Genomic DNA, 45,631 nt, shown 5'->3' with positions numbered 1-45,631 from the left:
CGCACGGCAGCCTAACCCCGGCAGAGGCTCCACTTATCGACGCGGATATTCTGTTCAGACAACCGGGGCCAGCTCAGTCGCGCGCGACCGTCCCAAATCATGCCTTCATAAAGGACAATCGGGAGATGCTGCCCCCTGGAGCGCATGTTCTCGAACAGCAGCTCATAAAAGCTTCTTCAGGCTTGCGCAGTTGCGCTGCCAGCGGATGGATTTTGCATGTGAGTCATTCGTTGAAGCCACATTGCCATACAGCCGTCGCGAATCGCGATCGGCATAGCGCTCATCTTAAATTCTGCATCGCAGGTAAGCGAGGCGGTTTGGTACCGGGACCGTCCAAAAAGACCGGGCCACGGGCCTTACGTTGCCCCGGATGCGCAAGCCGGAAGTTCATCCAAATATGCCATCTCCTCGCGGGTGATGCGATTGAACACCTCTGGGCACGAGATGAGCCATGATCTGCCATTCGGGCTCGCCCTCGAGGCAGAGATTACCTTCCGCGGCCGCCTTGGCACGCTCGATATGTTCGCCAACCTTGCCGTTCAAGAGGCCGTGTTGATTACTATGGCTGAGAAGGATTCGATCAGGAGAGCGTAGCGCTGCATCTCCTCCACGCTATTCAAGAGCGTGTTTAGCATGGCGCGGATATTGTCGTGCCGCGTTGCATAGTTTCGGAAGTGCCCGTTTGCGGCCGATATCACGGTAAAGACGATGGCGATCAGACGGCGATCTCTTCTGCTTCGCCGGGACCATACGAGGAGATGACTCCAAAGCGATGGCTTAAGGCCGCGATCGCATGTTTGACCGCTGGTGCGCGGACGATAGTCCATTCCCAATTGTCGCGGTAAGGCTCAAGCGCCTTGAACCAAGACGCTCTTTGCGCGCCGATCTCCGCCTTAAGATTGGCTGTTATTCGCTCTTCGAGAGAAGGAAGGCCTTTCCCTCGAAACGTCAGCGCGTCGATCCGAACCAGTTTCGGCGGCTTGTACGCGTCCTCGCCGTCCTTCAAATAGCATTTCAGGACGATCGTCTTTTTCGTGGGATGCCTGGACCCCTTCGTGGTCTAAGACAAATGCATTGCCGCGGTGCCGGCGGAATACGTCGCGAAAACTTTGCGGGATATCATCGGTCGTCGGATCGACTCCATAGAGCACCCAGATCAGGTTGCCCCCTTCACGCTCATAATGGTGGGCAGCGGGCGGAGATTTCCGTTTGGAAGGTATTCGAGAGCTGGATTTCGATCGCAACGGTGCAAGGCCTTGCATTCGATATACACGTCGGGATACCTGCCAAAGCTGTTCTCTGTTGGCGGTAGGTACTGCGCGACTGTACTGCGGACATAACGCACGTCGGCCTTGGCGAGCTCGTCAAACGTTCGCAGAGCATCCGATGGGTGTGGGATTCCTGGTGGCCCTGGTACTGGGCTGCTCGGGCCTCGTCGATCGAAAGTGATCGTGGTGCCATGGGCAGCTAGGATCTCGCCTCTGTAGTGCACAAAATAGGGAAGCCCGCGCTCGCCCTGCTTTCTTGTCTGGATAAAGACACGACTTTCGCAGCGCAGGCACCTAGCTGTTAACCCGTCCTGGCGGCCACGGGCGCCGTCCGTTAGCCGATCCCGAAGGATGCCCCATGTATCTTCGGACAAGGACAGGAGTTCGCGCGCCGACGCCGGGCCGATCGGCGGGGTAAACATGACTGCCTCGATGATGCGCCTTGGTGGGCGGTGCGTGGGAGACTCACTCAGCATTCTCCAAGGATTCCCGGAATGCATGTAACCGCCTGTCTCAGGAGGTCGGTGGTTCGAACCCACCCAACTGTACCAGCGAAATCAATAGCTTATTGTAGTCTTGCGCGAAGCAAATGGCCGTTAGCTACCAAATAGCTGCCGCGGCGACGGAAACACGTGGTGATTCTAAAAGCAGTCATTCGTAGTGACGGGGTCAAAGTTCGAGTGCTATTTGCGACATCACTCAACCTAATGAATTGCTCCCGAGTCCTTGCGTGATTCGCGGTGTGATAACGTCAGTCCCGGCGACCGAGGGCAGGCCAATTCCCCTCGCTGTCGTACCGGCTGATCGCCGCGGCCTGCAAGGCCAGCGTTCGGCCGGTTCGCAATGCGCAATCGGTATCGAGCCAAAGACGTTCATGGATAAGCAAAGGTCTCCACCGGATCGAAGTCCAGGATAGCAAAGGCAATCCACACCAGGCTGTTCTTGAAATCCGGTATCGTAAAATCCGTATTTTGCCACCGATAGGCAAGCAGTCGCGGTATCCAGCTTTGACTTTGACAGTGATCCACGCTGATGAAAGAGGAGCGCCAAAGAACAGAAAGAAGATCGAGCTCACCTCGTCCCCTCTAGAAGCGCGCGTATGCGAGCAGCGATCTTCCGTGCCTCCTCCGCCCCGGGGCGAGTTTCACGCAATCGAGTATGCCTAACACTTCCTGGGCGTCCTCAGCATCAAAAGTCGCGACTTGGCGATCTGCCAGGCTCAAAGACTGATCGGCCGCCGGGGCCTGATTGGCTGCAAGCACCGCAAGCCGCAGCGAGGTGATGTGCCGCTCGAACGTGTGTATCCGTTGGCCGGTAGCACCTTGTAGGGTGGTCGCAAGCGGTGGTAGCCAGCGCGGCCCCAGGCTGGCTACCTTTGCTCGTGAGAGGGTCACATTCTCCAGGCGCCACCAGAAAATGGCGCAGACAAGTAACCAGGGCACCTACCAGAATCGGCCGGTTCATCCTCCTCGACCATTCTCTAAGCTGGTCCGACAGCTTGCATAGATGGGAGACACCCGCATGCCCAAACGCCTGCGCATTCGTTGCATAAACAAGACTGACAGGCGAAACGCACACGAGAGAATCAAAAATGTCGGCGGGGTAAATTCAGACGGAACGCGATGGAAGCTATCCGTTAAGAAGACTATCCGAGACCTCGAAAGCCGCGAGTGGGAGTACTACGTCGAACAATCAGGCGTCACCGTCGAGGTCATCGTCGCCACCGACGGCCGACACAAGTACATCAAGACAACAGTGGACGGAATTCAACCGGACAATCTCCTTTCCCTCCCTGAGTGTCCGTGAAGCTTATCGTATCCTAGATCGCCGGTAGTGCGGGCGCAACTCGGCGCCGTTCGGCCGCGCGGCGTCAGGCGCTGTCCCCGCCACGCCCGCACTACCCTTTGAAGTTAGCGGCAACGTGACTCGGCGCTTGAAAGCCCCCGCGCTTACCCTGGGGGAAGCGCTGTCCCTGCCACATCCGTTAACCCCAAGCGCCCTGTAGCTGCGCTGGCTTACTGAAAGCTGACGAGACCGCGCGGCAATCCATAAAACGAAAAGCGGCCCGCGTGGGCCGCTTGCCGTCGAGAACAACAACTCATTCAAGGGCCCTTTGTCGCTCTCGAAGTGTCTCACCGGCCCGCACGTTTAGAGGCCAGCCAGTCTGCTAACTAAGCCGAGGCGGAACTGCTTCAGCTGGATGCAAAGCATGAGCACGGTGATCGCGTCGGGCACGGGATCAGGCGACGATTGCGAGTTGGTTTCGTTCGTAGCCCACGGGTCGCCCCGTCTCCGAATGGCTCGAAATAGAGTGAGATTGACGGCCTGCCGGCCATTCCCTGCTGAACGCATCCAGCAAGGGCTTTACGTCTGCCTCGTGCGGCAGCTCTCGGGCGCGCAAAGCAATGAGGCCGCCGCGGCGATCATGCAGCGTGCCGCGCGTCCAATGCGCTGTGATCCCTCGCTCAAGCCGCGTTCAGCGCCTGCGCGAGGTCCGCGATCAGATCGGACGGGTTCTCGATCCCGATCGACAGCCGGATGGTGGAATCGAGCACGCCGATCTTTTGGCGAATGTCGGCGGGAACGCCGGAATGGGTCATGGTCGCGGGCAGGCTCGCGAGCGACTCGGTGCCGCCGAGGCTCACCGCCAGCTTGAGGATTTGCAGCGCATTGAGGAATTTCACCGCCGCCTCCTTGCCGCCGACGATGTCGAACGAGAAGGCCGATCCCGCGCCCAGGCATTGCCGCGCGAATACACGGCCCGACGGCGAGGCCTCCTCGTGATGACCGAGATAGTGAACCCTGGCGACCTTGGGGTGGTCGCGCAGATAGCTCGCCACCAGGCGCGCATTCGCATCGGCCTTTTCCATGCGCAGGCTCAGCGTCTCCAATGAGCGGTTGATCATCCAGCACGAATGCGGATCGAGCTGGGTGCCGATGGCGCCGCGCAGCGCCTTGATGCCCTTCATGATCGCCTTCGATCCGAGTGCGGCGCCCGCAATCAGGTCGGAGTGGCCGCCGACATATTTCGTCAGCGAGTACAGCGACAAGTCGGCGCCGTGCTCGATCGGCCGCTGAAACACCGGGCCGAGCAGCGTGTTGTCGCAGGCGATGATCGGAACGTGTCCCTGGGCCTTGCCGATAGAATCGGCGATGCGGCGGATCATCGCAATGTCGACGAGGCCGTTGGTCGGATTGGCCGGGGTCTCGATCAGGATCATCGAAACCCGCCCCCTACCCATCGCCTGCTCCGAGGCCTGCCTGACGGAGGCTTCATCGATGCCGTCGGCAAAGCCGACCGCACCGATCGACAGGCGCGCCAGTGTGTTCGTCAGCAACGTTTCCGTGCCGCCATACAGCGGCTGGGAATGCAGGATCACGTCGCCGGGGCGGACGAAGGCGAGGATCGTGGTCGCGGCCATGCCGGATGAGAACAGCGCGCAGCTCTCGGTGCGCTCGTAGACCGCGAGCCTGTCCTCGACGATTTCGCTGTTGGGGTGGTTGAAGCGCGAATAGACCAGGCCCGCGCCCATGCCTTCCGGCGGCTCGCGCCGGCCCGCGACATAGTCGAAGAAGTCCTGCCCGTCTTCGGCGGTCTTGAACACGAAGGTGGAGGTCAGGAACACCGGAGGCTTGATGGCGCCTTCCGACAATTGCGAATCGTAGCCATAGGTCAGCATCAGGGTTTCCGGATGCAGCATATGGTTGCCGATATGGGTCTTCGACGGGAACGGTTTTACCATGGCTGCCTCGCTGTTCTGATGCTGGCCGCACGTTGCGGGCCGAATCGGTGGTACACCGCGGTGGTCACAAAATCGAGCCTGTATGCAGGTTCGTCAGCACCTGCTCCGGCAGCGGATTTCCAGGCAGTTCTAACTCGGCACCAGCGCTCAACTGCGTCAGTAGGTTCTCGGGTAGGCTGGTTAGCTGGTTGCCGCTAACGGCGAGAGTATGGAGCATAGCGGGGAAGCCCTCCGGCAGACTCGTCAATTGATTGTCGCTGACCTCGAGAACTGGAGCGAATCAGGGAGGACCTCCGGCAGCTTCGGCACTCATTGTAGCTGACGTCGAGAAACTGACGCGCAGGAGGAAGGGCCTCAGGAGGCCCGCTAGTCGGTTATCACTCGCGTTGAGATAAGCGAGCACGGCCGGAAGGGCGGGCAAGTTGCTCAGCTGGTTGTGACTGACGTTGAGCGACCCGAGGGTGGCGGGCAGGCTATCGGGCAGTCTGGTTAGCCGGTTGAAGGAAACGTCGATTTGCCTGAGGTCGGTCGAAAATCTGGGCAGACTGGTCAGGGACAACGATCCGAGATCGAGATGTTGATCTCTCTCGGAGAAATTTAATCGCGTTATGGCTTCTTCTCGATCCTCGAGCGGGCCCACGTCCCGTTCGGCAGCCCAATTTTCAACCGTCTGGTCTTGGTCGTCCTCCGCATGAGCTGAATCTGCCGCGTCATAGCCTGTCAGCACTAGGTCCCACTGCGCCCCGGCCTCGTTTTCCTGCCCCTCTCGTTCGTTCGAAGAGATCCCATCTCAGCGCAGAATCTGCCCTGCCTCAAAAGGATCCATTCCCTACTCCCTTGCCAGGACTGAGTAGACTCAGTTCACTACGATACGTTGTAACCTCTGGAGCACTTACCTGTCGGTGAGCTGACGAAGAAGCTATCGCCAGGTGGCGACGATCGGAGTTGGAAAGGCGGTGATGGTTGCGCCTGCCCCAAGCTGCGCGACCATTTCGGCACGATCATCATATGACAGGGACGTATCCGCGTGGAGGCGCCTGATTTCCTCCTCGCGGTCCCACCGTGCCACGCCGCCTTGGTCTGCGCGGCCGACCCCTGTCGCTGCCTGAACTGTTCGGCTGCCCGCGCCGCACACATCGCGCGCTGGCTCTCGGCGAGGTGTCGACGCTTCAAGTTCAGGCTGATGACGTATCCCAGCGGATCGTTACCATAATAGCGCGTCGGGCAATCGGTGCCGGTCTCGACGGCGGCGCGATAGCGGTTGCGGCCGTCGAGGATCTTTCTCTCGAACACGCTGACCGGTTCGCGCACGCCGTTTTCGCGGATGAGGTCGCACGCTACGATAGCGCGCGCGGCTTAAACCTGCCCGGCGACCTCACAGAACCCTCAAGATTCCCGAGTCCCGATGATTCACGGGTGGTCGGCTCTCGGAGGGCTGACCATGGCGGAGTGGGAAGACGAACCCGAACGCTGGCTGAAGCCGTTGCTGGATCGGTTGGGTCATAAGACCCGGCGGCAGATGTGTCCATTGTACGTTGCGGGATTGATCGGTCCCGGCTACCGCCAAATCGTTCAGCCGATGGCGGAGCGCCTTGCCGCGGGCAACTACGATCAGCTGCACCATTTCATTGCCGACGGTGTCTGGGATGCGACTCCGTTGGAATCTGAACTGTTAAATCAGGCCGACCGGCTTGTCGGCGGCAAGGATGCCGTGCTCGTTATTGACGACACGGCAATGCCGAAGAAGGGCGAACGCTCGGTTGGTGTCGCTCCTCAATATGCGTCCTCTCTTGGCAAAACGGCAAATTGCCAAACGCTGGTGTCGCTGACACTCTCGCGCGGCGCAGTGCCGGTAATGGTCGCGCTGCGTCTCTTTCTGCCTGAGAGTTGGACAGGCAATGTATCTCGTTTGAAGCGTGCTCGCGTGCCGATCGAACACCGAACCGGCACGATCCAAGCCGGAAATTGCTTTGGCCGAGGTTAACCGAGCGATGGCAGCCGACGTGCGCTTTGGATGCGTGCTGGCGGATGCAGGATACGGGCTCAGCGCACCGTTTCGACAAGGGCTAACAGAACGCGGCCTGGTCTGGGCCGTCGGATCCCTCGGCATCTTAAGGTGTATCCGGTTGATGTACAGCTCATTGGCCGATTACCAAAGTCCGCGGGAAGCGAAAGCACCACGTACCAGAAATCTTACCGATTGCGGCAGAACAAATGCTGACCAGAGCCAAATGGAAAAACGTGAGTTGGCGCAGCGGAAAGAAAGGTCGTCTGAGAGCCCGATTTGCTGCTGTCCGTGTCCACACCGCCGACGGCCCTCCGCAGCGGATATGGGATAAAAGGTCAGCAGCATCTCCCGGGCGACGAAGCTTGGCTGATTGGCGAGCACTGCCTCAGGGGAGAAGAAATACTATCTCGCCAACCTTCCAGCGGCGACGGATCTGCGCACACTGGCCACCACCATCAAGGCGCGATGGATTTGTGAGCAGGCGCATCAGCAGTTGAAGAAGGAGCTTGGACTTGATCACTTCGAAGGGCGATCATGGCAAGGTCTTCATCGTCACGCCCTAATGACCATGATTGCCTACGCCTTCCTGCAACATTGTCGCCTCGCACACGCGGGGCGGAAGATTAACGGGCCTCCGCCTCAGCCAACCATGCCCGCCGTATGTCACGCCATGGTCGACCTCATCCTTCGGCCGCCGCCTCAACGCTGCCCGTATTGCCGAAAACAAATCCTTGAAAAACAGTGGCGCAAACACATTCTGCCAAAGTAGTGCTGGAGGTCCCGGCTCATGGCCGGATGGGTGCGGTTCTTGATCTTGAGCCATTCGCGCGTGCGGCTCGCGATGTAGCGGCGATCGCGGCGCTTGGAGATGATGCCCTCAAGGCGGCGGTCGCAGGCCGCGCGAAAGACGTCGGGCTCGATGGCGCCGCTCTCGAAGGGTTCGATGAACATGCCGTCGGGCCGGCCGCGCAGCAGCCGGGCGAGGTTGGTCTTGCGCATCTCCAGGGGCAGCTGCCGCAGATCCTCGCCGCCAAGCGCGAGCAGATCGAAGGCATAGAGCTGCACCTGCCGGCGCGAGTGGAGCGCGTTGAAGTCGGAGACGCCGTCAACGCCGAGCACCACGGCCTCGCCGTTAATGACGAATTCCTGCTCGCGGTTGCGCAGCGCGGCCTTTACGATCCAAGGGGAGCGGTCGGTCCAGTTGTGCCCGTTCCTGGTGATCAGGCGCACGGTGCGGCCATTGAGCTCGAGGCGCAGGCGATAGCCGTCACACTTGATCTCGTGGAACCGGTCGGTGCCGTCGGGGGCGGCCTTGGCGGAAGTGGGCAGGCAGAACGCGAACGCAGGCGGTATGAGAACGAGATAGTCACGCGGCCGCGAATATGCGAATGTCGCGCTTGATTTGAGCGTCGGGATTTCGTCGGTCAGGGACCGATCACAATTGCATTGCCATACCTTGGAATTGCTGTCTGCTGCTCGCTCGCGGTTTGGTTGGTAAGCCTAGTGGTTTAGGACTGGAGCGGAAGCGCCAGCTGAACGCCGATCGCGGCCGAGCTGGCTCTTAACGAAATCCTTCAACGCGGGAGAGGTATCGAGGCTGTCGGCGGCGATGCGGTGCTCGAGCGCGATGTCGTCGGACGCGTCGCGCGACCAGCCTTCGGCCGGGTTGAAGGCGACCACGCGGAGCACCCGGTCATGTTGGCCGGTGAGCAGGTCGTCGACCAGCGTGGCATGGTCGATGCCTTCGTCAGTCTCGCGGAATGCCGCGCCGTCCCGGAACTCCTCGAGGACGACGTAAAAGTCCTTGTCGAGGCGACCGTTCGGAATGATGGACGGCGAGGCCATACGCGAGAACTCCACTGACCGGAGTCCAAGATAGGCAATGTTCGGCGGGAGGCGAATCGGAACCTGCGAATTCCTCCTCGCGTCGCCACGGTGCCAACATGGAGGAACGAGCATGGCAAGGTCGAAAAAGCAGACCTCTCGGGACAATCTCGCGTGTGCTTTTGACGCACATGACTTTGAGATTTCGGCATCCCGCGGGTCACTCAGTTCAGTCAATTTTGAGAACTCATTTTTGTGATGCATTTGGAACGCCATGTCGTGTGAAGCGATAGTCTCAGCTTACGTACGCTTAAGGAACCAGCAGGCGCTCGAAGATATGAGAGATATTCGGCACGAACTGCTGCAGTCCATGTCCCGCCCTGCAGCCAAGTACGTTCACGATGATCTCCGACTGATCGAAGATGGGCTGGAACAGCTCCGCCAGCTGCATATCAGCGCTCCTTTTGAGCGTGCTCGGCCTCCACGGCGCGGAGCAGGGCGGCAAGGCTGGGATTAGCGGGCCGATCCGTCGGCTTGCCGCGCCAGCTGAACAGCAACACGGCGCTGTTGTGCTGGCGCAGAACGTGGCCGGCGCCACTACCGAAATACTTGCTCATGGCGCTTCATGGCCGACCTCCAGAACAATAGGAACGTCCCCGTCCGGGACACTCATCCGGAAATGGACCAGTCGGAGCTGGCGAAGCTTGATTCGGCGGGGGTGAGCAGCTTCACACTTCTTGGTTTTCAGGTGGGTTGGAATAGGCTGACAGCTGCACAGGTCGGGAGCCTTCCATGGGAACAGAGCTCACTGTCCGGCATGCCAGGCTGCCTCGGCGTCGGGAGCACGAGCTCCGGGCTGCGCAGTACATCCGGATGTCGACGGATCGGCAGCAATATTCAATCGCAAACCAGATGGCTGTCATCGCCGGCTACGCAGCCGAGCATCGGCTCACGATCGTGCGCACTTATATTGACGAGGGCATCAGCGGATTGAGGATCAACAACCGACTGGGGCTCATCGGTTTGATCAACGACGTTCAGTCGGGTGCCGCCGATTTCGGGAATGTGTTGGTGCGGGACGTCAGTCGCTCGGGTCGATTTCAGGACACAGACGAGAGTGCATATTACGAGTTCATCCGCAAGTTGGCCGGTGTGAAGGTGCTCTATTGCGCCGAGGTCTTCGGGAACGACGGAAGCCCGATGTCGGGCCTCTGGAAGAACATGAAGCGCCTGATGGCAGCGGAGGACAGCCGGAATCAATCGGCGAAGGTTTTGCGGGGCAGAGCCCCATTGCAGGGCTCGGCTATTGGGTGGACGGTCAGCCCGGTTTCGCGCTGCGCGGAGAGCTGATCGACACAACCGGCAAGTCGCGGGGATTTCTCGAACATGGCCAGCAAAAGGCCTTGCAGACTGACTGGGACTTGCTGCGGGCCGGGCCACCCGATGAAATAGCGATCGTGCGATGGATATTCGAAAGCTTCGTCGGCGGAAAAGAGGACTGCTATCGCGCGCGAGCTGAGCGCGAGAGGCGTTGCCAACCATCGCGTCGTTCCGTGGAATCTTCAGATGATTGGTCGCATCCTTCGCAACGAGAATTACACGGGCAACACTGTCTACTTCCGGACATCGAACTACTTGCGAGGGCGCCGTGTGATCAACGCCAAGGCCAAGTTGATACGAGCGTTTGACGCACTTGAGCAGATTGTGTCGCGGAACGTCTTTGATGCCGCACAATGGATTATTGAGCGACAAATACGGCAACGGCTGTCCTCGGATGAGCTGCTTAAGAGACTGCGCGTTCTTCAGCACCGGCTCGGCACACATTCTCTCTCAACGCGATCAGTCGAGCAAAGGGAGCCCCAGCGCGGACCTGTACGAGCGGAGGTTCGGTAGCCTTCGCAACGCCTATGCGGTGATCGGATACGTACCTCCAGTTGACTACAGTTACCTTGAGACGCGCGGCGAGCGCATCAGTCTCATCAAGGATCTCGCCGCTGAGATCGCTACGGCCGTGCCGAATGTGAATCCCGATCTCATTGCGGAGCAGGCCGGGGGCTGCCTGGCCGTCAACGATGGGTCTTTCATATCGTTGCGTGTAGTACGGTCCTGGCAGCACTCCCAGAGGCACTGTTCCGCCTGGACGCTGCGGCGCGGCTCAAAAACCCGTCCGAGTATCGCCGTCTTGGTCAGGTTGGATGAGCAGAACAAACGCCCTCTAGACTATATTGTGGCGCCGACCGATAGCCTTCCAGAGCGGCCTCTGATCAGACCGAGGCGGTCGTGAGAAAACGGTATCGTTGTCATTCGGCCCTTTAATTGCGGTTTGTTGTCAAGCTTACATTTCTGAACTCGCCCATGGCACGGTGGTAGCGTCCGCGCCGTCGGAGCTGGTCGGGGTTGCGGAGACGGCGCGGGCGCGGCTGATACATGCTCTGCTGGCCAGGCATTGGATCGTACGGGCTGGTTGATGTCTTCGCTGGGGTCATGGTCCCTTCCGAGGTCGCGCAGCGCCTCATGATGATGTCCGGGTCGGACGCCTCAACGTCTGCAGCGGAGTACAGTCAAGCCGCCACCAGCCGAATGAACGAGGTCGCCACAACACCGTCCCAGCGGGATATCGCCAGTCCGGCAGACCGGACCAGGAACTTTACAAAATCGGATCAGGCTTCCTTCGCGCGGCCCCAGTCGAACGATGTGCCGTCGACCCAGATGCAGTGCAAAACGACGGCGATCTTGCGCGCGATGGCGACGTTCGCCTTCCTCACGCCAATCCTCTTGGCGAGCTTTATTCCCGAGGCCTTGAGGGACGACCATTTCTTCGTTCGATAAAGCAGGACGGTCGCGGCCTCAAACAGGTAAGTTCGGAGAAGACGGTCGCCCCATCGTGATATTTTGCCATTGATGTCAGTTTCGCCAGATTGGTTGCGCCGAGGTGTAAGACCCAGATAGGCGCCAGCGCTCGATGCAGATCGGAAGCGCGATGGGTTGTCGATCGTGTGGCGGAAGGTCAAGGCGGTCACCACGCCAACACCAGGAACCGTCATCAGGCGGCGCGTCGTCTCATCCGACTTTGCCAACTGGCGGACTTCGTTGTCGAAGTTGCTTTGCTGCTTGCAGATCTGTTCATGGATCGACAGAAGCGGCGCGATCACCCCGAGGAGCTGATGATCTTTGCCCAATAGCTCGCAGACCTGATTGCGAAACTGCAGTCCGATCGCGCGTGGCAACAGCAAACCGTATTCTTTGATGAGGCTGCGGACCTGGTTCTCGATATCTCGACGTATGGCCACGAGCCGAGATCTCGCGACGAGTATAGCGCGGATCTTCTGACTTTCCTCGCTCTTGACTTTGACTTCTCGATACCAGCCGACCCGCACCAGTTCGGCCAAACCTCGAGCACCATTCTGATCGCTCTTGTTCATGCGCAGGGACAAAGCCGCGTGGGCATGACGCGCGTCGATTCAGACCACCGGAAGATCAACTCTACGAAGTTCATGCCATAGTCGCCATCGCCCCGGTCTCAAATCCGATGCGCTCCGCCTGTGGCGCCCGCTTGCGAAGCAGTGCCGTGAGCGCCCCCGGGTCGGACTTGGCCTTTCCCTCGAACAAGACCTGACCTACTTCGTCGACCACACACACTGATGTTTCTTTTTGCGAGACATCCAGCCCAACATATTGCTTTATGGCCTCATCCGATTCGTGAGATTGCGGGAAGGCTTAAGATAGCGGACCTTTCGAGCCGCGGGCGCCCGACCGCAATTACGTCATCGTCTGCAATATTGCCCCCCGTATTGCCTCACTTGCAGATGTTACCCGGGTGGCGCCGTGGCCGATGACGATCCGAGGTCGACTGATGCGCGCCAAGTAGTTTTCCCCGCTTGCTCGGCGAGAGGGGCTGTGGGCGGGTCGGGCCTTACATAGCCCGAGCCGTCCACAACCCCGGGCAACGGGGCCACAGTCGCGGCGTCGCCAAGCAGCTTCTCCGCGACCAACTGCCTAGCAGTCATCCGTCGAAGCCCCCTCAGCAGACGCTGCACAATAGAATGCTGTCTCGGCCCGAACTCCTCAGGGCATTTATCACTCAGCCGGCCGACAATGGCGAGCGCAGTTAGCTGCGGCTCTTCAGCGAGCCAACCCTCGATCACAGCAATATGCGGGTCGAGCTTGGACGGCTTATAGAGCCGACGGGGGCGACGGTGCGTGGCACGCGGCTCGCCGGCAGTCACCGTCTTGCCGAGCGTCTTCGCGAACGTTGCCGCGGTCGCTGGCAGGGTGCTAGTGTGAGCGGGTTGCAGGCCGCGCGCCTGTCCGGCACGACGATCGACGCGATTGCCGAGTTCCTCTTGGGTTGCGCGAATCTCCGCCAACAGCGCGACCGGATCGAGCGAGCGATGCTGATCGCGTAGCCGTTTCTTCACGGCCGCGGTCACCTTGGGATGCGCCAATGCACGCTTATAGGGCGTCGATGGGAGATGATAGCGCTTGATCACTTTAGCCCCTTCGCGGCGCTTCTCCTTCAGCTTGAACGACGGCTGGGAGAAGTTGACGTAGAGCCGTGCCGCCGCATAGAGGCGGCCCATCATACGCGCCGTCTCGACGCCATCGAAGCGGCCATAGCCCATGAGGCGGCGGACGACGGCACCATTCTTCTGATCGACAAATGCCTGGTCGTTCTTATAGGCGCGCGAGCGAGTGACTTCGAGCTTCTGTTCGCGACACCAAGGCACGACGACATCGTTCATGAAGGCGCTGTCGTTGTCGAAGTCCAGGCCGCGCAACAGCCAGGGGAACAGGCTCTGTGCGTGGTTGATCGCCTCGACGACCAGCGAACCTTCTCGCGTCACCAACGGCAGACACTCCGTCCAGCCCGTGGCGACATCGACCATCGTCAAGGTCTGGATGAACGAGCCAGCCACCGACGTGCCGCCATGGGCGACCATGTCGACCTCGCAGAAGCCAGGCGGCGCGCTGTGCCAGTCATTGAACGTGCGGATTGGGACCTCGCGCCGGATTGCCGAATCGAATCCGGCACGGCGCCGCCTGCCGCCGCTCGCTGCGACCTTCACGTCCACGAGCAGGCGGTCGATGGTTGCTGGGCTGATCGAGAGAACACAGTCACGATCCGCCTGGCCAAGCTGCAATCGGCCATGTCGCTCAAGGGCCGGCAGCAAGGTCGTGATCATCACCTTGAGCCGCTTGCCGCATACTCGATCCGACGCCTCCCTTAGCGCCGTCAGCGCGTCCTTGATCGTCGCGCCATATCTGCGTCTCCGCTTTCTTGTTGCCTCGACCTCGCCCGGTCCAACCGTCTCGCGTCGCCGGAGCGCGCGCACCGCATGCTTGCGATGCCAGTCCGTCGTCGCGCACAGCTCGTCGAGAATCCGCCCCTTTTCCGCTCGTTTGGCCAACCGGTAACGCTCCGTTACCGCCGACACCACCTCGCGCCGCGCGCCCATGCTGATCTTTCCCGCTATAGACGCCACCGAACCAATTCGATGGCACCGACCCATCATCGGCGAGAAGTTGTCCAGTAACATTCTGGATGCGGCAATGCGCCCCTACAGGGTTGGTCTGTTGCGCTGCCTGCTTCGTAACAAAGCAGGTGGTGGAGGATGCTGGTCGTGGAGACGATTGCGCGGATTCGGCGCGAGCACTTCATCAAGGGCAAGACGATCAAGGAGATCGCACGTGACCTGAAGGTGTCACGGAACACGGTCCGGAAGGTTCTGAGGTCGGGAGAGACCTCCTTCGAGTATGAGCGGCAAGTGCAGCCGCGGCCCAAGCTCGGACGATGGGCAGTAAAACTCGACGGATTGCTGGCGGCGAACGCGGCTAAATCGGCTCGTGAACAGCTGACGTTGATCCGGATCTTCGAAGAGCTGCGCGGCCGCGGCTATGACGGCGGTTACGATGCGGTGCGCCGCTACGCCAAGCGGTGGAGCAGGGAACGCGGGCAATCGACCGCGGCCGCTTATGTCCAGCTGAGCTTTGCCCCAGGCGAAGCCTACCAGTTCGACTGGAGCCACGAGGTGGTCTTGCTGGGCGGCACCGCGGTCATGGTGAAGGCTGCCCATGTCCGGCTCTGTCACAGCCGCATGCTGTTCGTGCGGGCCTATCCGCGGGAGACGCAGGAGATGGTGTTCGACGCCCACGACCGGGCGTTCGCCCTGTTCAAACGCACCTGCATCCGCGGCATCTACGACAACATGAAGACCGCCGTAGAGACGATCTTCGTCGGTAAAGGGCGTCTCTACAATCGCCGCTTCCTGCAGATGTGCAGCCACTATCTGGTCGATCCGGTCGCCTGCACACCAGCGTCGGGCTGGGAGAAGGGGCAGGTGGAGAACCAAGTCGGGCTGGTCAGGGAACGCTTCTTCACGCCGCGGCTGCGGTTCAAAACCCTCGACGAGTTAAACGCCTGGCTGCTCGACAAATGCATCGCCTACGCCAAGGCTCATCGCCACCCGGAGCTGGTCGATCAGACGATCTGGGAGGTGTTCGAAGCCGAACGCCCCAAACTCGTTCTCTATGCCGGCCGCTTCGACGGCTTCCATGCGGTGACGGCATCGGTTTCGAAGCCCTGCCTGGTGCGCTTCGACAACAACAAGTACTCGGTCGAAGCCAGCGCAGTCGGACGACCGGTCGAGGTTCAAGCCTATGCCGATCGCATCGTGATCCGACAGGATGGACGCATCGTCGCCGAGCACCCACGATCCTTTGGCCGCGGCGATACCGTCTACGACCCGTGGCATTATGTGCCGGTGCTCGCCCGCAAACCCGGCGCCTTGCGCAACGGTGCTCCCTTCGAGGACTGGGTGCTGCCCGCCGCGATCGAGCGGATCCGGCGCAAGCTTGCCAGCACCGACGACGGCAATCGTCAGATGGTCGACATCCTCAACGCGGTGCTGACTGACGGTCTGCCCGCGGTGGAAGCGGCCTGTGCCGAAGCGCTCAGTCACAGCGTCCATTCCGCCGATGTCGTGCTCAATATCCTGGCCCGTCGACGTGATACGGGGAGGTCAGCTCGCCGTTCGCGTCGGCCTGATCGTTTTGCAAGACCGATAGGCTGAATTACTGACAGGTTGAGCGGCGTTAAGTCGCTCAGTCTAGCCTATCAATTTAGGTAGGCCACTCGCGGCGGCTTTCTCGCTAAAACCGCACTTCAGCCCCCGTGGGTAAGGGTTCACGGGAAAGCTGGGTGTGGGTTAGCCTTTTGATCCCAGGGCTAACTTCACGGGGCAGTGCGGATGCGGCAGGGATAGCGCCTCTATCCAAGGCCCCCCAGCCGATAAGGGCGCCGAGTCGCATCCGCGCGGCTTTTGAGCAACCGAGGAAGGCGTATGCTCAAGGACAAATCATGGCACCAAAAGCTAAGCCTTTAAGGCATTTGCGCGCGCGGAAACGGAACCCGACAGCGCGGGACCTTGCTGAAGCGGTCCATTTCGCGACGCGCGTATCCTACAAAAGGTGGCCGACAACGGGCGTGTGGTTTGAGATAAGAGACCGGATGGTCAGAACAGCCGATGGGCAATTCTATCTTATCGAAGATCATCCCATTAAGCTTGGCGGCCATGAAGTCGCACGGCCTTACAGTCTAGCGGGCGTCTTTGCTTGGCTGCAGGATTGCCCGGAGCAGATTGCACGCACTGTTGTTATAGGCCGCCCGGCTTGAACGGCCCACACGGGTCGCATTTCGTTTGGTCGATGGGCGCGCAGTCTCGTCAGCTTTTGGTAAGCTAGCACGGATACAGAGCCGCTGTGGTTAACGGGCCGTGGCAGGGACAGCGCAATGGCACCAGAACGGTCGGCGCCGAGTCACGTCGCCGCTAACTCAATTTGGCAGTGCGGATGCGGCAGGATAATGCCTGATCATGCCCCCAGGCCGTCAGGCGCAGAGCCGCGTTCGCACTGCTTCCGGCTCACGGGCTAAGCCCGTTATGACGGTTATGCCCATTCTGCGAGCGATACGCTCCCGGTCGGCTTCTTCCGCTGCTTTGAGGCTGGCCAGCGCTTTTCCTCTGTGTATGCGTGGGCGATAAGCGCCGAGTCACGTGGCCGCTAACTTCAAATGGTAGTGCGGGCGTGGCAGGGGTAGCGCCTGACGCGCGCAGCCGAACGGTGCCGAATCGCGCCCAAGTGTGGACGATCCAAACGGCGGTGATCACCAGAGGTGAGGACCCTCGGGGAGTGTAAGTCACCGCACGCGCTGCCACTCGCTAATCTTCTCCGGTATGCCCAGGTTTGATGGGTCTCCGGCCGAAGGCCAAGAGCATGTTCCGTTCGCCAAGTCTCGGCCGCTGACGCTGGCGAAGCATAATGCCCCAATGTCTCACCACGAAACGTGACCGCAAAAGCCTTCCCAGTCGGAACGATCTGAGCCACCCCCTGCTTGAGTTTTGTAGAACCACTTCACCATCTGCAACCTTCCATAGAACGTGTAGTGGTTCACGTCGGAATGTACCTCGATGGCGCGAGGGCGCTCGCACTACCTTACATTCTCGTCCCCACTAATTTTGATAGGTGTTCCGCATGCTTCTCAGCAATATAGGATGCTGGCGTCCAGAGAATTTCAGCCTCTCGGGAGCAAAGGTGGCCAGCCTCAGTCTTCGAGGACGGGCTGGCCACCATCGCTTGCGAAGCGTACCTACGGGTAGCACAGGCCAGTGGATGCACATTTTTGAGCGGTACATCGCGTCCCTGCGGTCGCAAGCGTTTGAGGGGCGGCCACCTCTGCACCGGCAATAGCAATCCGGAAGTTTCCCCGATCAAACTGCCACAGCTACCGCTCAGTCGCAGCACCTGCAGCGCGTCTTCGGCCTACCTGTTCCGACGGCCGCAGTGGTCGCTGAGCTTGCCTTCGTCGGAGGCGAGCGAAGAGCAAGGTCGCCCATCAGATCGCCACGGCGGCTGCCGGCGGCGTTGTTGGCGCAAGCATCGCACGCGAACGCACTGACGGCACCGCCCGCTGGCAGGTCACCGCAGCCGTTGGTCGACGCAATCGGCAACTGCGTCGTCAAATTCCACAGGGCAGAATCGCGAAAAAAAATAATCAGCGATTGTGCCGTAAGGACAAAGCGCCAAGCCGTGCAATATGTCCCGGTGAACAACGGAGACGTTCATGGCCGGCAAGACCTCGCAGATCGCCAAGCTGGAAGCCAAAGGTCTGGAAACGCCCAGTGAACTTGCCGCGGTCGAGGCCGCGTTCGCCAGCGCCGTCCACTCAATGGAAGCGCCGCCGATCGAGTTGTCTGACGACCAGATCGGTGACCTCGTCGGCATCAAGAATTTAGCTGAAGTTCGCTTGGTGAAAGCTCGTGCGGCTCACCGGCGAGCCGACCATGCTTTGACGGAAGCAAAGACTGCTGCCGCCGAAAAGGAGCGGAAAGACAATTTGACGCGCGTCCACTCGCTCGGCGCGGCTGCTCAGAAACAGATGCAGGAAGCCGTCACCACTGCGATCAAGCAGCTCCGCGCTGCGATGCGCGCGATGGCCGAAGCCGAGATTGAGTCGCGAAATTCTGAACCGGCAACTTCCGGACGATCAGCAGATCCACAGCTTCCAAGTCGCAATCATGGACATGCCCGGCGTGCCGCGGAAAGAACTTTCCCGAGTGCGCGAGCTACCCTGGCTGCGGCCTGGTGGCCGGCCCTATGACCCCGAGTATGCGGCCAAGATCAAAGTCAATCCGAACGGCTCCGCCGATCTCTCACATGGTGGTCAAACGACGAACATCACCAGCCGGCGCTATTTCGATCGCGTCACTTACGCCGATTGGATCGGTCGTAGCGGTGTGTCGTCGCTTGCATCCGCGCTCGCCTTGCCCGGCTTGAAGGGTGCCCCTGCTGGTTGGACTCCGATGCGCTACGTCTCGCCGCAGGCTGTTCTGACGGTACTCGACCGCGTCGAGGGTTACGTGCACAGCGACCTCGCTCGGAAATCAAAGTCGAGCTGGAACCTATCTCTAGATCTTCGAAAACGCAGAACAGCTCAAAGCTTGGTAAGCCGAGAACAAGCCCGCGACCGACAAGGCTGCGTGATCCGACGCGAACAGAAGGACAGGACTCAAACCATGAACCTGTCCGCCAATGAAATCTATGCCCGCACAAAGGCAGCAGCACAGGCGCTGGCCTCAGCTACGACCGTGCATTCGATGTCGGCCCGGGCGAAATCACCGGCTCGCTCTGAACAGCATGTCGAGACCGCCTCAGAAATCTACACCCGTCGGCGCGCTGAAACCCGGCAGCGCGGGCCTGTATACTTGAGATGCAAGTCACGGCTTAGGCCTGAGGCATGGTGCGGGCGCGCGCCGATGCCTTACGGCCTGAGTGCGGGGTTTGTGCTGATGAGTGAGTGTTTTCTCCGCTGCTCTCACTCCGGAGACCAGCGCCGGCCCAATTCCCGCCGCCGAGCGTTTTGACCGGACGCTCGGCGGCGACACAGAGGAGCTTGGTCGGATGGCTACACTCACGACGATAGCACGCCGCAGCAAGATCATGGCTAGCGTGTTCGTCACACGCGAGATCAGTGCGCTCGCCAAGCACCTCTCCAATACCGATCATGTCTCGACTGATGCTGCCATTGCCTGCCTCAACGAGGTCGGCAGGAGGTCGAAGGGTCACTCGACGTTCATTTTGGAGCGGGATCCTAGCTAGGCGGGGCATGCTTCGATGACCGGCAATTCGACGCCCTCAGACGACCGCACCAAGGCGATCCTGAGCTCGCCCTTGGCCTCAGGTCAAGAGCCGCTCGCCGCTCATCTAGCCGCCGAGACGGAACTCTCTGGAGGCGGCTCTCCAGATCATGGCCATCTCGGCGCGTAACAGACCTGCAGTCGATCCGAGGGCAATGGGAAGATCTTTCGCCAGTGAAATCGCGGGTCCTTTTTCGGCGTCAGAACCAGTGCGGGGCAACTTTGCGCTCGACTTCGCTAGAGGCAGACCTTCAAATCCGTGCACCAGACACGACGTAGGCACCATGCACCATGATGGCACCCGTCAATCCGAGCGAGCCTCCGTTCGACGAGCATGACCCGATTGAGGTCGGCGAGGCGTTGATCTGTCTTGGCCTGGATATCCTTGAGCAAGAGCTGGAGCGCCGCCGGGAGGCCGGGATCATATCTGCGAGGGACAAACGCCATGGCCAAGGGTAAGAGCGAGGATTGCGCAAACCAAGCGCCTCAGTTCGCGCGTGACCGATAGCTCGCAATCTTGCGAGTGAGCTGCCAAAGCTCGACCCTATTGGTCTCGGCTAATTGCTGTGCTCGCTGCTTAGCCCTTTCCTCATCGGCGCAAATCAGTCTTGCGGAGTGCACAATATTCCCGTCAGGCCCGAACAAGTACACCATGAACCCCTCGATCGAAGGGCTTCCAGTCACGCGCCGTCCGTGATTTTGAAGGTTATTGCTTGGTCCGATGGCGCTGCGTGCATGTCTTTGCTGGAGGTCGTCGCCTCTCATGCTTATCTGCTCGCGACCAACGGCCGCCGTATTGCCCGGTTGCAAGCCTGCATGGACATCGCCCGGATCATCCTATTCCCCGCCGGTTGCGCTCGACGATAGCTATAATCAATTCTTCGGTGGCGATCAGAGCCAGGTCCATTTTTTCCTCAACAATGGTCGACGTATCTCGACGAATACTGTCCAGGTGGTTCAGGGTCATCTCTTTGAAACTATGGGCTAGGCGCTCCTCGGCATCGTCGCGCGCATAGTCTACAATAGTATCCAAGTGGGCGACGATTTCAGTCCGTTGCTCGGTCGGTTTTGGACCGTCAAGCAACGTTACCGCTCGAATAAAGGACTCCTCTATAGGAATCATATCAGGTTTCCTTTGTTGCTGGATTGGAAGCCGCAGTAGCTCGCGCCGGTGCTGCAGATTCAGCGAGGCCCGACACGCAAAGGCAACTCCTCAGAAAAGGAGTTGATGTTGCGAAATTTGAGGGGCAACCATCTTCGGCATTGATCGGTATGCGGCGGGGGGCGAGGCAATGCCTCTATCAAAGCGGGGGGCTGTCCTAATTAGGACATCCGCGATGGCAGATTAGGACACTTGCGCGGCTTCGATGATTGAACACCGCATTCTTGCGGACTCCACATTACACCGGGAATCAGTAGTAATAAGGCGGCCGGGACTGGCATTTCAGCACGATCAACATTGCAACCGGCAAGAGGCTACCGAGAGGCGGCCTCTTTTGATTCCAGATAGGAACGCCGCTTTGCTTCCTAGCTTGCGGATTCCGGGGATGGCGATCAGGTGTTCCAGGCGGTGGTGATCACGGATTCCAGTGATCGCGATCAGTTTGGAGACGAACACGACTGACGGGCTTATGTGTGCCGGAAATTGTCTCTGGTCAAGGCTGGCGGGTTGGTTCGGAGATCGTTCCGGCGGTCCATAGGAGGGCCCCGTGCGGGGCGCGGAGTGCCCCCCGAGCGACGTAGCGACGCGCACGAGGAGGGGCCTGTGGGCCGGCGGGGCGATCGTGCGCGAGGTGCTTACGGTTTTTTCTTTTCGCCAGCCTGACGCCTTAGACTGTCGCCTCTTGAGTTCGAGGCGGTGCGCATTGTGAATGATGCGGTCCAATATCGCATCGCCGAGGGTGGGATCGCCGAACACGTCAGAGTACCCCTATTCTTGAGCGGGTCGTGTCTCACGTCACGATCACCGACCCGCATCATTTTCTGTTTGGGCACCGGCTTGAGGTGCTCAAGGAGCGGTCGGGGCGCGGTCCTGCCTACGTCGTTGTTGCGCTGCCGGACGGCCGGCCGCGGGCGGTTCGGATCGCGTCGACGGATCTTGCCGAGACGCCGATCACGCCCCACCCGAACGCCGCCGATCTGCCGCGCATCAGTGCACGTACGCTGATCCCATTGATGCAACATTTGAGCGCGAGTCTGGGCCTTCTCGACGAGAAGGTGATTCGCGATGACCCACCGACCGCTTCCAGGTCGCGTTGCGTATCGACCGCTGCCGACGTTGGCAAATCCACCCGGCCGCCCGACGGCCGACATTCCGCGCCTGTGGCCGAATCTATCGACCGCGACGCAAACCCAGATCGCTCAAATCCTCGCCACGCTGCTGCGGCGAATGCAAGCGGTTGCCGGCACGCCCGGAAGGGGACTGGGTCGTGCTGATCAGCTCGACCGTCGCTGACGAGCGGCTCACGACTGCGCACCGAGCCAAGTTGGCCTATGTCTACGTGCGGCAGTCATCCGTGAACCAGGTGCGCCAGCACCAGGAGAGCACCGAGCTGCAGTACCGCCTCGTCGATCGCGCCATCGGTCTGGGCTGGCCGCCGGAGCGAGTCCAGGTCATTGACGAGGATCTGGGCAAATCCGGTGCTGGCGCTGTGGATCGTCATGGTTTCCAGAAGCTCATTGCCGAGATCGGCCTTGGCAACGCCGGCCTTGTGGTGAGCCTCGACGCTTCTCGCTTGGCCCGCAATAACCGGGACTGGCATCAGCTTCTCGAGCTGTGCTCGGTGTTCGGCGTGCTCATTGCGGATGGCGAGCGGCTTTACGATCCGCGCGCCTACCACGACCGCCTGCTGTTGGGCTTGTCCGGCATCATGAGCGAGGCGGAGCTGCATCAGCTTCGGATGCGCCTTCACCAAGGAGAACGCCAGAAGGCGGCACGGGGCGAACTGCGGCTGCCCCTGCCGGCCGGGCTCGCCTATGATCGAGCCGGCACAATTGTTCTCAATCCCGATGAGGAGGTGCAGGCCCGTCTTCATCTCGTGTTTGCCAAATTCCGGGAACTGCAAAGCGCTCGCCGTGTGATGCGGTACTTGGAGAGGAACGGATTATCCTTGCCGGTTCGACCGCTGCTTGGACCATCTCCACACGAGATCGTCTGGCGTGCGCCAGATAGTGCACGCGTCCTTAGTATCCTTCAAAATCCGGCCTATGCTGGGGCGTATGTTTATGGCCGTCGGCAAAAGGATCCGAGCCGATGCCGGCCGGGATCGCTGACGGGAACGGTCAAGGTGGCGATCGGGGATTGGGCGGTTTGCCTCCACGCCGCTCACCCAGGCTATATCAGCTGGGAGGAGTTCATGGCCAACCAGGGGCGACTGGCAGATAACATCTTCCGCTATGAGGCAGGACACTCTGGCGTACCGCGCAAGGGGGCAGCCCTGTTACAAGGAATTGCGATCTGCGGCCGTTGCGGACGGCGCATGAGCATGCGCTACACGGGCCCGAATGCCGACTATCCGGTCTATTGCTGCCGCTCGGATCGGGACCAGCAAGGCAGTGCACTATGTCAGGAAGTCCGGGCCTTGGCGGTTGACGCGCTGGTCGAACGGATGCTCCTCGATGCCCTGGTGCCGGATCAGATTGAGATCGCACTCGCGGCGGCGGGCCAACTGGAGCAAGAGAGTCGTCAGCTCGAGCGTCAGTGGGCGCTTCGCGTGGAGCGCGCCCGCTACGAGGCCGAGCGCGCCCGGCGTCAGTATGACGCCGTCGAGCCCGAGAACCGTCTTGTGGCGCGCTCACTTGAGCGGGCTTGGGAAGAGAAGCTGCGTGTCGTCGAGACGGTCGAGCAGCAGCATGCGCGTTGGCGCGCGCAAGAGCCGCTTCTGATTGGCCCGGCGGAACGCGCAGGGCTACAAGCGCTCGGCGCGAACCTGCCGCGGATTTGGAATGCGGCCACCACGTCGGCAGCCGATCGCAAGCGCATTCTGCGATTTGTCATCCGCGAAGTCGTTCTTGATCAGAAGCGGACCCGAGGTCAGGTGTGGCTCAAGATCGTCTGGCAGACCGGCGCAACCAGCGAGCATCACGTACAACGGCGCGTTCATACCTACCGCAACTATATCGACATTGATCGGTTGCGGCGACGGATCGTCGAGTTGAATGCTGAACACAAAATGGATGCCGAGATCGCGGCAATACTCAATCAGGAAGGCTTTGTCGCGGCCCGAGGCTGCGCCTTCAAAGGCGAGAACGTCTGGCTGTTGCGCACCCGCTGGGGCATTCCCACCGTCAAAATCAACGGCGTGGACAAGAATCCGATGCGCTGGCCCGACGGCAGCTTCTCGATTCAGGGCGCAGCGGCTGAGCTTGGAGTAACCCCGCAAACAATCTTCGATTATCTTGCGCGCGGAATGCTGGCAGGTCGTCAGTTAACCAAAGGCCAGCCATGGCAGATCGAGCTCTCAGACGAACAAATCGGTCAGCTTCGCAATCGGGTACGACGCACCAAGCGTTCGAAGAAGGAGGCATCATGAAGTCATCGGCTCGCCGATCAGCGCGTGCCATTGATCGACGGGAAGCTGGCTGGTGACGATGGTGGAGCGGTGGCCGTAGCGGTCCTCGAGGATCTCCAGGAGGTCGTGGCGGGCCGCGGCGTCGAGCGGCTCGAGGCCCCAGTCGTCAAGGATGAGGAGATCGACGCGGCCGAGCGCGCGCAGCAGGCGGGGGTGGCGGCCGTCACCGCGCGCCAAAGCCAGATCGCTGAACAGTCGCGGGACGCGCTGATAGAGCACGGAGCGATTGTCGCGGCAGGCTTTGTTGCCGAGCGCCGAGGCGAGCCAGCTCTTGCCGACGCCGGACGGGCCACAGATCAAAAGATTGGCGTGGTCGGCGATCCATTGGCCTTCGACCAGCATCGTCAAGAGGCTGCGGTCGAGGCCGCGCGGGGTGCGATAGTCGATGTCCTCGACGCAGGCCTGCTGGCGCAGCTTGGCATATTGAAGCCGCTTCGACAGTCGCTTGTCGCGTCGCAGCGACGCTTCACGTTCGAGCAGGAGCGCAAGCCATTCGGCGTGGCCGAGGCTGGCGGCCTCGCCGCCGGCTTCGATGTCGGCGAAGGCCTTGGCCATGCCGTGAAGGCCGAGCTGATGGAGCTGATCGAGGGTCGGATGGGTGAGCAAGGCGTGATCTCCTAATTGTAGTAGCGCGGCCCGCGGATGTTGGGATGGAGGATCGGCGCGTCGTCCGCGGAGCGCTTGGGTGAAGGACGCCGATCAAGATTGTTGGCGAGGATCGATTTGAACGAACCGTAAGTGCGCGCGCCGATATCGTGAAGTGGACCCCATGCTGAGGACCACTGGGTCCGGTTTTTTAAGTGGAGCTGCTGCCGTTCGTTCTTCCCAGTAACTTTACGCTACTCTTGCCTGCTGCTGTTGTGGCTGTGGGGATGTGGGTAACGCGTAGCGTTGTCCAAGCTTCTCGCTTGCGAGAAGCGTCATATCCACAGCCTGTTCGCCGAATGCGCCGGTGACACCGGCCCGCCAGACCGCCATCGGCGCGCGGTTTTCCAGCGCCTGATGAGGGCGCTGGAAATTGTAAAATTCGATCCATCGGGCGATTCCGGCTTTGGCCTCGTGGCCATCCGAATAACCCTTGAGATAGATGTCCTCGTATTTGAGCGAGCGCCACAGCCGCTCGATGAACACGTTGTCCATCCAGCGCCCACGACCGTCCATCGAGATCCTGACGCCGGTGGCGGCCAGCGTGCCGGTGAAGGCGGCGCTGGTGAACTGGCTACCCTGGTCGGTATTGAAGATCTCAGGCGGGCCGAAGCGCGCCAAGGCCTCTTCGAGCGCAGACACGCAGAACGATGTGTCCATCGTGTTCGACAGGCGCCAGGCCAGCACCGCACGGCTCGCCCAATCGATGATCGCCACCAGATATAGAAAGCCCTGGCCGATCGGCACATAGGTGATGTCGGCAGCCCACACTTGATTCGGTCGGTCGATCACCATATGGCGCAGGAGATACGGGAAGATCTTGTGTCCCGGCGCCGGCTTTGTGGTTCTGGGCTTTGGTCCCAGCGCCGCGATGCCCATCTTGCGCATCAACCGCTGCACGCGCTTGCGATTGATGCGACAGCCTTCGCCATTGAGGATCGCCGTCATCCGCCGCGAGCCCAGGAACGGCCAGGCCGTGAACAGCTCGTCGATCCGCCGCATCAGCTCAAGGTCGTTGTCATTGGCCGGCAGCGGCGGCCGATACACGCTCGATCGCGCAACGCTCAGCAATTGGCATTGCCGGCGGATCGATAGACTCGCATGATCGCGCTGAAGCAATCCTCGGCGATCCGGCGCGCTCATCTTCCGGACCTCCTGGCTAAGAAATCCCGCTCAACCGTCAACTGTCCGATCTTGGCGTGGAGCTTCTCGACCTCCAGTTCGTGGGCTGCCTCGCCATCCCGACCAGCGCCCGCGTCGAACGCCCGAACCGCTTGATCCTGAAGCTGTTTCTTCCAGGCATAAATCTGATTCACATGCACCTGGTAGCGCTGTGCCAGATCCGTCACCGTTGATTGTTCTCGCAGCGCCTCCAAGGCGATCTTTGCCTTCAGCGCCGCATCGATTGTCCGTCTCGTCTTCTTCATGGTCCGCTCCGTTTATCAAAACGGAACGGCATCCGCACCACCTAAGCCGCCGGTCCAAAATCCGGGGTCCACCTCAGTTGAAAACTGCGAGAAACCATCAAGCTGAAGTCAGGACCGATAACCGTTCTCAGCCGCCACTTTTCCGAGCGCCCGCAGAACCGTCGCGAGAGGTACAATCAGGTGCGATGGAATATACTCATCCACCAGCCCGTCCTTCAGGAGCGCGCGCGCCAGCGGAATGTTTCGCATCACCGGCACCCCCGCAGCGGCCGCGGCATCAATCATTTGCTGCGCCAAGAGATCGGTACCTATGGCATCGATCATGGGCAGGGGAGTGCGCTGCCGATCGTAGTAAATAGCCACTGCAATATGTGTGGGATTGGTGATCAAAACGGTCGCTCTACGCGACTGCTCAATCGCGTTCTTGGCTAACAATTGGGAATGGAGGCTCCTGCGTCGGTTTTTGAACTCAGGGTCGCCCTGATTTTCCTTAACTTCTCGTTTCAGTTCGTCCAGCGACATCAAATTCTTCCTCGTGAACTGCCATCGCTGGAACGCAAAGTCCGCAATTGCCACCACAAGATAGCTCGCCCCGACATAATTAGCTATCTCGAGCAGCAGGTTACTCGTCACCGCACTTAGGCACGATATGCCACAGCTCGGTGTCCACACGAGCGCATGCACACCTTGGCGCAGCACAAGCATTATGACGAGGCCGAGTATTAGCACCTTCACGATCGCCTTACCCAGATCGACGAGATTCTGCAGCGAGACTATCCTTCTGACGTTCTCACCGGGGTTCAGCTTTTTCAGCGACGGCGTGACAGCCTCCGGGGAGAAAACCGCCCCGTTCTGCAGGTTAGCGCCGACGCCGATGACCAGGACGACGCCGAGGAAGGGGGCGACCATACCTTGTAATTCACCGAAATAAAACTCGAGTAGCCGTCGGCTGACAATCAGGAAGTCCCCGTCAAGAAACGTTACAGGCAACAGGATCGCTGCCTTAAGCCGCTCGACTAGGTCATGCAAATAGGCGAAGAACAACGCGAAAAACCCGAGGGTCACAGCCGCCGACACGACTTCCTTACTGTGCGGAACCTGTCCCTTCTTGCGCAAGTCCCGCAGCCTCGTGGAAGTCGGCTTTTCGGTCTTTCTACCGGTCACCGCAATCACCTGGTGATGCGATGGACGATCGCGACAGGCGACGGCATATGCTTGTCGGCATTGGCCAAAATGATCGTGAGCGATAGAATCAGCAGCAGAAGGGCAACTGCGCTCTTGACCGACATAGCGAGAAAGAAGACCTCCAGTTGCGGCGCAAACCGGCTGACCAGTGTCAAGCCCAACTCGCTGAGAAACATCGCAACGATGGCTGGGCCGGCGAGAAGCAACGTCAGTAGCATCACGAGGTCTGCAAGATCTAACACACTGGTGACGAAGATTGGACCGAATGCAGGATGAAAGCTCCACAGCGGCCAAATGTCATGGGAGCGATAGAGCGATGCTAATAGTTTGGAAAAGCCGCCGCTGACGAACAGCCATGTAGCGTAAAGCTGAGCCAGGAAGGTCCCGAGCGGTGAGTCCAGATTGAGGCTCGCCGGGCTCAAGAGGCTTGTCATCGTGGCCCCCCTCTGGTGGTCAATGAACGTGCCCGCGGTCTCCACACCCCACATAGTCGCGGCAATTGGCATGCCCAGGAGGCACCCGAGCAAGAGTTCCTTGAGCCCCAGGCCCAGGATCGGCATCAGACGTGCGATGTCGAGATCCGCAGGCCTCGTTGCCCAAGCAAACCCCATTACCGGCAGCGCCAATGCCATGATCAGGCCATTGCGCGCCCGCGCCGTCACCATACCGCGTCCTAGAAAAGGCATGACCAGCACCATCCCTGTCACGCGTGACATCGCAAGCGCAAGGACAACCAGGAAAGTATGCAGATGAGCTGGGTCAATTGGTGACATGGAATGGATTGCTCTGGCGCTTGGCTGGCGACGGTCGCTCTTGTTGCGTGCCGCTCGGCGAAGAGAGGCAAAGTTAGCAAGTTCCTGGCGCCCCAGACTTATATTCCCGCGATTTGGTCGAAGATGTTCACCGTATACCGGCCAAGTTCACCAAACCAATTCGCGGTGGCCGCCAGGATCAGGCTCACGCATATCAGCTTCACGGCGAAGGAGAGTGTCTGCTCCTGAACTTGGGTCAGAGCTTGCACAACACTGACGATCAGTCCGATGCCCGTAGCGACGATGACTGTGGGCATCGACAGGACGAGTGTCAGTTTGAGCGCACCAATGGCAAGATTGGTGAGTGTGGCGGTATTCATGGTGCTGCTCCCGCGTAGGAGAAGATGACACCATGAATTAGGCGCTGCCACCCGTTCACGGCAACGAACAAGAACAGCTTGAATGGCAAGGATATGGTCATTGGCGAAACCATCATCATGCCCATTGCCAGAAGGATGTTGGAAACGACGAGATCGATGACGATAAACGGTAGAAACAATAAGAAGCCAATCTTGAACGCGTCTTGCAGTTCGGATGTCATGAAGGCCGGAATCAATATCATAAATTCGTTACCGGTTATGGCGGCGGCGTCCTCCTTGCTCCACAATCCCCGAGTCGCATTGACGAAAAACTGACGTTCCCGCTGCGACGTGTTCTTCAGGAGAAAGTTGCGAACTGGCTCGGCAGCTAGCGTTATCGTTGTCCCTAATTCGCGGATATCTTGGGATGCGATTGGTTTGTCACGCACGGCTTCGTACGCACCTTTGGCCACTGGCTGCATGATGTAGACGGACAGCAGGATGGCGATCGCATTCAGAGCCATGTTCGGCGGGATGTTCTGAACGCCGAGCGCATTGCGAATGAGCCCAAAGACCACGACGAGCTTCACGTAAGAGGTAACGGTAATCGCAACGAAGGGGGCGATCGCAACGCAGGCGATTAGTACTATCAGCGTTGCGGGATCCGGCAGCGCCGTCATGGTTCTGCTCGTGCTAATCGCAAGTCGTGCACGCGCACACCTGTTCGGTCGGCGATGCGCACCAGCTCGCCCGTTGCGACGACCTGGCCATTGACGCGCAAGCTGATATTGGTCGTGGCATCATAACCAAGATCCAGCACTTGGCCGACAGCCAATTCGCGAATCTGCCTGAGCGGCATGGTCAGGCGTCCAGCAGCCACATCAACAGGAAGATCAATGCTGTCGAAGGTTTCCGGCGGGAGCGGATCCGGTCTATCCATCATGCAGTCCACAGCTGAAAGGATGGCAAGGCGGCCATTGACGATCGAGGCGCGAAAGCAAGGACTGCCAGAAAGGCATAGAAGAACACTCATGACGCCGTCATGACCGACAGGGGAGGTATCCAGCAGTACGACATCGTCTGAAGCGAGTTGATGCAGATCCGCCAAGATAAGGCTGATGCGTGCGACCACCAGATCGAGAGAAAGGAACAGATCATCGAGGACGGCGCACACGACCGGAAGTCTAGAGCAGCAGTCGGCGATCCATTGCAGTCCACCGACATCGAATTCGACCAGCCCAAGGATGTCGCCTGGACGCTCCAAGCGAAGAATCTCAAATGCGTACGGAAACGCTTCAGTGCCCTCCGCCGAAGACCAGATCGGCCGATGCCCACACCATTGGTCCACCTGGATCGCGACATCTCGGAAGACAATGTCGAACAGGATTTCTCGCAGGCCGTCACCCGGAGGCAATGCGGTAATTTCTGGCCAATGCTGCACAGCCGCCGCCGGAAGCAGCGTCGAGTCAACTGTAACGCGAATCCTGTGGCCGCGTGGGCGCATCAGGGCCTGGCAGTAATCCGCTGGCAGGCGCGGAGGCCTCGAACCTGGCATCACAGCTTCCACGTCGACGCCAGCGATGTTGAAGGGCACCGGCAGACGTTTAGCAAGATCCGAAAGGGCGGCAGCCTCACATTGGCCATAACAGGGCAGGTCGATCACGCGCCCCTCTCAATTTTGTAGTAGAGCGGTGTCTCAAATCTACGAGATCGCCCCTTGCTGCCTTGTTCGTCAAGCACTGAGCTGCAGGCGAAGACGATCATGACGATGCGCATTTCAAGCCGATCGGACAAATCGCGGGCAAATGCATAGCCATGTACCTGCAGGATACGCCAAAGCCGCTCGGACTCGATACAAACCCTTAGGGTATCAGGCTGGAAACTGACGATCACACGCGCATTGCCGAATAGTTCGTAATTCAGCATGACGTGCACCTCGGTATTGCCGCCATAATCCCAGCTGACGAAAGTGTGCTCAGTAATCCTCCTGGTCAGCTCTACGAGTTCAACCGATCGTGACAGCTGTTCCAGTGCTCGCCGGCGCAGTATAGGGCCAGGCATGGCACCAATGATTGAACCGGCAATCAAGGGAGAAGACGTGGCGCTTTCGCTTTCGGCCAGATCATGCGGATCATTGCCGAAATCCCTGCAATCGGGCGCCCGATCGGATGCTTCGCAAGCGTGTACATTCGCCTCCTCGAGCATTTGCGAGAAACGAGCGATATCCTCGGTAGGCACAAGCTTGGGGACCGGCGCCGCCACCGCAATTGAACGATCACGTGGCGTGATGCACGACCTTGCAACGCTTCTCGCTAGTTGCATCTAAACTCTCTCCACCGAGTTCGACCGCTACGGGAATCGGTCCCCTGGCTAAGGCTGCTGAAGCGCCCGGCAGGGCACCCCATTCACCATCGCGGGGACTTACCGAACCACAACAGTAGTTTTCGCAGGACATACATCTCCAGACATCGTCGGGCGGAACCTACATCCTAGGAGAACAGCGGGCACTCGCTCAACGGAGTAGCATCCGCCTCTTCATCTACTCACGGCCGAGCGGAAGCCAATACAATCTCGATATGGGGTTCAACTGATGACGTTATGCCTTTCTGGAACAATATGCTCGGCGTCCAATGGCCGGTTTCAATGAGCAGAGACCAGCGCTAGGAGGCCGCTCAGTTTCCGCCCTGCGCCTACCGCGCGGTAGCCTTCAAAGCCGTGGCCTGGGAACGAGGCCTACGTTGGGGCTTCAGGTGGCGGCCGAGATCGGGGGCTAGCGATTCGAACTTCTCCCGCAGATCCTCGGTCAAAGCCTGCGCATCGGCGCCACTCTCAACCACCCGAGGATTCAGTAACACCAAGAGCTCAGTTCGGTCCTTGGCATGCTCCATGCTGCCGAATAGGGATCCCAACAACGGAATGTCCTTCAGCACCGGAGCCCCGGAATCCATCCGGTTAGTGCTGTCCTGCATCAAGCCGCCAATCGCGATCGTGTCGCCGTTTCGTGTCGATACGGTGCTCTGGAGGCGGCGTACCGAAATGATTGGGGATTGGACGCTGGTCAGTGTGTTCTTGTTCGCGGTACTGACCTCCTGAAAGGAGTCGAGCGTCACGCTACCTCCGGCGCCAATGCGGGGTGTTACAGCCAAAATGACCCCTGTGTGGCGTAGTTCGACATCGTTCACGATTGTTGAACTTTGGCTTAGCGTCGATTGTGAGGATCGCGCGAGGATTGGAACCTGATCGCCCACCTCGATTGTCGCGGTTTGATTGTCAACTGTGAGAATTCGTGGCGCCGATACGACCTTGACGTCCCCGACGCCGCTTAGTGCGTGTAGCACAACATTGACATCACTATTCGGGAACACATAGGACAAACCACCTTGTGGAACGGCACCCAAATCCGGCGAGGAGAGAAGATAGTCGACACCGTATCGCAAATGATCGCTCAACCGCACCTCCGCGACAATGACCTGGATTAGGACCTGCCGCGGCTTGACGTCAAGCCGATGAACCGCGGCCTCGATGATTTTGTCGTCGTCGGGCGTTGCGAAGATCACGAGTGCATTTTGGCCGGGATCCGCCTGGATCCGAACTGGCGCCGACAGGCCAAGACTGACGGCGGAGACCACCGCATCGTCCTTTATTTGCGTTGTTGATGCGGCCGCATCTGATCTTTCGTCCGACAGGCCGGGAATGTTTAGGGGCAAATTCGATCGATCGGATGCGCTTCCGATGGACAACTTTCCAACCTCTCCCGCCGGTTGCGCGCGAGATACGGCACGCGGCAGCTGAGCGCCAAAGACTTGTGCTAGCACCTGCGCCACTTCCGCAGCCCTTCGATACCGAAGCGGATGCACGTGAATGTTTGCCGCCGTCTTCGATGTCTTATCCAGCTGGGCGATAACCCGACGAACTTGCTGAAGTACTTCAGGGTCGTCCGCTACTACAAGAATGCCGTTCAGCCGCTCGAGCGGCGCAAGCCGAACGCGCACTCTGCCCCGGCTATTCTGGCTGAACAAAAAACTGAGTTCTCGCTCTATCGCTGCCGGACTCGCATGAGCCAGCGTATACAGCGCAAACGATTTGTGAGCCATCGCATCGGTGTCAAGCAAGCCAATGAGTTCGCGCACGGAACTCACCAAGTCGGGTGGCCCAGTGACGGCAATACCTTGTTCTCCTGGCGCGGGTGTCAGACGCACGCTCTCCTCGACGTTTGGTCGGATCACCTTTATGACATCGGCTGGATCGACATAGCGCACGGGGATCACTTGAACATCGCTTCGTGCTCCGCCGGCGAGATCGACCAAGCGCCCCACCCGAACTCCGCGGTCAACGACGGCCAGTCCGTATCCGTACGGCGCCAGCGCTTCGTCGAGTAATCGCGGCACATCACTCACGGGGACTTTGCTCGAGGTCCGAAGTGCCATTTTTCCCCCAACGCCTGGATCGATGATGACGGGCATGCTCATAATGTCGCCCACGATGTCATTCACAACTTGCCGAATATCGGCATTGGCATAGTCGAGGCTCACGCGAGTGCTATCAGCGGTGACCGGCAGCCGCCGCTCCACCGGGGCGGTGGTTGGCCGGGTCGGAGGCTGTGCCAGCAATTCAAAGCTACGTGCTTGCAGTGTGCTCGCTGAGAAGGATGGTTTCGGTGCATGCGAGCCGACGCTTGGCGAAGCCAGCCAAACGCCGCGTTCAGCAATCGAGTCTGAGCCGGCACATCGCGTAAGCAGTAAACAAAGGAACGTTAGCAAGGTCTTGCTAGACATGGAGGACGCGGCGCCCCCCTGAGAATGCGCATCCGTTCAACTTTTCATCTGCTGCACCACTTGCATTCATTGCAACCCTGGGAACAGGTGTGCAGAACTGGGATGATCTCCGCCGTTCTGCACTACTCATTGTCAACGTCTCTCAACGAAGGTTGCCTACGATCATCCCCTTCGTCTTTTCATCCTTCGAAACAACGTTAGACATCAGTTCAGCAACCCGATTGACGTCATCAAGCAGCCTTTGGAAATAAATCATCGCCATCTCCCCTTCGCTATTGGCGCTGTCAATCGCCCCGTTGAGGTTGTTGATGGCAGCATCGAACTGCGACTGCACGCCTTTCTTGTCACCCTTCTCCTTCTCGATGGATATGCCGTGTGCCTGCATCCAGTCAAACACATCCTGAGTCTTGCCTTGCCAATCGACGAAGCTGCCGTAGTCTCTTACCTTACATTCATCGGGAGGTCGATTGGTCCGCAGCGCAGCCATTGCGTCTCTCATATCCTTCAGCAAATTGTTGCGCGCCTGCATGTCGTCCAGTTGAGATCCGAGTTGATTCTGGTAAATGTCGTGCCGTTCCATCAGAACCAGCGCCATGATCGAGGCTAAAGACAGACCTCCTGGGAGAACATTTCCTGCGCTGTTGGCCCACGCAGTGGGCTGGTATCCAGACATCGCCTTGATCATCTTAGGACCTTCTCAAACTCAGACGTTTTTCGCCCGAACGATACGCTCAAGCCATAGAAACGATCTTGCTTCTCGCCTCGCTATCGGCGCGACGAATTTCGGCAAGCTCGCCCAGGACGTCCTGAATCGTCGTCTCATAGCTCGCCAGGAATTCACTCTCGTTCTCCATCTGCGCCTGCGCCCTGGTGCTGTCCGCCTGCAGCTGCGCCTCCTCCTCCTGGTAGTGCGTCGCGCCCATGTTCAGGCCGGCTCCCGGAAGCTTAAAGGCTTCCGTCGCGATTGTGCCCATGCCATTCCATCTCATGGCCTCTTGCTGGGCTTCTGTCTGCGCCTGGACAACGCGCGTAAACTCAAGGGGGTCCGTCGTGCTATTCGGCGCGTCCAGCCTATGCGGGTCGCCCAGTGTATTGCTTCTGCTCGAATTCAGGCGTGTCATCTCGATGTCGTCTTGCGAGGACCACGCATCGCGCTCCGGCGCTTGGATAATCTGCCCTTTGCCGTGAGGCTCGTCGCGTAGCTCCAGCTCGCCTTCTGATTTGTCGAAGCGCTGCGCTTGACCTGAAGGGCTGTTCGGGGTTGGTGTCTCCACCCTGGACTTCGGGAGCGGGGCCTGGATTTTGGCTTTATACACCTCGTCGAAGCGCGCTTGAATCTGTCGAGCACCCTTGAGGTTCACGCCGGCCCCCAATATCGCGCCGCCAGAGGTGGCTATTGCGCCAAACAATTGGCATAGTCCTGAACTGCGAAGCGCCTTGGCAGCAGCTTCCTGCGCAGCGATCTCGACGTTAAGCGCCGCCGACCGGTCCGACCTCGCCGCTTTGCGAAGCTCCGCATTGAGCCGAACGAAAACCGCGGCGACTGCTGATGCGTCGTTCCCCGTAACAAAGTCCTTCAGCTTGAGATCGACGTTGGAAAGCTTCTCGCGGATCACAACTTCCGCGGGATCGCGTACGTCAACTGATCCCCAACCTCGCGCCTTGACGGGGTCCGCAAGAGGAAGTGGGATCTCGCCTTCCGGCACGTTTCTGCCGCGGACCGTAGCAGAGATCGGCACCCACGGAAGTTGTTCATGCACGGCTGCATCCAACCGGTCGTGCCCGCCAACGGTCGTTTCACGTTGCACAGCAAATACCATCGCTACATTCCTTTAGTTCGACAAGTGGTCCACGCAGCCTGTCAGCCGAAGGCCCTTACGAGCTTGGCGTTGGAATCACTCTGCCGGTTAATGGCTTCGGCAACCGTCTGCGTGGTCGTCGTCCTGTCGAGAAGCAACTGCTTGATGAAGTCCATTTCATCACTTTGCAGTGATCTCAGTCTTGCAATGCAGCTGCTGATGTTTATCGCTTCCGCCTGGGCGTCCGTTGCCTCCTTCTTCTGGATGCCATTGGCGATGCCGGCGCCAGCCTCGCCCAGCGATGCCATTGCCCCGCCGACTCGAGCCGCTGTCGAAACTCTCTGGCCTATCTGAACAGCCTTGACAGAACTGGATGGTATCAAGGCGGCGATACGCAATCCACTCGCGGCTCCACTGGCAAAGCCAGCGCCAACTGTTAGCACCGAGATAGCGAATATGATGCCAATCGTGATGACCGCCCCCAAGGTGCTGGCCTTGTCGCCATGGATTCCGTCTTTCTCGAGACTCTTCACAATTGCCGCAGTCATCTTATCTACGCCACCCGTCTCGACGAGAGTCGCTACTCCAACGCTCACTGCCGCCGCCATGACCGGAAGAGCTGCGCCGGTGGCGATGGCAGCTAGGACCGTCAATCCGACCGTTAGCCATCCGAAGAACTTCATGATGCCGGAGCTGTTCTTTGCTTCTGCCGATCTTTTTGCCGCTTCAACGATGCTTTTGGAAATTTTCTCGTGCAACTGTCTTTGCTGCTCTCCCCAATGTCGCACGTCCTCTATTCCCGCCGCAACCTGTTCATCGGCCATTTTGGTCTTCAGAGCCAGAAACGAGGTAAGGAGGTCAATCGCATCGAACGCACGTGGTGCCGATAAACTTGGAATCGAACCTGACGCAACAGCCTTTTCGGAAACTGAGTGCAACAACAGGCTGGCGTCAGTCTTGCGGCCATTGCCCGAAAGACCGGTAGCGGAGGCACTGAAGGGCAGCGTCCCGACCTCGGGTAGCGGCTTGCTCGTCGACGCCGACATGTTCACTCTATGCATCGTTGGACCCTAGTTGGGATTTGAGGCGGTCAAGCATCATCAGCCCACGTCCGGCCAAAGCCTTGTGTTCGGGCCTCCTGACACTCAGCGCCAAGGCATTCTCAAGTGCGGTAATCGCGGCTGTGAGATGATTTAGTTTGATGAAGCATTCGGCAGTTCGAAGCGGGATCTGCGGGTCCTCACTATTCAGGAGTCCCGCTAGCCGATAGGCCTGCACGGCGTTCTCTGGGTCCCCAAGCATTTGACTACTAGCTGCCAGACCAAACCAGAATCGTGCGTCGATGTGCCGATGTAGGCACAAGAAGCGAAAAAAATTCCGCGCCTCCTCATACTTGCCACAAGAATAGTAGCGGTGGCCAAATACATATAATGCCTCAAGCTCATCATCCGTGATCCCAATGACACTAGCTAGGTCCGTGCGCCCTACCACGAAGTCGGTGGCGAGCTGTGCCAGCCGCTGGCTGTCTGTCGTGTCGCCACCATTCAATAGCCCGCCATCCGCCATTCTCATCGTGTCGCTCTCTCGGTAGAGACGGGTTGGAGCGCGAGACGCGACATCGATTCAGGCGCTGGCAGGATATGATTGAGGGCCGCCAGCTCGGCTGCATACGCTCTTTGAAACGCTTCGTCCTGATCGGCGACAAATGCGGAAATTGAGGCGGCACTCATAGTGCCATCGCCTAAAGGGCAGGCACAACGACCAAGTTGTTCACGGGCCCGCGCCAAGAGACTATCCATCTGTGCGATGGTGTGTCGCGCAGTCTCCATCGTGTCATTGAGGCTCATTGACCCCTCCCAGACGGTCTCCTTGCCAACGCACCGCAGCGCGAGCGGGATTCGAAACCGCTTGCGCCACCAGCTCCGCTCGAGGGCCGCGACCCGCTGTCGCGGCCGACCGCTCAAAGCCACCGACGTCCATCGTCTGGCAATGATATGGTGTGCCAGAATGCACTTCCTCTTCACGGAGAACGTTCTTTCTCCTGACAGGGTTGGATCAACGCCCGCACGTCGCTACCAGAAGCGGCGCATGGCGCAAAATACTTGATCGCTATGAAGGCATAGGCGCCCCGGTGATGAATCGGTGCGTTTCAGCGCGAGCGCCTGAGACGACGGCGCTAACCCGGAAATGCGTGTCGTTGCGTTAAATGCATCGTTCGGCGAGAGCCTCGTCGCCGAGTCGTAGGCATTTTTTGCCTTGAGCAGGTAACGATGAGGATCGCATTGGTGGCGGATCGGGTTATGCAGTCGCCTTGGACCAAATGCCCGCGAGCAGCTCACACTTTGTGCCGGACGGAGCGGGTGACTGAGGCCGCAACTCTCCATAGGCTACCGTTATTACCTCATGCTCGTATTGTATTGGCGCCGAGCGAGAGGCGGGATTAGATCATCATGAGAATTGATCGCTTGCAGCGCGCAAGGCCACTCGGCAGCCGGTCCGGTCTGGTGGCGAGATGAGTTCTTGGTGACCGGACGTGTTGTGAGCGTGTGCGCCCTTCCGGGGCTCAGGCGCGATGTTTTCCAGGCGGAGGTCGGTGGCAGGATATGACATGGATGATCGGCAAACAACAGAGCACCTGGTTAGGGACAGGGATTCGGTACGTATGTCTTTGTTCTCGAGTTCTCTGACATCCGACAGTCGCTCCGGACTGCTGCGGCGTCTCACAGAGGTGGCGTTCTTGGCTTGTGTCACAAACGACGTGGTGAGGGCGAGGCGGATCGCGAAGGGGCTTGGCGTCATCGCGCCGGGCAGTCGGGAGTCTGTCATTGCCTATGCGCTCGCAGATCTGACGGCAGGCGATATTCCAGCAGCGCTGGAACGCCTTGATCCTCTAGCCAAAGCAAATGATGCATATGGGATGGCATTTCAGGCCCTGGCTCTTGGGCTGAATGGACGCCTAAGCGAACGCGATACTGTGCTCAGGCACCTGCCAAGCAGGGAGCCGGGCCTCGACGGGCTCCTCATAGCCTTAGGCCAGACCGCGCCAGCCGATACCGCAGGAAAGGACAGTTAATGAGCAGCGTAGGTAGTATCCTCCCGCAAACAGGGCCAGCCTTTTTGGTGATGGAGATGCCAGCCACATCGAAAGTATCGGCTGAATCCGTCGAGGCCTTTCAAGCTGCACTCGAGCCGCCTGTGCCATCGCGGCGAGCGGATGAGCCGCTGATCATGGCTGGAGGCGGGCTGACGGAGGAGGGAGGGGGGCCTCTCGTTCCTCGGCTATCCAATGATATCCTCAGTGGCATGGAAACACTGAGCGCCGGCTTTGCGCAACCCATGGAAGGCGCGCGCAGGGCCGCCGAAGGCATGAGCGCGGGGAGCATCCGTTCGGCTGAGTGGCTCGATGCGCAGGTCCAGCTGTCAGCTATGAGCCTGCAATACAACATTGTGACCAAGGTGGTTGGGAAGGCGACCCACACTCTCGACACTTTCCTGAGCGGCCAATGAGCCACGGTGACGCGGGGCGTGACTTTTGTATTGAAGCGGGCGGTGGCACTTCTGGTGCTATTCACCCTGGTCGGCTGCGGATCGAAGATCGAGCTCTATCGCAACCTTTCAGCGCGCGAGGCCAACGAAATGCTTGCGTTGCTTATGCGACAAGGCATCCGCGCGGAACGGACGACAGACACCGGCGGTACGACCTCGCTCGTGGTGCCAACAGAAGACGTGCCTCGTGCTATGAATGTCTTAGACAGGGCCGGTTGGCCTCGCGATCATTTCGCCGATATGGGCACTCTCTTCAAGAAGGACCGGATGATCTCATCGGACACAGAGGAGCGTGTGCGCTACATTTATGGGGTCACACAGGAGCTTTCGCAGACTTTGTCCAGTATCGACGGCGTGCTTAATGCCCGAGTTCACGCGGTCTTGCCTGAAACCGCGAGTGACGATCGTAATCCACCCGTCTCGTCGACTGCTGCTGTGCTCGTCCGTTACAAGCCGGGTGCTCCGATCGATCAGATCGTGCCTAAGATCAAGGAGCTGGTCGCAAATAGCTTAAGAGGCCTATCCTACGATCGGGTCTCAGTTGCCCTCGTACAGGCAAATCAGGACAATATGACGCTTGGTAGAACGGACTTCACTGCCGGTGTTTCGGAACGCAGTGCCCCATCGCACCTTTTGATCGGCCTCATCGGTGCAATAGCGGCGTCACTGATCGGCAATGCAGTGCTCGTCGTTCTCATATGGCGACCGCGCTTTGGCGTTAGCTACGGTATTGGGCGTCATGAGCTTCGGCGAAGCGAACGGTCCAACAATGTTCCCAATCATGAGCTCAGCAAAAATCCCGGATAAATGGCTTGATACGCCGTGGGCGGGAGCGATGATGCGCTGCATCGCCGATCCTGCGAGCGACCTCGATGATGCACTGGCGACTGGCTGGCCCGAGTGGATACCTATAGACCTCGCTCAGTCCGACCCATTCATCCGTGTCAAGCTTGGACGCTGGCTGCTTCGCGGCCAAAGTAGTGAGGCGTCTGCGATTATTTCGGCTGGCAACGCACCACGAATTCGGCTCGCATTTGTGCCGGCGCGAGACGCCACACGCCTGATCCGCCTAGCCGGAGCTTGGATCGGCGCGTCCAGCCTCATCGCCCTCCTTCGGACGGCCGATGTTGCGGCGGCACGCGCCGTTCTCGGAGAAGAGGCGTTCGCATTCGCTTCGCATGCTGCGCTGCTACCGAGACCGACTGTCGAGCTGATGTCTGCGATTAGCGCTTCGGGAATGCCGACTGCGCCTCGTGCGTTTCTCGACCGCGGTGCGGCGATGTTCGGCCTTGCGATAGGCGCAATCCCGCATTCGCTGCGCGCCCAACTACGATTGCGTCGCCCTGCAGCGATCTGGATGATGGTGGCGGACACCTGCCGTGACGACGGTGTCGGCGAGGACGCCTTCCGAGCGATGCGACGCCTGGTCCGCAAAGAGATGCCGATATGGTCGCACTGGTTCAACTGACGCCGGGCGGGGTCAGCATCCTCGGCCCAGGGCGAGTTTTGCCGGCGGCCAGCGCACAGATGATCGTGGACGCTGAGCAATTGCTCGATCGAGCGCGACGCGATGCGGACGCGCTCTTACAGGGGGCGCGCGAAGCTGCGGGGATGATCGAGACGACCGCCAAGGAAGCCGCGCTCACAGCGGCGCAGGCGACCATCGAACAACGTTTAGCCGCGATCGCCGTTGCGTCGCTGCGGATCATGGAGGAGAATCAAGAGCGAATTGTCGACATGGGTCTGCAGATCGCACGTCGGATCATCGATACCGTCGCCCCGGATGATGCTGCGGTGCAGATCGCTTTGCACAGTCTGAGATTCACGGGCCATAGCTCCGTCGTCCGCTTACGCCTGGCACCGGCGCATGTCGAGACGGTTCGCAGACGATTGAATGAACTGCTCCCGACGGCGACGTCGCGCGCGGTCGTCGAAGTAGTTTCTGATCCGCGGGTCAAAGATGCCGGATGCATCCTTGAAACCGATGCTGGACTGGTCGACGCAACGATCGAAAGCCAATTGGCCGCGATCGAGTGCGGCCTGCGCAGCGGCCTAAAGGCCTCTGCAACGTGATTTCCGAGCGACCCAAGCTGCCAACGGCAGTCGATGCCATTCATTCTTCGCACGACGGCATCAATCGCCTTTTTCAGGCCGCCCGCCAGGTGGTGGCGCAGACGCCGACAATGCGCGTCAGTGGCCGAGTCCTACAAGTTGTCGGGACAATTATCCGTGCAACGGCACCGGGTGCTCGCATAGGCGACCTGTGCATGCTCCGCAATCCCGAGAACAAGTGCGAATTGTCGGCGGAAGTTATCGGGTTTCAGCACGACATCGCCATTCTAACGCCGCTTGGCGAAATACAGGGGCTTTCTAATCTCACTGAGGTGATCCCGATGGGAGAGCCTCTGACAGTGCCCGCGGGCTGGAACTTGCTTGGCCGGGTGCTTGACGGTCTTGGCCGCCCTCTCGACACATCCACTCGCGGGCCCCCGGTACCAGAAGCCCACGTTCCAGTACATAGCGGGGCACCGGGTCCCTTGAATCGGCGCATCATTGATCGCGTTTTTCCAGTCGGCATACGCGCGATCGACGGTCTTTTGACGTGCGGCGAGGGACAGCGCATGGGAATCTTTGCCGCGGCGGGCGGCGGCAAAAGCACACTGCTGTCGATGTTGGTGCGCGGCGCGGCGGCTGACGTAACAGTCATAGCGCTGATCGGAGAGCGTGGCCGAGAGGTGAAGGAGTTCATCGAGCGCGATCTCGGCTCAGAGGCGCGACGAAGATCAGTTCTTATCGTTGCGACCTCCGATCGTTCCCCGATGGAACGGGTGAAGGCGGCCTATGTGGCGACGGCAATCGCAGAATGGTATCGAGATCGGGGACAGCGTGTGCTGTTCCTCATGGATTCGGTTACGCGCTTTGCGCGCGCGCAGAGGCAGATTGGTCTGGCGGCCGGCGAACCGGCCAGCTTGCGTGGTTTTCCGCCCTCGGTCTTTGCAACCTTGCAGCAGCTCCTGGAACGCGCCGGCAATAACGATCGCGGATCGATAACCGCGTTTTACACCGTGCTTGTCGAGGGTGATGACGTCACCGAACCTCTGGCCGATGAAACCCGTTCCATCCTGGATGGACATATTGTGCTCTCGCGCACTTTAGCGACGTCGAACCACTATCCCGCTATCGATATTCTGGCAAGCGTCAGCCGTGCTATGAGTGCTATCGTGTCGCCGCGGCATGAGAAGTTAGCGGTTGAACTGCGGGCGCTGCTAGCTAAATACCAGGAGGTGGAGCTATTGATACGGGTCGGCGAGTACAAGGAAGGAGCCGATCCGCACGCCGATACGGCTATCGCCAAGATAGAGGACATACGCAGGTTCCTGCGGCAGCCAAGATGTGAACAAACAGGCTTCGACGCAATGCTTCAGGAGCTTGCCACGTGCCTGGCGTAACTCCCAAGACCGTGCATCAATTGCTTGAGTTGAGAAAATTGCGGCGTCGCCGGGCCGATGAGACTCTACGAGTGCGGCAGTCAGCTGTCGACAAATCCGCTGCGGCTGTCGAAGCTGCACTGGCAGTCCTTCGCACATGGCGGCAAGACCGACCTCGACGGGAGGGCGAGATCTACGATCTGCTGATTGGCAAAACTGTAGCTCTCAACGATCTGGAGGAGGCGAAAGCGAAGATGGTCTCACTGAACGATCACGAACGGCTGCTCGAACGGCGCCTTGCGGAGGCGCTGTCGGAAGCCGAACAAGCGCGTCAGGCGCGTCAGGAAGCCTGCAACGCCGCCCGTAAGGCATATCGGGAGCTCGAGAGGTGTGACAGTTTGGCGTGTGCCTTGACCGCCCGCGCGCTGAAGGAGACGGACTTCTAATTATCAATCGAATGCGCGGAGAGTCTAACAGTGCGGGTGTAGCCGTTAGGGGGAGGGACAGAAGTTCTACGTAGCAGCGCTTTTGTGAGAAGTTAGCAGGGATCAACGAACAAATGCCATGGCAGCTGTCCGCTAGCCTTGCATAAAGACTCGCCGAACTGGATGGCAAACGGTCGGCTGCACGCGTGAAGGTGATAAAGTTGTGCACTTTGGGATGGTTGCACTGCCCGCGTCACGACAACTTCATACTTGGCTACGCCACGCGCGAGCGCTTGCGCAGGCCGCTTCGTCGCTTTTGCGCGCATTCTTAATCATCCACCACGCGCACAATGCGTAAATGTCGTTCCATGGTTGTTCGCCGTCAGCACTCTTGAGACAGATTGAAGGGTTTTCCGGAAGGAGGATTTCTGGTTCATCGTAGCCACCAGGAGCGAAGATGAAGCAGAAATCCGGGCCGCGTAAGCCGGCGGCTGAACAAGTGTTGAAGGACATCCGGCGCCAGACCCGTCGGCATTACTCTGCGGAAGAGAAGATCCGTATTGTGCTGGAGGGGCGTAAGCGCTTAGCCGGGACCCTTATTGGGGCTGGCTTGACGATTTGCGGAATCGCCACGGCATGAGGTCTTCGATCCTGCTATGAGGATGGCCGTCGATGATCGCCTCGAGTGTTTCGGCGATGTAGGCAGCCGGGTTGACGTCGTTGAGCTTGCAGGTGGCGACGATCGACGCGAGCAAGGCCCAGTTTTCTGCCCCGATTTCATGACCGGCGAAGAGCGCATTTTTCCTGGTCAGGCAAACTGGCCGGATGGCGTTCTCGACCGGGTTGGTGTCGAGCTCGAGGCGCCCGTCTTCGAAGAAGCGGGTCAGCCCCTGCCAGTGATTCAGCGCATAGCGGATGTCTTCGGCAAGTGTCGAGCCGCTGGAGATCATCGACAGCTGCTTCTCGAACCACATTTTCAAAGCGGCGACGAGAGCCAACGAATGCTCCTTTCGCGCGGCGAGCCGGATGTCCGGCGATGCACCGCGCACCATGGCTTCGATGGCGTAAAGCTGTGCGATGTGCCGAACGGGGGCCTCGGCGATCGGCGATTTGCTGTTGCGGGCCAATTTGACGAAGCGCCGGCGCAAGTGGCTCCAGCAATGCACGAGCGTCCAAGGCCCTTGCAGTCGAGCGACTTCGGTCAGCCGATCATAACCGTCATAGGCATCGCATTGCAGGAAGCGTCCGCCAAAGCCGTTTAGGAACTGCTCAGCGAAGGCACCGCTCCGACTGGGGGCATATCGGAACAGCACGATCGGCGGACTTGGGCCGCTGTGGCCGCGGTCATCGGACACGATCGCCCAGAAGTAGCCTTTCTTCGTTTGGCCGCGCCCGGGATCGAGTACCGGCGCCGTGGTTTCGTCCATGAACAGACGATCCGCCATGGCCAGGTGGCGGCGCATGTGGTCCGCGATGGGTTGAAGATGGAAGCAGGCGCGACCGGACCAGTTGCCCAGTGTCGCCCGATCAAGCCGGATGCCCTGGCGCGCATAGATCTCGGACTGGCGGTAAAACGGCGTATGGTCACCAAACTTGGAGACAATCACGTGCGCAATGGCCGCTTCGGTCGGCAGCCCGCTGGGTACGACGTGCTCCGGCGCGTGCGCCTGCACGACAGGGCCGGAGCAGCGGCGGCAGATGTATTTCGGGCGGCGTGTGACCAGCACGCGCCATTGTGCCGGGATCACGTCAAGGCGCTTGCTGACGTCCTCGCCGATCTTCGTCATGGCGCCGCAACCGCACGGGCAGAGCGTGCTCGCAGGCTCGATGATCCGCTCCACCCGCGGCAAATGGGCAGGCAAGCAGCCGCGATTGCGATGAGAGCTTTGATCCGTCGCGTTTCGCGATCGGCCCTGGATAACCTTCTCGGCTTTCTCCTGCGCGGCATCCAGGATGCCTTGCGCGATCTCCACGTCTTCGAGCGGCAAGTGATATTGATCTGGCCGCAGCTTCTCGGATTTCGCGCCGAACCTGTCGCGTCGCAATTCGCCGAGAATGACCTCCAGCCGACGTCGGGCTTCCTCCGACGCCGCCAGCGCCCCCTGATGCTCGCTCAAGGCCGCCTGCGTTTGCGCCAAAAGCGCCTTCAGGTGTTCGTTTTCGTCGCGCAGCGCCGCGATGCTCATGCGCTATTTCGAGCATATCGCCGCCGCGCGTGCCACGTTCAAAATAGCTTCCGAGTCATTCTGCCGCAGTTATCCCGCCGCCTGCGGGCGCCGTGCTTCTTCCGGACGGACCAACCTCCAATCCAGCCCCTCGAACAAGGCCGCGAACATCGCCGGCGACATCCGCATCACGCCGTCCGCGATCGTTGGCCAAACGAACTTGCAACCTTCGAGGCGTTTGTGCACCAACACCAGGCCCGTTCGATCCCAGACCAAAATCTTGATTCGGTCAGCTCGTTTCGATCGGAACACGAAGGCCGCGCCGCTGAACGGGTCGAGACGAAGCATCTCCTGCACCTTCGTCGCAAGCCCATCATGGCCACAGCGGAAATCGATCGGCCGCGTTGCAACGTAAATCTTCAGATCCGCACCAGCCGCGATCATCGTGACGCTCGCACCGCGCGGATCACTCGGGACAGCTGCTCGGCATCAATGGCCATATCCGTCCGCAGCACGACATCGCCGATCGCGATCTCAAGCTTGATCGCCGGAACCTGACGCTCCTCCAACGCACCTTCCACGACCAGCGGCGCGAATGTCGGCTGCGACGCCTCGCACGGCGGCAACATGCCTCGCTGTCGAAACCGCCGTCGCCAATCGTAGATCTGCCAGCGCGTCGCTCCGTGCTTGCGCGCCACCTCGGACACCTGGGCACCGGGTAACAAACTCTCGGCGACGATCCGAGCTCTCTCAGCTTCCGAACGTACGCGGCGCCCCGATGGTCCTTCAACAACCTCCAGCCGGCTCACCGACCCCGTCGTTGAGCCGTCCAAATGGACGTCCTTTTTGCTGTCCAATCCCATCCCAAACCTCCGTCCAAGCCGGAGGCTTCTTTCGCACAGCTATACCGATCCCGAAGCAAGGGTTCCGGCTAAGCGCTTACGGAGGGGCTGCGGGGCGAGGAGAACATCTCCGAGCTCTGCCGCCGCGAAGGCATCGCCGCCTCGATGTATTACGGTT

Annotated in this window: 43 protein-coding genes and 6 pseudogenes; 21 read left to right on the top strand and 28 right to left on the bottom strand. The window is 59.7% G+C overall.

Features of this window, described 5'->3' with window-relative positions:
* The first annotated feature begins 444 nt into the window (after nucleotides 1–444).
* A complete protein-coding gene (locus tag D6B98_RS40320) occupies nucleotides 445–594 on the top strand; it encodes a hypothetical protein (RefSeq protein ID WP_164719105.1) in 150 nt (49 codons plus the stop codon).
* Between the two features lie 121 nt (nucleotides 595–715).
* Here the strand turns inward: D6B98_RS40320 and D6B98_RS36620 are convergent, their stop codons facing one another.
* Nucleotides 716–1,006: a hypothetical protein gene (locus tag D6B98_RS36620; RefSeq protein WP_126261830.1), complete on the bottom strand. Its 291-nt coding sequence runs from the start codon at nucleotides 1,004–1,006 to the stop codon at nucleotides 716–718.
* A 1,783-nt stretch (nucleotides 1,007–2,789) separates the two neighbouring features.
* Here D6B98_RS36620 and D6B98_RS36605 point away from each other — a divergent pair.
* Nucleotides 2,790–3,074, top strand: coding sequence for a DUF3892 domain-containing protein (locus D6B98_RS36605; protein ID WP_235884911.1), 285 nt, complete (start codon nucleotides 2,790–2,792; stop codon nucleotides 3,072–3,074).
* 659 nt (nucleotides 3,075–3,733) lie between these two features.
* On the opposite strand, the gene D6B98_RS36600 is transcribed toward D6B98_RS36605, so the two are convergent.
* Nucleotides 3,734–5,011 carry a cystathionine gamma-synthase family protein gene (locus D6B98_RS36600; protein WP_126261828.1) on the bottom strand — a complete coding sequence of 426 codons (1,278 nt, stop codon included), beginning with the start codon at nucleotides 5,009–5,011 and terminating at the stop codon, nucleotides 3,734–3,736.
* An 864-nt stretch (nucleotides 5,012–5,875) separates the two neighbouring features.
* Nucleotides 5,876–6,322 carry a ParB N-terminal domain-containing protein gene (locus D6B98_RS36595; RefSeq protein ID WP_126261827.1) on the bottom strand — a complete coding sequence of 149 codons (447 nt, stop codon included), beginning with the start codon at nucleotides 6,320–6,322 and terminating at the stop codon, nucleotides 5,876–5,878.
* 130 nt (nucleotides 6,323–6,452) lie between these two features.
* Here D6B98_RS36595 and D6B98_RS42050 point away from each other — a divergent pair, with 130 nt between their 5' ends.
* From D6B98_RS42050 to D6B98_RS42040, 3 genes are read left to right on the top strand one after another with little or no spacing between them, the layout of a single operon-like run.
* Nucleotides 6,453–6,995 carry an IS701 family transposase gene (locus D6B98_RS42050; protein ID WP_430642566.1) on the top strand — a complete coding sequence of 181 codons (543 nt, stop codon included), beginning with the start codon at nucleotides 6,453–6,455 and terminating at the stop codon, nucleotides 6,993–6,995.
* A 7-nt stretch (nucleotides 6,996–7,002) separates the two neighbouring features.
* Nucleotides 7,003–7,350 carry a transposase gene (locus D6B98_RS42045; protein ID WP_430642565.1) on the top strand — a complete coding sequence of 116 codons (348 nt, stop codon included), beginning with the start codon at nucleotides 7,003–7,005 and terminating at the stop codon, nucleotides 7,348–7,350.
* A 39-nt stretch (nucleotides 7,351–7,389) separates the two neighbouring features.
* A complete protein-coding gene (locus D6B98_RS42040) occupies nucleotides 7,390–7,788 on the top strand; it encodes a transposase (RefSeq protein ID WP_430642564.1) in 399 nt (132 codons plus the stop codon).
* Here the strand turns inward: D6B98_RS42040 and D6B98_RS36585 are convergent.
* The 4 genes from D6B98_RS36585 to D6B98_RS40310 form a co-directional block, all read right to left on the bottom strand.
* A complete protein-coding gene (locus tag D6B98_RS36585) occupies nucleotides 7,719–8,348 on the bottom strand; it encodes an ATP-dependent DNA ligase (RefSeq protein WP_235884913.1) in 630 nt (209 codons plus the stop codon). The two genes, D6B98_RS42040 and D6B98_RS36585, sit on opposite strands and share 70 nt — an antisense overlap.
* Before the next feature lie 171 nt (nucleotides 8,349–8,519).
* Nucleotides 8,520–8,864, bottom strand: coding sequence for a hypothetical protein (locus D6B98_RS36580; RefSeq protein ID WP_235884910.1), 345 nt, complete (start codon nucleotides 8,862–8,864; stop codon nucleotides 8,520–8,522).
* Nucleotides 8,865–9,153: 289 nt separating this feature from the next.
* Complete coding sequence (locus D6B98_RS40315) at nucleotides 9,154–9,294, bottom strand: hypothetical protein (protein WP_164719104.1); 141 nt, start codon at nucleotides 9,292–9,294, stop codon at nucleotides 9,154–9,156.
* Nucleotide 9,295: 1 nt separating this feature from the next.
* Nucleotides 9,296–9,460 carry a hypothetical protein gene (locus D6B98_RS40310; RefSeq protein WP_164719103.1) on the bottom strand — a complete coding sequence of 55 codons (165 nt, stop codon included), beginning with the start codon at nucleotides 9,458–9,460 and terminating at the stop codon, nucleotides 9,296–9,298.
* Between the two features lie 175 nt (nucleotides 9,461–9,635).
* Here D6B98_RS40310 and D6B98_RS36575 point away from each other — a divergent pair, with 175 nt between their 5' ends.
* Together D6B98_RS36575 and D6B98_RS42035 are read left to right on the top strand one after the other, a co-directional pair.
* Nucleotides 9,636–10,193: a recombinase family protein gene (locus D6B98_RS36575; RefSeq protein ID WP_126261825.1), complete on the top strand. Its 558-nt coding sequence runs from the start codon at nucleotides 9,636–9,638 to the stop codon at nucleotides 10,191–10,193.
* Nucleotides 10,194–10,334: 141 nt separating this feature from the next.
* Nucleotides 10,335–10,736 (top strand): annotated as a pseudogene (locus tag D6B98_RS42035) (recombinase family protein); the annotation flags it as partial.
* A gap of 767 nt (nucleotides 10,737–11,503) precedes the next feature.
* On the opposite strand, the pseudogene D6B98_RS36565 reads toward D6B98_RS42035, so the two are convergent.
* Together D6B98_RS36565 and D6B98_RS36560 are read right to left on the bottom strand one after the other, a co-directional pair.
* A pseudogene (locus tag D6B98_RS36565) lies at nucleotides 11,504–12,527 on the bottom strand (IS110 family RNA-guided transposase).
* Nucleotides 12,528–12,652: 125 nt separating this feature from the next.
* Complete coding sequence (locus D6B98_RS36560) at nucleotides 12,653–14,299, bottom strand: integrase catalytic domain-containing protein (protein WP_164719102.1); 1,647 nt, start codon at nucleotides 14,297–14,299, stop codon at nucleotides 12,653–12,655.
* Nucleotides 14,300–14,455: 156 nt separating this feature from the next.
* Here D6B98_RS36560 and istA point away from each other — a divergent pair.
* The 5 genes and pseudogenes from istA to D6B98_RS40305 form a co-directional block, all read left to right on the top strand.
* Nucleotides 14,456–15,853 (top strand): annotated as a pseudogene (gene istA, locus D6B98_RS36555) (IS21 family transposase); the annotation flags it as partial.
* Nucleotides 15,854–17,961: 2,108 nt separating this feature from the next.
* On the top strand, nucleotides 17,962–18,498 hold the full coding sequence (locus D6B98_RS36550; RefSeq protein WP_126261822.1) for a hypothetical protein: 537 nt from the start codon (nucleotides 17,962–17,964) through the stop codon (nucleotides 18,496–18,498).
* The gene (locus D6B98_RS36545; protein ID WP_164719101.1) at nucleotides 18,416–19,261 is read left to right on the top strand and encodes a hypothetical protein; all 846 of its coding nucleotides are present in this window, start codon (nucleotides 18,416–18,418) and stop codon (nucleotides 19,259–19,261) included. The genes D6B98_RS36550 and D6B98_RS36545 overlap by 83 nt, the downstream gene beginning before the upstream one ends.
* A 37-nt stretch (nucleotides 19,262–19,298) precedes the next feature.
* Nucleotides 19,299–19,496 (top strand): hypothetical protein, encoded by a 198-nt coding sequence (locus tag D6B98_RS36540; RefSeq protein ID WP_126261820.1) that lies wholly within the window; start codon nucleotides 19,299–19,301, stop codon nucleotides 19,494–19,496.
* Between the two features lie 329 nt (nucleotides 19,497–19,825).
* Nucleotides 19,826–19,993, top strand: coding sequence for a hypothetical protein (locus tag D6B98_RS40305; protein WP_164719100.1), 168 nt, complete (start codon nucleotides 19,826–19,828; stop codon nucleotides 19,991–19,993).
* Nucleotides 19,994–20,366: 373 nt separating this feature from the next.
* Here the strand turns inward: D6B98_RS40305 and D6B98_RS36530 are convergent, their stop codons facing one another.
* Nucleotides 20,367–20,657, bottom strand: coding sequence for a hypothetical protein (locus D6B98_RS36530; protein WP_126261818.1), 291 nt, complete (start codon nucleotides 20,655–20,657; stop codon nucleotides 20,367–20,369).
* A gap of 674 nt (nucleotides 20,658–21,331) precedes the next feature.
* Nucleotides 21,332–21,452, bottom strand: a pseudogene (locus D6B98_RS41130) (ATP-binding protein); the annotation flags it as partial.
* 29 nt (nucleotides 21,453–21,481) lie between these two features.
* On the opposite strand from D6B98_RS41130, the gene D6B98_RS40300 reads away from it, so the two are divergent.
* Nucleotides 21,482–21,970, top strand: a complete 489-nt coding sequence (locus D6B98_RS40300; protein WP_164719099.1) for a hypothetical protein — start codon at nucleotides 21,482–21,484, stop codon at nucleotides 21,968–21,970.
* Nucleotides 21,964–24,066, top strand: a complete 2,103-nt coding sequence (locus tag D6B98_RS36515) for a recombinase family protein (RefSeq protein WP_126261817.1) — start codon at nucleotides 21,964–21,966, stop codon at nucleotides 24,064–24,066. The genes D6B98_RS40300 and D6B98_RS36515 overlap by 7 nt, the downstream gene beginning before the upstream one ends.
* Nucleotides 24,067–24,072: 6 nt before the next feature.
* Here D6B98_RS36515 and istB read toward each other — a convergent pair.
* The 14 genes and pseudogenes from istB to D6B98_RS36445 form a co-directional block, all read right to left on the bottom strand.
* A pseudogene (gene istB, locus D6B98_RS36510) lies at nucleotides 24,073–24,711 on the bottom strand (IS21-like element helper ATPase IstB); the annotation flags it as partial.
* Between the two features lie 372 nt (nucleotides 24,712–25,083).
* A pseudogene (locus D6B98_RS36505) lies at nucleotides 25,084–26,177 on the bottom strand (IS3 family transposase); the annotation flags it as partial.
* Nucleotides 26,178–26,285: 108 nt separating this feature from the next.
* Entirely contained in the window at nucleotides 26,286–27,341 is a 1,056-nt protein-coding gene (locus tag D6B98_RS36500) for an EscU/YscU/HrcU family type III secretion system export apparatus switch protein (protein ID WP_283810190.1), read from the bottom strand.
* Between the two features lie 5 nt (nucleotides 27,342–27,346).
* Complete coding sequence (sctT, locus tag D6B98_RS36495) at nucleotides 27,347–28,135, bottom strand: type III secretion system export apparatus subunit SctT (protein WP_126261814.1); 789 nt, start codon at nucleotides 28,133–28,135, stop codon at nucleotides 27,347–27,349.
* A 98-nt stretch (nucleotides 28,136–28,233) separates the two neighbouring features.
* Entirely contained in the window at nucleotides 28,234–28,494 is a 261-nt protein-coding gene (gene sctS / locus D6B98_RS36490) for a type III secretion system export apparatus subunit SctS (protein ID WP_126261813.1), read from the bottom strand.
* Nucleotides 28,491–29,153, bottom strand: coding sequence for a type III secretion system export apparatus subunit SctR (sctR, locus tag D6B98_RS36485; RefSeq protein WP_126261812.1), 663 nt, complete (start codon nucleotides 29,151–29,153; stop codon nucleotides 28,491–28,493). The genes sctS and sctR overlap by 4 nt, the downstream gene beginning before the upstream one ends.
* The gene (locus D6B98_RS36480; protein ID WP_126261811.1) at nucleotides 29,150–30,136 is read right to left on the bottom strand and encodes a FliM/FliN family flagellar motor switch protein; all 987 of its coding nucleotides are present in this window, start codon (nucleotides 30,134–30,136) and stop codon (nucleotides 29,150–29,152) included. Before D6B98_RS36480 ends, sctR begins: the two co-directional genes overlap by 4 nt.
* The gene (locus D6B98_RS36475; RefSeq protein ID WP_126261810.1) at nucleotides 30,133–30,795 is read right to left on the bottom strand and encodes a hypothetical protein; all 663 of its coding nucleotides are present in this window, start codon (nucleotides 30,793–30,795) and stop codon (nucleotides 30,133–30,135) included. The genes D6B98_RS36480 and D6B98_RS36475 overlap by 4 nt, the downstream gene beginning before the upstream one ends.
* A gap of 368 nt (nucleotides 30,796–31,163) precedes the next feature.
* Nucleotides 31,164–33,248 (bottom strand): secretin GspD/PilQ domain-containing protein, encoded by a 2,085-nt coding sequence (locus D6B98_RS36470; RefSeq protein ID WP_126261809.1) that lies wholly within the window; start codon nucleotides 33,246–33,248, stop codon nucleotides 31,164–31,166.
* A gap of 142 nt (nucleotides 33,249–33,390) precedes the next feature.
* Complete coding sequence (locus D6B98_RS36465; RefSeq protein WP_126261808.1) at nucleotides 33,391–33,933, bottom strand: hypothetical protein; 543 nt, start codon at nucleotides 33,931–33,933, stop codon at nucleotides 33,391–33,393.
* 46 nt (nucleotides 33,934–33,979) lie between these two features.
* The gene (locus tag D6B98_RS36460; protein ID WP_126261807.1) at nucleotides 33,980–35,068 is read right to left on the bottom strand and encodes a hypothetical protein; all 1,089 of its coding nucleotides are present in this window, start codon (nucleotides 35,066–35,068) and stop codon (nucleotides 33,980–33,982) included.
* A 41-nt stretch (nucleotides 35,069–35,109) separates the two neighbouring features.
* Nucleotides 35,110–36,093: a hypothetical protein gene (locus D6B98_RS36455; protein WP_126261806.1), complete on the bottom strand. Its 984-nt coding sequence runs from the start codon at nucleotides 36,091–36,093 to the stop codon at nucleotides 35,110–35,112.
* Nucleotides 36,094–36,100: 7 nt separating this feature from the next.
* Nucleotides 36,101–36,619 carry a SycD/LcrH family type III secretion system chaperone gene (locus D6B98_RS36450; RefSeq protein WP_126261805.1) on the bottom strand — a complete coding sequence of 173 codons (519 nt, stop codon included), beginning with the start codon at nucleotides 36,617–36,619 and terminating at the stop codon, nucleotides 36,101–36,103.
* The gene (locus tag D6B98_RS36445) at nucleotides 36,616–36,894 is read right to left on the bottom strand and encodes a hypothetical protein (RefSeq protein WP_126261804.1); all 279 of its coding nucleotides are present in this window, start codon (nucleotides 36,892–36,894) and stop codon (nucleotides 36,616–36,618) included. Before D6B98_RS36445 ends, D6B98_RS36450 begins: the two co-directional genes overlap by 4 nt.
* A gap of 761 nt (nucleotides 36,895–37,655) precedes the next feature.
* On the opposite strand from D6B98_RS36445, the gene D6B98_RS36440 reads away from it, so the two are divergent.
* The 7 genes from D6B98_RS36440 to sctO are packed head-to-tail and all read left to right on the top strand — an operon-like array spanning nucleotide 37,656 to nucleotide 42,467.
* The gene (locus D6B98_RS36440) at nucleotides 37,656–38,120 is read left to right on the top strand and encodes a hypothetical protein (RefSeq protein WP_126261803.1); all 465 of its coding nucleotides are present in this window, start codon (nucleotides 37,656–37,658) and stop codon (nucleotides 38,118–38,120) included.
* Entirely contained in the window at nucleotides 38,120–38,554 is a 435-nt protein-coding gene (locus D6B98_RS36435; RefSeq protein ID WP_126261802.1) for an EscF/YscF/HrpA family type III secretion system needle major subunit, read from the top strand. The genes D6B98_RS36440 and D6B98_RS36435 overlap by 1 nt, the downstream gene beginning before the upstream one ends.
* An 18-nt stretch (nucleotides 38,555–38,572) precedes the next feature.
* Nucleotides 38,573–39,400, top strand: coding sequence for a type III secretion system inner membrane ring lipoprotein SctJ (gene sctJ, locus D6B98_RS36430; RefSeq protein ID WP_164719096.1), 828 nt, complete (start codon nucleotides 38,573–38,575; stop codon nucleotides 39,398–39,400).
* Nucleotides 39,375–40,061 (top strand): hypothetical protein, encoded by a 687-nt coding sequence (locus D6B98_RS36425; RefSeq protein WP_135167526.1) that lies wholly within the window; start codon nucleotides 39,375–39,377, stop codon nucleotides 40,059–40,061. Before sctJ ends, D6B98_RS36425 begins: the two co-directional genes overlap by 26 nt.
* Complete coding sequence (locus tag D6B98_RS36420; RefSeq protein ID WP_126261799.1) at nucleotides 40,040–40,666, top strand: FliH/SctL family protein; 627 nt, start codon at nucleotides 40,040–40,042, stop codon at nucleotides 40,664–40,666. Before D6B98_RS36425 ends, D6B98_RS36420 begins: the two co-directional genes overlap by 22 nt.
* Complete coding sequence (gene sctN / locus D6B98_RS36415) at nucleotides 40,663–42,042, top strand: type III secretion system ATPase SctN (protein ID WP_478271855.1); 1,380 nt, start codon at nucleotides 40,663–40,665, stop codon at nucleotides 42,040–42,042. The genes D6B98_RS36420 and sctN overlap by 4 nt, the downstream gene beginning before the upstream one ends.
* Nucleotides 42,030–42,467: a type III secretion system stalk subunit SctO gene (gene sctO, locus D6B98_RS36410; protein ID WP_126261798.1), complete on the top strand. Its 438-nt coding sequence runs from the start codon at nucleotides 42,030–42,032 to the stop codon at nucleotides 42,465–42,467. The genes sctN and sctO overlap by 13 nt, the downstream gene beginning before the upstream one ends.
* Nucleotides 42,468–43,042: 575 nt before the next feature.
* Here sctO and tnpC read toward each other — a convergent pair.
* The 3 genes from tnpC to tnpA form a co-directional block, all read right to left on the bottom strand.
* Nucleotides 43,043–44,632: an IS66 family transposase gene (gene tnpC / locus D6B98_RS36400; RefSeq protein ID WP_126261796.1), complete on the bottom strand. Its 1,590-nt coding sequence runs from the start codon at nucleotides 44,630–44,632 to the stop codon at nucleotides 43,043–43,045.
* Between the two features lie 69 nt (nucleotides 44,633–44,701).
* The gene (gene tnpB, locus D6B98_RS36395) at nucleotides 44,702–45,055 is read right to left on the bottom strand and encodes an IS66 family insertion sequence element accessory protein TnpB (protein ID WP_126261795.1); all 354 of its coding nucleotides are present in this window, start codon (nucleotides 45,053–45,055) and stop codon (nucleotides 44,702–44,704) included.
* Entirely contained in the window at nucleotides 45,052–45,474 is a 423-nt protein-coding gene (gene tnpA, locus D6B98_RS36390; protein WP_126261794.1) for an IS66-like element accessory protein TnpA, read from the bottom strand. The genes tnpB and tnpA overlap by 4 nt, the downstream gene beginning before the upstream one ends.
* Nucleotides 45,475–45,631: the final 157 nt, after the last annotated feature.

The organism is Bradyrhizobium sp. LVM 105 (assembly GCF_003957705.1).
Lineage (GTDB): Bacteria > Pseudomonadota > Alphaproteobacteria > Rhizobiales > Xanthobacteraceae > Bradyrhizobium > Bradyrhizobium frederickii.
This window is presented reverse-complemented; position numbering and strand designations above follow the sequence as displayed.

Excerpts from the sequence above, each read along its gene's own strand:
- D6B98_RS40320 (WP_164719105.1), top strand. The coding sequence starts at position 445 with ATGAGCCATGATCTGCCATTCGGGCTCGCCCTCGAGGCAGAGATTACC.
- D6B98_RS36605 (WP_235884911.1), top strand. The coding sequence starts at position 2,790 with ATGCCCAAACGCCTGCGCATTCGTTGCATAAACAAGACTGACAGGCGA.
- D6B98_RS36600 (WP_126261828.1), bottom strand. The coding sequence starts at position 5,011 with ATGGTAAAACCGTTCCCGTCGAAGACCCATATCGGCAACCATATGCTG.
- D6B98_RS42050 (WP_430642566.1), top strand. The coding sequence starts at position 6,453 with ATGGCGGAGTGGGAAGACGAACCCGAACGCTGGCTGAAGCCGTTGCTG.
- D6B98_RS42045 (WP_430642565.1), top strand. The coding sequence starts at position 7,003 with ATGGCAGCCGACGTGCGCTTTGGATGCGTGCTGGCGGATGCAGGATAC.
- D6B98_RS36580 (WP_235884910.1), bottom strand. The coding sequence starts at position 8,864 with ATGGCCTCGCCGTCCATCATTCCGAACGGTCGCCTCGACAAGGACTTT.
- D6B98_RS40315 (WP_164719104.1), bottom strand. The coding sequence starts at position 9,294 with ATGCAGCTGGCGGAGCTGTTCCAGCCCATCTTCGATCAGTCGGAGATC.
- D6B98_RS40310 (WP_164719103.1), bottom strand. The coding sequence starts at position 9,460 with ATGAGCAAGTATTTCGGTAGTGGCGCCGGCCACGTTCTGCGCCAGCAC.
- D6B98_RS36575 (WP_126261825.1), top strand. The coding sequence starts at position 9,636 with ATGGGAACAGAGCTCACTGTCCGGCATGCCAGGCTGCCTCGGCGTCGG.
- D6B98_RS36560 (WP_164719102.1), bottom strand. The coding sequence starts at position 14,299 with ATGGGCGCGCGGCGCGAGGTGGTGTCGGCGGTAACGGAGCGTTACCGG.
- D6B98_RS36550 (WP_126261822.1), top strand. The coding sequence starts at position 17,962 with ATGGCCGGCAAGACCTCGCAGATCGCCAAGCTGGAAGCCAAAGGTCTG.
- D6B98_RS36545 (WP_164719101.1), top strand. The coding sequence starts at position 18,416 with ATGGACATGCCCGGCGTGCCGCGGAAAGAACTTTCCCGAGTGCGCGAG.
- D6B98_RS36540 (WP_126261820.1), top strand. The coding sequence starts at position 19,299 with ATGGCTACACTCACGACGATAGCACGCCGCAGCAAGATCATGGCTAGC.
- D6B98_RS40305 (WP_164719100.1), top strand. The coding sequence starts at position 19,826 with ATGATGGCACCCGTCAATCCGAGCGAGCCTCCGTTCGACGAGCATGAC.
- D6B98_RS36530 (WP_126261818.1), bottom strand. The coding sequence starts at position 20,657 with ATGATTCCTATAGAGGAGTCCTTTATTCGAGCGGTAACGTTGCTTGAC.
- sctT (WP_126261814.1), bottom strand. The coding sequence starts at position 28,135 with ATGTCACCAATTGACCCAGCTCATCTGCATACTTTCCTGGTTGTCCTT.
- sctS (WP_126261813.1), bottom strand. The coding sequence starts at position 28,494 with ATGAATACCGCCACACTCACCAATCTTGCCATTGGTGCGCTCAAACTG.
- sctR (WP_126261812.1), bottom strand. The coding sequence starts at position 29,153 with ATGACGGCGCTGCCGGATCCCGCAACGCTGATAGTACTAATCGCCTGC.
- D6B98_RS36475 (WP_126261810.1), bottom strand. The coding sequence starts at position 30,795 with ATGCAACTAGCGAGAAGCGTTGCAAGGTCGTGCATCACGCCACGTGAT.
- D6B98_RS36470 (WP_126261809.1), bottom strand. The coding sequence starts at position 33,248 with ATGTCTAGCAAGACCTTGCTAACGTTCCTTTGTTTACTGCTTACGCGA.
- D6B98_RS36465 (WP_126261808.1), bottom strand. The coding sequence starts at position 33,933 with ATGATCAAGGCGATGTCTGGATACCAGCCCACTGCGTGGGCCAACAGC.
- D6B98_RS36460 (WP_126261807.1), bottom strand. The coding sequence starts at position 35,068 with ATGGTATTTGCTGTGCAACGTGAAACGACCGTTGGCGGGCACGACCGG.
- D6B98_RS36455 (WP_126261806.1), bottom strand. The coding sequence starts at position 36,093 with ATGTCGGCGTCGACGAGCAAGCCGCTACCCGAGGTCGGGACGCTGCCC.
- D6B98_RS36450 (WP_126261805.1), bottom strand. The coding sequence starts at position 36,619 with ATGAGAATGGCGGATGGCGGGCTATTGAATGGTGGCGACACGACAGAC.
- D6B98_RS36445 (WP_126261804.1), bottom strand. The coding sequence starts at position 36,894 with ATGAGCCTCAATGACACGATGGAGACTGCGCGACACACCATCGCACAG.
- D6B98_RS36440 (WP_126261803.1), top strand. The coding sequence starts at position 37,656 with ATGGATGATCGGCAAACAACAGAGCACCTGGTTAGGGACAGGGATTCG.
- D6B98_RS36435 (WP_126261802.1), top strand. The coding sequence starts at position 38,120 with ATGAGCAGCGTAGGTAGTATCCTCCCGCAAACAGGGCCAGCCTTTTTG.
- D6B98_RS36425 (WP_135167526.1), top strand. The coding sequence starts at position 39,375 with ATGAGCTCAGCAAAAATCCCGGATAAATGGCTTGATACGCCGTGGGCG.
- D6B98_RS36420 (WP_126261799.1), top strand. The coding sequence starts at position 40,040 with ATGGTCGCACTGGTTCAACTGACGCCGGGCGGGGTCAGCATCCTCGGC.
- tnpC (WP_126261796.1), bottom strand. The coding sequence starts at position 44,632 with ATGAGCATCGCGGCGCTGCGCGACGAAAACGAACACCTGAAGGCGCTT.
- tnpB (WP_126261795.1), bottom strand. The coding sequence starts at position 45,055 with ATGATCGCGGCTGGTGCGGATCTGAAGATTTACGTTGCAACGCGGCCG.
- tnpA (WP_126261794.1), bottom strand. The coding sequence starts at position 45,474 with ATGGGATTGGACAGCAAAAAGGACGTCCATTTGGACGGCTCAACGACG.